Origin of the sequence: Qipengyuania sp. NPDC077563, assembly GCF_044901345.1 — a bacterium.
In the GTDB taxonomy this organism is placed as follows: Bacteria; Pseudomonadota; Alphaproteobacteria; order Sphingomonadales; family Sphingomonadaceae; genus Qipengyuania; species Qipengyuania aestuarii.
Genome location: NZ_JBJDPC010000001.1, coordinates 620,718 through 675,376, shown reverse-complemented (window position 1 = coordinate 675,376; position 54,659 = coordinate 620,718). Strand labels below are relative to the sequence as shown.

At 62.1% G+C, this 54,659-nt stretch carries 55 protein-coding genes, 1 tRNA gene, 1 other RNA gene and 1 pseudogene (2 of these 58 cut by a window edge); 30 read left to right on the top strand and 28 right to left on the bottom strand.

What is annotated here, in order from left to right:
• The 3 genes from ACI2I1_RS03310 to ACI2I1_RS03300 form a co-directional block, all read right to left on the bottom strand.
• Positions 1 to 46 carry the beginning of a DUF3297 family protein gene (locus ACI2I1_RS03310; protein ID WP_404677891.1) on the bottom strand. Its footprint begins 251 nt before the window's first position, so the window shows 46 of its 297 coding nt (coding positions 1–46); its start codon is at positions 44 to 46; its stop codon lies off the left edge, out of view.
• Between the two features lie 82 nt (positions 47 to 128).
• A complete protein-coding gene (locus ACI2I1_RS03305; RefSeq protein ID WP_224812143.1) occupies positions 129 to 287 on the bottom strand; it encodes a hypothetical protein in 159 nt (52 codons plus the stop codon).
• A gap of 11 nt (positions 288 to 298) precedes the next feature.
• Positions 299 to 547, bottom strand: coding sequence for a hypothetical protein (locus tag ACI2I1_RS03300; RefSeq protein ID WP_404677890.1), 249 nt, complete (start codon positions 545 to 547; stop codon positions 299 to 301).
• 162 nt (positions 548 to 709) lie between these two features.
• Between ACI2I1_RS03300 and ACI2I1_RS03295 the strand changes: the two genes are divergently transcribed.
• Positions 710 to 794: transfer RNA gene (locus tag ACI2I1_RS03295), tRNA-Leu, on the top strand.
• A 59-nt stretch (positions 795 to 853) separates the two neighbouring features.
• On the top strand, positions 854 to 2,425 hold the full coding sequence (tig, locus tag ACI2I1_RS03290) for a trigger factor (RefSeq protein WP_404677889.1): 1,572 nt from the start codon (positions 854 to 856) through the stop codon (positions 2,423 to 2,425).
• 126 nt (positions 2,426 to 2,551) lie between these two features.
• On the opposite strand, the gene ACI2I1_RS03285 is transcribed toward tig, so the two are convergent.
• From ACI2I1_RS03285 to ACI2I1_RS03275, 3 genes are read right to left on the bottom strand one after another with little or no spacing between them, the layout of a single operon-like run.
• Positions 2,552 to 3,916 carry a sodium:proton antiporter gene (locus ACI2I1_RS03285; protein ID WP_221542745.1) on the bottom strand — a complete coding sequence of 455 codons (1,365 nt, stop codon included), beginning with the start codon at positions 3,914 to 3,916 and terminating at the stop codon, positions 2,552 to 2,554.
• The gene (locus ACI2I1_RS03280) at positions 3,917 to 5,404 is read right to left on the bottom strand and encodes an amidase (RefSeq protein WP_404677888.1); all 1,488 of its coding nucleotides are present in this window, start codon (positions 5,402 to 5,404) and stop codon (positions 3,917 to 3,919) included.
• Between the two features lie 41 nt (positions 5,405 to 5,445).
• Positions 5,446 to 7,533: a TonB-dependent receptor plug domain-containing protein gene (locus ACI2I1_RS03275; RefSeq protein ID WP_404677887.1), complete on the bottom strand. Its 2,088-nt coding sequence runs from the start codon at positions 7,531 to 7,533 to the stop codon at positions 5,446 to 5,448.
• 432 nt (positions 7,534 to 7,965) lie between these two features.
• Between ACI2I1_RS03275 and ACI2I1_RS03270 the strand changes: the two genes are divergently transcribed.
• The 4 genes from ACI2I1_RS03270 (at position 7,966) to ACI2I1_RS03255 (ending at position 12,251) form a co-directional block, all read left to right on the top strand.
• A complete protein-coding gene (locus ACI2I1_RS03270; protein WP_404677886.1) occupies positions 7,966 to 9,609 on the top strand; it encodes a methyl-accepting chemotaxis protein in 1,644 nt (547 codons plus the stop codon).
• 160 nt (positions 9,610 to 9,769) lie between these two features.
• Positions 9,770 to 10,483, top strand: a complete 714-nt coding sequence (locus tag ACI2I1_RS03265; RefSeq protein ID WP_404677885.1) for an ATP-dependent Clp protease proteolytic subunit — start codon at positions 9,770 to 9,772, stop codon at positions 10,481 to 10,483.
• Between the two features lie 182 nt (positions 10,484 to 10,665).
• The gene (gene clpX, locus ACI2I1_RS03260; protein ID WP_221542750.1) at positions 10,666 to 11,922 is read left to right on the top strand and encodes an ATP-dependent Clp protease ATP-binding subunit ClpX; all 1,257 of its coding nucleotides are present in this window, start codon (positions 10,666 to 10,668) and stop codon (positions 11,920 to 11,922) included.
• An 83-nt stretch (positions 11,923 to 12,005) separates the two neighbouring features.
• On the top strand, positions 12,006 to 12,251 hold the full coding sequence (locus ACI2I1_RS03255; RefSeq protein WP_404677884.1) for a phosphotyrosine protein phosphatase: 246 nt from the start codon (positions 12,006 to 12,008) through the stop codon (positions 12,249 to 12,251).
• Positions 12,252 to 12,268: 17 nt separating this feature from the next.
• On the opposite strand, the gene ACI2I1_RS03250 is transcribed toward ACI2I1_RS03255, so the two are convergent.
• Both ACI2I1_RS03250 and mtgA read right to left on the bottom strand, forming a co-directional pair.
• The gene (locus ACI2I1_RS03250; RefSeq protein WP_404677883.1) at positions 12,269 to 13,189 is read right to left on the bottom strand and encodes a cation diffusion facilitator family transporter; all 921 of its coding nucleotides are present in this window, start codon (positions 13,187 to 13,189) and stop codon (positions 12,269 to 12,271) included.
• A gap of 185 nt (positions 13,190 to 13,374) precedes the next feature.
• Positions 13,375 to 14,043 carry a monofunctional biosynthetic peptidoglycan transglycosylase gene (gene mtgA / locus ACI2I1_RS03245; RefSeq protein WP_404677882.1) on the bottom strand — a complete coding sequence of 223 codons (669 nt, stop codon included), beginning with the start codon at positions 14,041 to 14,043 and terminating at the stop codon, positions 13,375 to 13,377.
• Positions 14,044 to 14,147: 104 nt separating this feature from the next.
• Here mtgA and ACI2I1_RS03240 point away from each other — a divergent pair, with 104 nt between their 5' ends.
• Positions 14,148 to 14,891, top strand: coding sequence for an SDR family oxidoreductase (locus tag ACI2I1_RS03240; RefSeq protein ID WP_404678329.1), 744 nt, complete (start codon positions 14,148 to 14,150; stop codon positions 14,889 to 14,891).
• On the opposite strand, the gene ACI2I1_RS03235 is transcribed toward ACI2I1_RS03240, so the two are convergent.
• The 4 genes and pseudogenes from ACI2I1_RS03235 to ACI2I1_RS03220 form a co-directional block, all read right to left on the bottom strand.
• The gene (locus ACI2I1_RS03235) at positions 14,888 to 15,271 is read right to left on the bottom strand and encodes a hypothetical protein (RefSeq protein ID WP_404677881.1); all 384 of its coding nucleotides are present in this window, start codon (positions 15,269 to 15,271) and stop codon (positions 14,888 to 14,890) included. The two genes, ACI2I1_RS03240 and ACI2I1_RS03235, sit on opposite strands and share 4 nt — an antisense overlap.
• The gene (rpoH, locus tag ACI2I1_RS03230; protein WP_221542755.1) at positions 15,264 to 16,169 is read right to left on the bottom strand and encodes an RNA polymerase sigma factor RpoH; all 906 of its coding nucleotides are present in this window, start codon (positions 16,167 to 16,169) and stop codon (positions 15,264 to 15,266) included. Before rpoH ends, ACI2I1_RS03235 begins: the two co-directional genes overlap by 8 nt.
• Positions 16,170 to 16,292: 123 nt before the next feature.
• Positions 16,293 to 17,219, bottom strand: coding sequence for an RluA family pseudouridine synthase (locus ACI2I1_RS03225; RefSeq protein WP_404678328.1), 927 nt, complete (start codon positions 17,217 to 17,219; stop codon positions 16,293 to 16,295).
• A 150-nt stretch (positions 17,220 to 17,369) separates the two neighbouring features.
• Positions 17,370 to 17,513 (bottom strand): annotated as a pseudogene (locus tag ACI2I1_RS03220) (GIY-YIG nuclease family protein); the annotation flags it as partial.
• 69 nt (positions 17,514 to 17,582) lie between these two features.
• Between ACI2I1_RS03220 and ACI2I1_RS03215 the strand changes: the two are divergent.
• The 3 genes from ACI2I1_RS03215 to ACI2I1_RS03205 are packed head-to-tail and all read left to right on the top strand — an operon-like array spanning position 17,583 to position 19,412.
• Positions 17,583 to 17,972, top strand: a complete 390-nt coding sequence (locus ACI2I1_RS03215) for a M67 family metallopeptidase (RefSeq protein WP_404677880.1) — start codon at positions 17,583 to 17,585, stop codon at positions 17,970 to 17,972.
• Positions 17,973 to 18,006: 34 nt separating this feature from the next.
• Positions 18,007 to 18,666, top strand: a complete 660-nt coding sequence (locus ACI2I1_RS03210; RefSeq protein WP_404677879.1) for a histidine phosphotransferase family protein — start codon at positions 18,007 to 18,009, stop codon at positions 18,664 to 18,666.
• Entirely contained in the window at positions 18,663 to 19,412 is a 750-nt protein-coding gene (locus ACI2I1_RS03205; RefSeq protein ID WP_404677878.1) for an N-acetylmuramoyl-L-alanine amidase, read from the top strand. The genes ACI2I1_RS03210 and ACI2I1_RS03205 overlap by 4 nt, the downstream gene beginning before the upstream one ends.
• A gap of 58 nt (positions 19,413 to 19,470) precedes the next feature.
• Here the strand turns inward: ACI2I1_RS03205 and ACI2I1_RS03200 are convergent, their stop codons facing one another.
• Positions 19,471 to 20,106, bottom strand: a complete 636-nt coding sequence (locus tag ACI2I1_RS03200; protein WP_404677877.1) for a hypothetical protein — start codon at positions 20,104 to 20,106, stop codon at positions 19,471 to 19,473.
• Positions 20,107 to 20,236: 130 nt separating this feature from the next.
• Complete coding sequence (locus ACI2I1_RS03195) at positions 20,237 to 21,124, bottom strand: LysR family transcriptional regulator (RefSeq protein ID WP_404677876.1); 888 nt, start codon at positions 21,122 to 21,124, stop codon at positions 20,237 to 20,239.
• A 95-nt stretch (positions 21,125 to 21,219) separates the two neighbouring features.
• On the opposite strand from ACI2I1_RS03195, the gene ACI2I1_RS03190 reads away from it, so the two are divergent.
• The 3 genes from ACI2I1_RS03190 (at position 21,220) to ACI2I1_RS03180 (ending at position 23,872) form a co-directional block, all read left to right on the top strand.
• Positions 21,220 to 22,320, top strand: coding sequence for an aldo/keto reductase (locus ACI2I1_RS03190; protein WP_404677875.1), 1,101 nt, complete (start codon positions 21,220 to 21,222; stop codon positions 22,318 to 22,320).
• A 282-nt stretch (positions 22,321 to 22,602) separates the two neighbouring features.
• Positions 22,603 to 23,031: RNase P RNA component class A (rnpB, locus tag ACI2I1_RS03185), an RNA gene on the top strand.
• A gap of 58 nt (positions 23,032 to 23,089) precedes the next feature.
• Positions 23,090 to 23,872: a hypothetical protein gene (locus ACI2I1_RS03180; RefSeq protein ID WP_404677874.1), complete on the top strand. Its 783-nt coding sequence runs from the start codon at positions 23,090 to 23,092 to the stop codon at positions 23,870 to 23,872.
• Here ACI2I1_RS03180 and ACI2I1_RS03175 read toward each other — a convergent pair.
• The 3 genes from ACI2I1_RS03175 to ACI2I1_RS03165 are packed head-to-tail and all read right to left on the bottom strand — an operon-like array spanning position 23,857 to position 26,520.
• Complete coding sequence (locus ACI2I1_RS03175; RefSeq protein WP_224812124.1) at positions 23,857 to 24,351, bottom strand: hypothetical protein; 495 nt, start codon at positions 24,349 to 24,351, stop codon at positions 23,857 to 23,859. The genes ACI2I1_RS03180 and ACI2I1_RS03175 overlap by 16 nt on opposite strands.
• 55 nt (positions 24,352 to 24,406) lie before the next feature.
• Positions 24,407 to 25,717 carry a UDP-glucose dehydrogenase family protein gene (locus ACI2I1_RS03170; RefSeq protein ID WP_404677873.1) on the bottom strand — a complete coding sequence of 437 codons (1,311 nt, stop codon included), beginning with the start codon at positions 25,715 to 25,717 and terminating at the stop codon, positions 24,407 to 24,409.
• A 2-nt stretch (positions 25,718 to 25,719) separates the two neighbouring features.
• Positions 25,720 to 26,520, bottom strand: coding sequence for a metallophosphoesterase (locus ACI2I1_RS03165; protein WP_404677872.1), 801 nt, complete (start codon positions 26,518 to 26,520; stop codon positions 25,720 to 25,722).
• A 271-nt stretch (positions 26,521 to 26,791) separates the two neighbouring features.
• On the opposite strand from ACI2I1_RS03165, the gene ACI2I1_RS03160 reads away from it, so the two are divergent.
• Positions 26,792 to 27,547, top strand: coding sequence for a TorF family putative porin (locus tag ACI2I1_RS03160; protein ID WP_404677871.1), 756 nt, complete (start codon positions 26,792 to 26,794; stop codon positions 27,545 to 27,547).
• Positions 27,548 to 27,629: 82 nt separating this feature from the next.
• A complete protein-coding gene (locus tag ACI2I1_RS03155; RefSeq protein WP_404677870.1) occupies positions 27,630 to 28,067 on the top strand; it encodes a VOC family protein in 438 nt (145 codons plus the stop codon).
• Between the two features lie 22 nt (positions 28,068 to 28,089).
• Here ACI2I1_RS03155 and nhaA read toward each other — a convergent pair whose 3' ends face one another.
• Positions 28,090 to 29,307 carry a Na+/H+ antiporter NhaA gene (gene nhaA, locus ACI2I1_RS03150; protein ID WP_221542767.1) on the bottom strand — a complete coding sequence of 406 codons (1,218 nt, stop codon included), beginning with the start codon at positions 29,305 to 29,307 and terminating at the stop codon, positions 28,090 to 28,092.
• A gap of 263 nt (positions 29,308 to 29,570) precedes the next feature.
• On the opposite strand from nhaA, the gene ACI2I1_RS03145 reads away from it, so the two are divergent.
• From ACI2I1_RS03145 to ACI2I1_RS03135, 3 genes are all read left to right on the top strand, one after another.
• Positions 29,571 to 30,476: a sulfite exporter TauE/SafE family protein gene (locus ACI2I1_RS03145; RefSeq protein ID WP_404677869.1), complete on the top strand. Its 906-nt coding sequence runs from the start codon at positions 29,571 to 29,573 to the stop codon at positions 30,474 to 30,476.
• 17 nt (positions 30,477 to 30,493) lie between these two features.
• Entirely contained in the window at positions 30,494 to 31,222 is a 729-nt protein-coding gene (locus ACI2I1_RS03140) for a TIGR02186 family protein (RefSeq protein WP_404677868.1), read from the top strand.
• 110 nt (positions 31,223 to 31,332) lie between these two features.
• A complete protein-coding gene (locus ACI2I1_RS03135) occupies positions 31,333 to 33,309 on the top strand; it encodes an ATP-binding protein (protein ID WP_404678327.1) in 1,977 nt (658 codons plus the stop codon).
• Between the two features lie 161 nt (positions 33,310 to 33,470).
• On the opposite strand, the gene ACI2I1_RS03130 is transcribed toward ACI2I1_RS03135, so the two are convergent.
• Positions 33,471 to 34,205: a 7-carboxy-7-deazaguanine synthase QueE gene (locus ACI2I1_RS03130; protein ID WP_404677867.1), complete on the bottom strand. Its 735-nt coding sequence runs from the start codon at positions 34,203 to 34,205 to the stop codon at positions 33,471 to 33,473.
• Positions 34,206 to 34,443: 238 nt separating this feature from the next.
• The gene (locus ACI2I1_RS03125) at positions 34,444 to 37,152 is read right to left on the bottom strand and encodes a valine--tRNA ligase (RefSeq protein ID WP_404677866.1); all 2,709 of its coding nucleotides are present in this window, start codon (positions 37,150 to 37,152) and stop codon (positions 34,444 to 34,446) included.
• A 104-nt stretch (positions 37,153 to 37,256) separates the two neighbouring features.
• Here ACI2I1_RS03125 and ACI2I1_RS03120 point away from each other — a divergent pair, with 104 nt between their 5' ends.
• Genes ACI2I1_RS03120 through ACI2I1_RS03105 form a run of 4 tightly spaced genes read left to right on the top strand, consistent with a single transcriptional unit; the run spans position 37,257 to position 40,842 of the window.
• Positions 37,257 to 38,366 carry an ABC transporter permease gene (locus ACI2I1_RS03120; protein ID WP_224812116.1) on the top strand — a complete coding sequence of 370 codons (1,110 nt, stop codon included), beginning with the start codon at positions 37,257 to 37,259 and terminating at the stop codon, positions 38,364 to 38,366.
• Entirely contained in the window at positions 38,366 to 39,283 is a 918-nt protein-coding gene (locus ACI2I1_RS03115; RefSeq protein WP_221542773.1) for an ABC transporter ATP-binding protein, read from the top strand. The genes ACI2I1_RS03120 and ACI2I1_RS03115 overlap by 1 nt, the downstream gene beginning before the upstream one ends.
• 9 nt (positions 39,284 to 39,292) lie before the next feature.
• A complete protein-coding gene (locus tag ACI2I1_RS03110; protein WP_224812115.1) occupies positions 39,293 to 40,240 on the top strand; it encodes an MlaD family protein in 948 nt (315 codons plus the stop codon).
• A 17-nt stretch (positions 40,241 to 40,257) separates the two neighbouring features.
• Complete coding sequence (locus ACI2I1_RS03105) at positions 40,258 to 40,842, top strand: ABC-type transport auxiliary lipoprotein family protein (protein WP_404677865.1); 585 nt, start codon at positions 40,258 to 40,260, stop codon at positions 40,840 to 40,842.
• Positions 40,843 to 40,900: 58 nt separating this feature from the next.
• On the opposite strand, the gene ACI2I1_RS03100 is transcribed toward ACI2I1_RS03105, so the two are convergent.
• Positions 40,901 to 41,455 carry a TetR/AcrR family transcriptional regulator gene (locus ACI2I1_RS03100; RefSeq protein ID WP_404677864.1) on the bottom strand — a complete coding sequence of 185 codons (555 nt, stop codon included), beginning with the start codon at positions 41,453 to 41,455 and terminating at the stop codon, positions 40,901 to 40,903.
• A 91-nt stretch (positions 41,456 to 41,546) separates the two neighbouring features.
• Here ACI2I1_RS03100 and ACI2I1_RS03095 point away from each other — a divergent pair, with 91 nt between their 5' ends.
• Positions 41,547 to 42,434 (top strand): SDR family oxidoreductase, encoded by an 888-nt coding sequence (locus tag ACI2I1_RS03095; protein WP_404677863.1) that lies wholly within the window; start codon positions 41,547 to 41,549, stop codon positions 42,432 to 42,434.
• A 213-nt stretch (positions 42,435 to 42,647) separates the two neighbouring features.
• On the opposite strand, the gene ACI2I1_RS03090 is transcribed toward ACI2I1_RS03095, so the two are convergent.
• A complete protein-coding gene (locus tag ACI2I1_RS03090; RefSeq protein ID WP_404677862.1) occupies positions 42,648 to 43,373 on the bottom strand; it encodes an SDR family oxidoreductase in 726 nt (241 codons plus the stop codon).
• 147 nt (positions 43,374 to 43,520) lie between these two features.
• Between ACI2I1_RS03090 and ACI2I1_RS03085 the strand changes: the two genes are divergently transcribed.
• On the top strand, positions 43,521 to 44,417 hold the full coding sequence (locus ACI2I1_RS03085; protein ID WP_404678326.1) for an AraC family transcriptional regulator N-terminal domain-containing protein: 897 nt from the start codon (positions 43,521 to 43,523) through the stop codon (positions 44,415 to 44,417).
• A gap of 119 nt (positions 44,418 to 44,536) precedes the next feature.
• Here the strand turns inward: ACI2I1_RS03085 and ACI2I1_RS03080 are convergent, their stop codons facing one another.
• Genes ACI2I1_RS03080 through crcB form a run of 5 tightly spaced genes read right to left on the bottom strand, consistent with a single transcriptional unit; the run spans position 44,537 to position 47,603 of the window.
• Entirely contained in the window at positions 44,537 to 45,226 is a 690-nt protein-coding gene (locus tag ACI2I1_RS03080; protein WP_404677861.1) for an ATP12 family chaperone protein, read from the bottom strand.
• Complete coding sequence (locus ACI2I1_RS03075; protein WP_404677860.1) at positions 45,223 to 45,432, bottom strand: hypothetical protein; 210 nt, start codon at positions 45,430 to 45,432, stop codon at positions 45,223 to 45,225. The genes ACI2I1_RS03080 and ACI2I1_RS03075 overlap by 4 nt, the downstream gene beginning before the upstream one ends.
• Positions 45,419 to 46,078: an HAD-IA family hydrolase gene (locus ACI2I1_RS03070; protein ID WP_404677859.1), complete on the bottom strand. Its 660-nt coding sequence runs from the start codon at positions 46,076 to 46,078 to the stop codon at positions 45,419 to 45,421. Before ACI2I1_RS03070 ends, ACI2I1_RS03075 begins: the two co-directional genes overlap by 14 nt.
• Positions 46,075 to 47,196 carry an RluA family pseudouridine synthase gene (locus ACI2I1_RS03065; protein WP_404677858.1) on the bottom strand — a complete coding sequence of 374 codons (1,122 nt, stop codon included), beginning with the start codon at positions 47,194 to 47,196 and terminating at the stop codon, positions 46,075 to 46,077. Before ACI2I1_RS03065 ends, ACI2I1_RS03070 begins: the two co-directional genes overlap by 4 nt.
• Positions 47,193 to 47,603 (bottom strand): fluoride efflux transporter CrcB, encoded by a 411-nt coding sequence (crcB, locus tag ACI2I1_RS03060; RefSeq protein WP_404677857.1) that lies wholly within the window; start codon positions 47,601 to 47,603, stop codon positions 47,193 to 47,195. The genes ACI2I1_RS03065 and crcB overlap by 4 nt, the downstream gene beginning before the upstream one ends.
• Before the next feature lie 206 nt (positions 47,604 to 47,809).
• On the opposite strand from crcB, the gene rpsU reads away from it, so the two are divergent.
• From rpsU to ACI2I1_RS03030, 6 genes are all read left to right on the top strand, one after another.
• Positions 47,810 to 48,016, top strand: a complete 207-nt coding sequence (gene rpsU / locus ACI2I1_RS03055) for a 30S ribosomal protein S21 (RefSeq protein WP_006834591.1) — start codon at positions 47,810 to 47,812, stop codon at positions 48,014 to 48,016.
• A gap of 137 nt (positions 48,017 to 48,153) precedes the next feature.
• Positions 48,154 to 48,717 carry an FKBP-type peptidyl-prolyl cis-trans isomerase gene (locus ACI2I1_RS03050; RefSeq protein WP_404677856.1) on the top strand — a complete coding sequence of 188 codons (564 nt, stop codon included), beginning with the start codon at positions 48,154 to 48,156 and terminating at the stop codon, positions 48,715 to 48,717.
• Between the two features lie 50 nt (positions 48,718 to 48,767).
• Positions 48,768 to 49,070 (top strand): Asp-tRNA(Asn)/Glu-tRNA(Gln) amidotransferase subunit GatC, encoded by a 303-nt coding sequence (gene gatC, locus ACI2I1_RS03045; RefSeq protein ID WP_224812105.1) that lies wholly within the window; start codon positions 48,768 to 48,770, stop codon positions 49,068 to 49,070.
• The gene (gene gatA / locus ACI2I1_RS03040; RefSeq protein WP_404677855.1) at positions 49,070 to 50,551 is read left to right on the top strand and encodes an Asp-tRNA(Asn)/Glu-tRNA(Gln) amidotransferase subunit GatA; all 1,482 of its coding nucleotides are present in this window, start codon (positions 49,070 to 49,072) and stop codon (positions 50,549 to 50,551) included. The genes gatC and gatA overlap by 1 nt, the downstream gene beginning before the upstream one ends.
• Positions 50,548 to 52,044: an Asp-tRNA(Asn)/Glu-tRNA(Gln) amidotransferase subunit GatB gene (gatB, locus tag ACI2I1_RS03035; RefSeq protein ID WP_404677854.1), complete on the top strand. Its 1,497-nt coding sequence runs from the start codon at positions 50,548 to 50,550 to the stop codon at positions 52,042 to 52,044. The genes gatA and gatB overlap by 4 nt, the downstream gene beginning before the upstream one ends.
• A gap of 209 nt (positions 52,045 to 52,253) precedes the next feature.
• Positions 52,254 to 54,416, top strand: a complete 2,163-nt coding sequence (locus ACI2I1_RS03030; protein ID WP_404677853.1) for a S46 family peptidase — start codon at positions 52,254 to 52,256, stop codon at positions 54,414 to 54,416.
• A gap of 73 nt (positions 54,417 to 54,489) precedes the next feature.
• Here ACI2I1_RS03030 and ACI2I1_RS03025 read toward each other — a convergent pair whose 3' ends face one another.
• Positions 54,490 to 54,659: the 3' portion of a hypothetical protein gene (locus ACI2I1_RS03025; RefSeq protein ID WP_404677852.1), read on the bottom strand. It continues 136 nt past the right edge of the window; the window shows 170 of its 306 coding nt (coding positions 137–306); its start codon lies beyond the right edge, outside the window; the stop codon is at positions 54,490 to 54,492.

Genomic DNA, 54,659 nt, shown 5'->3' with positions numbered 1-54,659 from the left:
TGGGTGGGGTCTTGGGCTTGTCTTCGGTCTGGTTGTCTTCGCTCATGGAGCGGGCCTGTACTTTGGGTGATCCGGCCCGGCAAGATTAAACGCCCGGGCCGGATGCTGAGCCATCTCGAGATTTCCGATCAGATTTCGTCGGGGCCGCGATCGGGTTCGTCATAATCGGGCTGGACGGGCTCGATGGAGGGCGGTTCTTCCATCGGGGTCTCGTCAGGCGGGGAACTTGGCGGCATTTCGGGCGGGGCGCCCGGATTGATGGTATCGGGGTCTGGCTGGGTCGCCATGATCATTCTCCTCAGTCGGGCGGAAGCATCGTGGCGGCATCGAGAGCCTGTTCGCCTTTGCCATCGTCGCCGCCATCCATGGCGGGGCGCATGGCCTCTTCGGTCTCGACATCGATTTCGTCTGGTTTGGTCTCGTCGGCGAGGACATCGCCCTCGCGCTCGCCTTCCGCTTCCATCTCGGCAGCGGTCTTGGGTTTCACGTCGGGGTCGATCGTCGGCGGTGTGGCCGGCGGAACTTTGGGGGTTTCGTAGTCGCTCATGGGTGCGATCCTTTCCCCCATCAAACGGCCACTCGGCCAGGTCTGTTCCACAATCCGCACGGACCCTGTCGCCGCGCTTGCCCTTTTCGCCGCATCCGACTAGAGGCACGCCCCTATATACGCGGCGGACCCCGTCTGCGCGCGGATTCGCTTTCACGGTTTGCGGGCGTGGCGGAATTGGTAGACGCGCTGGTTTTAGGTACCAGTATCGAAAGATGTGGGGGTTCGAGTCCCTTCGCCCGCACCAATTCCGCTCTGTCGTGAACCCTCGCTCAGACAGACAGTAACCTACGAGTTTCGACACCCATGCAGATCAAAGAAACCGCCAACGAAGGCCTCAAGCGCGCCTACGCGATCACCATTCCTGCCAAGGATATCGATGCCCGCATCGATTCGGAGATCAAGAAGATCGCCCCGCAGGTGAAAATGCCCGGCTTCCGCCCCGGCAAGGTGCCTGCCAATCTCGTGCGCAAGATGCATGGCGATCAGCTTCACGCCGATGCCGTCAACTCGATGATCCGCGAATCGGTCGACAAGACCATGCAGGACAACAAGCTGAAGCCGGCGATGCAGCCCAAGGTCGAAGTCGGCGAAGGCTATGAGCAGGGCAAGGACGCCACGCTCACCATCGAACTCGAAGTGCTGCCCGAAGTGGAAGCACCGGCAACCGACGATCTCAAGATCGAGCGCCTGACCGTTCCCGTCACCGACGAGGAAGTGATGGAAGCGATCGGCAAGCTGGCCGAGAACAACAAGAACTACAAGGACGCCGCGAAGACCAAGAAGGCCGCCGATGGCGACCAGCTGATCATCGACTTTGTCGGACGTGTGGACGGCGAGGAATTCGAAGGCGGCAAGGCTGAAGACGCAGCCCTGGTGCTGGGTTCGGGCATGTTCATCCCCGGCTTCGAAGACCAGCTCGTGGGCGTGAAGACCGGCGATGAGAAGACCATCGAAGTCACTTTCCCCGAAGATTACCAGGCGACCCATCTCGCCGGGAAGAAGGCCGAATTCGACGTCACCGTGAAGCAAGTGAAGGTCGAAGGCGAAACCTCGATCGACGACGATTTCGCCAAGAACTTCGGTCTCGACGGTCTCGACAAGCTCAAGGAACTGCTGCGCGGCCAGCTCGAGCAGGAAACTGCCGGCCTGACCCGCACGCAGATGAAGCGCTCGCTCCTCGACCAGCTGGCTGCGGGCCACGATTTCGCCGTGCCGCAGGGCATGGTTGATGCCGAATTCGACCAGATCTGGGCCCAGCTCCAGCAGGAAGCCGCCCGTTCGGAAGATCCCGAAGCGACGCTGAAGGAAATGGAAGACGAGAAGGAAGAATATCGCGACATCGCAGAACGTCGCGTCCGTCTCGGCCTGCTGCTTTCCGAAATTGGCCAGGCGAACAACGTGCAGGTCACCTCGCAGGAAATGAGCATGCTCATCCAGCAGGCTGCACAGCAGTATCGCCCGCAGGATCGTGAACGCTTCATGCAGTATATCCAGCAGGAACCGATGGCCGCCGCCCAGCTGCGCGCTCCGCTTTATGAAGACAAGGTCGTCGACTTCCTGTTCGACAAGGCCGAAATCACCGACCGCGAAGTGACGCGCGAGGAACTGGAAGCCGCGATCGAAGCGGAAGAAGGCGAAGCCGAAGCGAAGCCCGCCAAAAAGAAGGCGCCGGCCAAGAAGAAGGCTCCTGCCAAGAAGGAAGCTGCCGACAAGTCGGACGATGCGAAGGCTGAAAAGAAGCCTGCCGCGAAGAAGGCACCGGCCAAGAAAGCCGCTGCCAAGAAGTCCGACGACAAGGTTGAAGACAAGAAGCCTGCCGCGAAGAAGGCACCGGCCAAGAAGGCTCCTGCCAAGAAGGCAGCCGACAAGAAGTAAGCTTTCGGCACGACATCAGCGAAGGGCGGCGGGAGCGATCCTGCCGCCCTTTTTTTCGCCCCGCCTGCGCGGGCCCGGCTCACGCACCGGGCTGCGGCATGTCCGCCAAGGCCGTGAGTGCGACCGTCAGGCCTCGCTGTCGGACTTTCGCACGATCCTGGGGTTTTCGGGGCTGAGGCTGGGGAGGCCCTCGTCCTCGCCCAGATGGATGTGCCATTTGCGTTCTTCGATCATGCGGATGAAGGGGCCGGCCACGATGCCGTGCACGATGATCGACACCAGAATGGTGAAGCTGGCGATGGCCCAGAGCTGGTCGAACTGGAAGAACTTGCCGTGGTTCTGGCCGTAGGCGAGGTAATAGATAGAACCCATACCCCGCACGCCGAGAAACGCGACCGCGAGCTTGCCGGGCAGGGGCAGATTGCACACAGATTCCGATAGCAGCCCTGCCAGCGGGCGGATCACGAAGATCAGCGCGATGCCGATGGCCGCCCCCTGCCAGGTCAACGCGCCAAGCACGCCGCCCGCCAGCATGGCGCCGAAGCCGAAGAGCACGATGACAAGCACGATCTGTTCGATCTGGTCGATGAAATGGTGGCTGAGCTTGTGGTAGCGGCTGCGGTTTTCGCGCTGGCGGGCCGTCACGGCACCTACGAAAACGGCGAGAAAGCCGTATCCCTCGGCCAGTTCTGCCAGGCCGTAAGCAAGCAGCAGCGTGCCGAGTACGACCAGGCCTTCGCTGGTCGAATATTTCGGCTGGTCGGCGCTCTCGCTTTCCTCGTCGATCTCCTCGATCGGAGAATCCGCCTCGCGCTCGAACACGTACCATGCGCCCGCGCGGCCCACGGCCCAGCCCACGGCCACCCCGGCGGCGATGCGCCAGACCAGATCGAGCGCGGCCCATTGCACCGTCCACATGCCGAGCGAGGTCATCCCGATCGCGGCGATGGCAAGATAGGTGAAGGGGAAGGCCAGCCCGTCATTCAGACCGGCTTCGACGGTAAGCGAGAAGCGCACGTCATGGCGCTTGTTCTGCCCCGGCGGGCCAACCTGTACGCTGCGCGCCAGTACCGGATCGGTCGGGGCAAGTGCTGCGCCCAGCAGCAGAGCGCTGGCCGGGGCGAGGCCGACCATCCACCAGCCCATCAGCGCGACGGCGGCGATGGTCAGCGGCATGGCGATCACCAGCAGCGGCCAGATCTGCCGCCAGTTGCGCCAGCTCACCGGCCGGTCGATCGCGATCCCGGCCGCCATGAGCGAGGCGATGACGATGAATTCGGTGAGATATTCCAGCGCGACCGCGTCGAACCCGTCGACCGTGGGATTGATGTGGGGCAGGCCGAGTGGCAGCGAAAACAGCAGGAAGCCGATGCCGACATAGAGGATCGGCAGCGACAGCCAGAAACGCGCCAGCACGCGCTCCAGCGTCACCGCAAGGGTGAGCCCGAGCCCGAAGATGACGAACATGAAGATGCGTGGATCGAATTCCATCTACTTGCCCCGGCCGGCGGCGGGCTGCCAGCGCTCGAAGCCGGGCTCCGGCAGCTCGGCGCTGCGCACCGCCTCATAGGCGGCGCCGAGCTGGAGGACTTCGAAATCCTTCCACTTACCGCCGAAAATGCTGAGGCCCACGGGCAGATCCTCGACCGCGCCCATCGGTACGGTCAGATGCGGATAGCCGGCGACCGCGGCGGGCGTGCCGAAGCCGATGCTGCCATTGAAATTGTCGCCGTTCACCAAATCGCTGACCCATGCCGGACCCCGCGTGGGCGCGACGAGAAAGGCGACATCATTGTCCGCCATCAGCCTGTCGAGCGTCTCTTCGCCCGCAATCCGCAGGGCGGTCGCGCGGGCCGTGGTGTAAGCTTCGGTATCGGTGGTGCTCTCGGCGAGAGTGAACAGATCCTGCCCGAACCAGCGCATCTCTTCCTGCGGATGCGCCTGGTTGAAGGCGATGAGATCGGCCAGCGTGCGCGGCATGTCGTCGCCGGCCAGGCTGGCGAGATATTTCCCCATCTCTTCGCGCAGCTCATACATCAGCACGGTGAAGCTGGCGCCGTAGACTTCCTCGTCGATCTCGAATTGGATCTCGACCAGTTCGGCACCGGCTGATTCCAGATCGGCCAGAGCCGTATCGAAGACGTCGCGCACGTCCTGCCGGTCGCCCTGCTGCCCGCGCATCACCCCGATGCGCACGCCTTCGAGCGGGAAACCGGCCAAGCCAGTGTGATAATCGGCGCGGCGCGGCACGCCGACGGTGGCGCTGTCGGCGGCATCCTCCCCGGCGATGGCGGAAAGGAGAAGAGCGGCATCGGCGACGCTGTTCGCCATGGGCCCCGCGGTGTCCTGCGTGCTGGAGATGGGCACGACATGCGTGCGGCTGACGAGGCCGACGCTGGGCTTGAAGCCGACGACGCCGTTGATGCTGGCAGGGCAGGTGATCGACCCGTTGGTCTCGGTCCCGATCGCGGCCCAGGCAAATCCTGCGGCTACGGCGGCCCCGCTACCGGAGGACGAACCGCAGCTGTTACGGTCGATCGCATGCGCGTTGCGGGTCAGGCCGCCCACCGCGCTCCACCCGCTGGTGGAATTGTTGTCCCGGATGTTGGCCCATTCGGACAGATTGGTCTTGCCCAGCACCACACCGCCGGCGGCGCGCAGATTGGCAATCAGCGGGGCATCGCGCCTCGTGCGATTGCCGGCCAGCGCAAGACTGCCCGCAGTGGTGGGCAATTCGCGCGTCTCGATGTTGTCCTTGATCAGGACTGTCCGCCCATCGAGCAGGAGGTTTGCGGCATCTGCGGCCATCGCCTCGGCCGGGGCATCGGGATTGAGCGAAATGACGGCATTCAGTTGCGGCCCGGCATCGTCCAGCGCGGCAATCCGATCCAGATAGGCTTCGGCGTTGGGGCCGGCTTGTTGCGCCATGATCGGCGCGGAGGCGAGTAGGGCGGCGAGCGTTGCGATGCGCGATATCATGCAGGCACCGTGACAGCGCGGCCCGGTATTGCAAGCGTGGTTTACAAGCTTCCGCTAATCGACAGCTCGAAGGTCGGGCCGATGCGGCGATCCCGGCTCTCGCTGAAAGCCAGCAGGCCGCCGGGGCGGGGTGTGTCATAGACGGTCCGCTCGAACCGGTCCCGTGCGCCCAGCAGGTTATTCACCCGGCCCTGCACGGTCAGCCCCATGACATCCTTGTGTTCGGCAAACAGCGTCACGAAAGTCGGGCCCTCCCATTCGCGTCCGAATTCATAGCGGCGCGAATAGGGAACCTTCCCTTCGGAAAACAGGCTGGCGCCCCAGGCCCAGTTGCTCTGCTGGATATCGTGGCGAAAATCGACATCGATCAGATCGACCGTGTCGCCCGAGAAGGCACGGTTTTCTCCCGTGAAGGGGTCCGTCACATCCATGTCCCGTGAGCGCAGGCGCACATCGAAGCGCGCGCCGTTCCACCCGAGCGTATCCATCCGCACCGTCGCATCGAGGCCGAGGTGGAGGCGCTGGGCATCGCCGATATTTCCGCGCGCCTCACCACCATCGGGCAGCGGGAACCAGTCGATGAAATCCTCGAACCAGGCCTGCCGGACATCGAACTGGAGCGACAGCCATTCGCCGAAAGTCCTGTTCGCCTGCAGTTCGACATTCCAGCTCTGATAGGGAACCAGCTGGTTATTGCCGCCATTCTGATTGTCGTTGCCGAGCGAGACGCTGGCCAGAAAATCGCCGAACGACAGCTGGCTGACGCGGCGGGCTAGTGTCAGCGAAACGTCGAAATTGTCTTGCGGCTTCCAGGTCGCGGCCAGCGACCCCTTGGGCCGTTTGAACGAGCGGGCATTGGCAGCAGCGCCGGTCTGTTCGATCGTGGAGAATTCCATGCCGCCGATGAGCTGGACCGACAGAGCGGAGGATATCGGCTTCGACCATGACAAGCTGGTGTCATAGCGGTCTTCGGCCACGCCCCCGGTCCCGGCAGGAAAATCGAGTTCGAAGAACTCGCCTGTTTCGCCCAAACGGAACAGCGATGAGCGCCGGTCGAGCCGGTTGAACGCGGCTTCTCCTGCCACCTGCCAGTCGGATGCCAGCATGTTCCACTGGTATTCGAGCCTGCCGATCCGCTCTCCGGTTTCATTGGTCTGCCGGAAGCGCGAACCGATTGCAGGCCGGTCGTCCGAGAAGTTGTCGACGAGGGTGTTTTCGTAATTGTCGCGCTCGAACCGCTCCAGGCCGATCAGCTTCAGGCTTCCGGGGCCGAGCGGGAATTCCACATCGCCGCCGATTTCATATTCCGGTCCATCTTCGCGCACTATCGAACTGCGCTGGCGGATCGGGCCAGAAACAGGGAGGCCGGTTTCGAACTCGTCGCGATTGTAGAAATCCTCGCCGTAACTCAGATTGAAATTGGCGATAGATGCCGGACCGAGTGTGTAGGTGAAGTTGGTGGCGAGCTTCGGATTGTCGAAAGCGCCTGAAAAGCGGGAATATTGCTCTTCCGTCAGACTGCTGTCGGGCGCGTAGACCAGGGTATCGCCATCGGCACCGAAACGGTTGTTTTCGTTCGACAGCGATACGGTGAAGTCGAGTGCGCCGCTACTGCCCGTGAGCGAGGCTTCGCCGCCATACCACCGCGGATCCGCATTATGCGGGCGGAAGCCGAGATCCCACCGGAACTGGCCCGATGCCCCCCGGCGAACGTAGACGACATTGGCGACCAAGCCCGTCAGGCCCGGAATATCGAGCGTATTCCCGTCAACGAGTTCGATCCTGACCACGTCGGCGGCGGGAATACGCCGCAACTGATCGCTCAGCGAATCCGACTTGCTCGAAAAGCGCTTTCCGTTGACGAGCAAATTCTGGTCGGCCTGGCCCAGACCGCGCTGGCCGGCATTGCCGCCCGAAATCGAAAAGCCGGGAATGCGGCTGACCATGTCCAGCGCATTGCGCGGCGCATATTCGGCGAAAAAGGCAGGTTCGTAGGTTCGCGTCATCTGCGAACTTCCTGCCGGTGTCTGGTCGATGACCGAGGGATCTGCGGCATCCTGCGCGGCAAGCGGCGTCATCGAGCAAATGCCCGAGACAAGCGCTATCAAGCTCGCAGACCTGTTCGACACGAAAAGCACCCCCCTTATTTCAGCTTCCCGCTAGGGGAGGACGTAAGGAACCCAACCGAGTGTCGATGAACGGCCATATTCCCACGACGAGCGAAAGTATCGAGAGCAACGGGCCCGGTGGGCCCCAATGGAGTGCTCCGTCCCCACGCAGCGACCTGGCGGTATTAGAAATGTCTCACGTCTTTAACGCTTCGCTTACCGCTATGCCCTAGGGGCACATTCCTGGCCGGGCGCGATATCTGCGCAGTCTGCAAGCGTGGCGCAAATTAGCTTCGGTCAGAATACACGACAACAGGTAACGGCTTCACGCGTCGGCAGGCGCCAAACGATGTCCATACAGCGAGTTTTTGCGAAGTGTCCTACAGCACCCATGACGCAGCCAGTCCCTCCCGCTCCTTCTTCGGTTCGAGAGGCCGCTCAATCTCCAGTCAGATGAACGGATTGTTCGCGGCCTGTGCTGCGGGCGTGCTGATCATCTGCTTGGTCGCGACCCTGGGGTTCCAGCTAATTCAGGCCCATGCCACCGATCTCGACGAGATTGGCGAAGGCGTACTGCTCGCAACCAGCCTCAGTGCCGATGTGCACGCGTCGCAGCGCAGCCTCGGCAATTTTCTCGACGAGGGCAACGATCCCGAAGATCTTTCCGCCGCGATCGCACTGGTTGAAAAGGCAATGCAGGCCCATGCGAGGCTTGAGGGCGCTTATGCAAGCGACGACGAAGAAGCTTTGTCGCGGGTCAACGAAATAGGCCAGCATTTGGCCGCGATGAAGGCGGGTCTCAACGCGCTCTATACCACCCCGCAAGAAGAAATTTACGAAGGCGTGGTTCCGATCTTCAAGGACGGTTACGCCATTGGGGACCTGTCCAGTTTTCTTCGCGATCGAGGTGAAAGCGGCCTGATGGATCTGACCATCTCCAATGAGGCGGAAATCCAGCTTTACGCTTTGGTGATGATGATTCTCGGTGTCCTCTCGCTGCTGACGCTGTTCCTTGGCCGCAGGATGATGACGCGGCGGGTTGTCGCGCCGATCCGCAACATCGGCGAAACCAGCTCGCTGCTTGCCGCCGGCGCCAGCGATCTCGAAATCCCCGAGCTCGACCGCCAGGACGAAATCGGGGAAATGGCGCGTGCGCTGGAGAGCTTGCGCTTGATGCAGGAAGAAGCGCGCCTGGCCGCCAATGACGAGCTGGAAACTCAGGTCGCTTCTGCGGCAGAACGCGACAAGCGGGTCGCTATGCTGCAGGACCTGGCGGACGCTTTCGAGCACATGGTCGGCGAGGTGGCGCAGGACGTCGCAGCAGCCAGCGGCCAGCTGAAGGACGCCGCTCTCGTCATGTCCGAAAACGCGGAACAGTCGTCGCAGCGCGTAGTGAATGCGACCAATCTGCTGGCCAAGACCAGCCAGGGCGTGACCGGCGCTGCGGCGGCCAGCGATGAATTCGTGATGTCGATCGGCGAGATCAGCCGCCAGGCAGCGTCGAGCGCGGAGCGTGCAGGGCAGGCCAATGAGGCGGCGCAGGATGCCGATCGCACGATCGGCGATCTCGACGAGATGGCCACCCATGTCGGACAGGTGGTGGAGATGATCGGCCAGATTGCCCAGCGCACCAATCTGCTCGCCCTCAACGCCAGTATCGAGGCCGCGCGTGGTGGCGAGGCAGGCCGCGGGTTCGCCGTCGTTGCCAGCGAAGTGAAGGAACTGGCTGCCCAGACGGCCCGCGCCACGCAAGAAGTGGAAGCGCAGATCAAGCTGATCCAGTCTTCGTCTTCCGCCAGCGCCGGAGCCTTGCGCAAGATCACCGAGGAAGTGGGCCAGCTGGGCGTCACCTCCACCTCGATTGCCGCCGCCGTGGACCAGCAGGCGGTTGCCGGGCAGGATCTGGCGCGGAGCATCGACGCAGCCGCGCGCAGTGCCGAAATGGTCAGCGGCGACATGGACGAGGTCAGCCGCATGACCCTGGCCACCGGTGCCGCCGCGAGCCAGGTTCTCACCGGATGCACCTCGCTGGAAAGCCGGGCAGAAGTCCTCCGCACTCAGGTTGCCGAGTTCCTAGAACACGTGCGCGCGGCGTGATCGGCACACTCGCGGCGTGAGACTGGGCAACTGAATGTGTACGCAAATGGTCCGCAGGTGAGGCGGGCGGGGGAAAGTCATCCTGATGCGCGACTGACCCCTTGAACATCGCGCCCGGCATGGCGACATAGGCGTCCGAAATTCAGACGGAAGGATACTCATGATCGACCTCTTCGGCAGCGATGCGCACAGCAGTCAGGGCCAGTTTGACCGCGATCCCATCACGGGTGCGCTGGTGCCGACCGTGGTCGAGCAGTCGAGCCGCGGCGAACGGGCGTTCGACATCTTCAGCCGCCTGCTGCGCGAACGCATCGTTTTCGTGACCGGCCAGGTGGAGGACAACATGGCTTCGCTCATCGTGGCGCAGCTGCTGTTCCTCGAAAGCGAAAATCCGTCCAAGCCGATCAGCATGTACATCAATTCGCCCGGCGGCGTGGTGACGGCCGGCATGGCGATCCACGACACCATGCAGTACATCAAGCCGCGCGTATCGACTGTCTGCATCGGCCAGGCCGCCTCGATGGGCAGCTTCCTGCTTGCCGCAGGCGAACCCGGCATGCGTATCGCGCTGCCGAATGCCCGGATCATGGTCCACCAGCCTTCGGGCGGGGCCCGCGGCATGGCATCCGACATTGAAATCCAGGCGCGCGAGATCCTGCGGATCCGCAAGCGCATGAACGATCTCTACGTCCAGTATACCGGCCGCAGCCTCGACGAGATCGAGAAGGCGATGGACCGTGATACCTTCCTCGAAGCGGAAGAAGCGATGAAATTCGGCCTCGTCGACAAGGTGTTCGAAGCGCGCCCCGAGAACGAGGGCGAGCCTGAACCCGTGAAAGACGAAGACAAGGGCTCCGGCGGCGCGCCCGAATAAGCGCCGCATGCCGCCGGCATAGACCAGTGGCCGGATGCATCAGCGTCCTTCGGGTTAACGCGGCCCCTAGCCTTCAGCTTATGGCAAGGGGTTTGCGTTACCTATGATATTGACCCAAGCCCGCACCGGCCTAGAGTCGGCGAATCCCCTGATTTTCACAGGTGGCGCGGGCAGAGCAGGAAATGACGAAGTTGACCGGAACCGATAGCAAATCCACGCTGTACTGCAGTTTCTGCGGTAAGTCGCAACACGAAGTCCGCAAATTGATTGCCGGGCCCACCGTGTTCATCTGCGATGAATGCGTGGAACTGTGCAACGACATCATCCGCGAAGAAACCAAGGCCGGGATCTCGGGCAAGAAGGACGGCGACGTTCCGACGCCCAAGGAAATCTTTGAGACGCTGAACGATTACGTGATCGGCCAGGACCGCGCCAAGCGCGTGCTCTCGGTCGCGGTGCACAATCACTACAAGCGTCTCAAGCACGGCGGCAAGTCGGGCGATGTGGAACTGGCCAAGTCGAACATCCTGCTCGTCGGCCCTACCGGTTGCGGCAAGACGCTGCTGGCACAGACGCTGGCGCGCACCTTCGACGTACCCTTCACCATGGCCGACGCGACTACGCTGACCGAAGCCGGTTATGTGGGCGAGGATGTGGAGAACATCATCCTGAAGCTGCTGCAGGCCAGCGACTACAATGTCGAGAAGGCCCAGCACGGCATCGTCTACATCGACGAGATCGACAAGATCACCCGCAAGGCGGAAAACCCCTCGATCACGCGCGACGTGTCGGGCGAAGGCGTGCAGCAGGCGCTGCTCAAGCTGATGGAAGGAACCACGGCTTCCGTCCCGCCGCAGGGCGGCCGCAAGCATCCGCAGCAGGAATTCCTGCAGGTCGACACCACGAACATCCTGTTCATCTGTGGCGGCGCCTTTGCGGGCCTTGAAAAGATCATCGCCGACCGTCTCCAGAAGCGGTCAATCGGCTTCGGCGCGCATGTCGCCGATCCGGACAAGCGCCGCGTGGGTGAACTGCTCGAAAAGGGCGAGCCGGAAGATCTCCTGAAATTCGGCCTGATCCCCGAGTTCGTCGGCCGTCTGCCGGTGATCGCAACGCTGCGCGATCTCGATACCGATGCGCTGATCACGATCCTGACCGAACCCAAGAACGCCCTGTGCAAGCAGTATGCGCGCCTGTTCGAGCTGGAGAATGTGGAGCTGACCTTCAAGCAAGACGCGCTGCAGAAGATCGCCGAGAAGGCTATAGCCCGCAAGACCGGTGCCCGCGGCCTGCGCTCGATCGTGGAAGGCATCCTGCTCGACACGATGTTCGACCTGCCCGACATGGACGGCGTCACCGAAATCGTGATCGATGCGGATGTCGTCGAAGGCAAGAAGGACCCGATACAGGTCCACGGCGCGAAGGAAGAAGCGGCCTGAACATAGTCCGCGTCCTTTTCGTCTGCGGCAAGAACCGCTGGCGAAGCCCGACAGCAGAACAGATCTACTCCGGCCGGGAGGACTTGCATGTCCTTTCGGCCGGAACTGCATCGGATGCCGAAGTCCCGCTTGATGCGGAGCTTGTCGGATGGGCTGACCGCATCTTCTGCATGGAGCAGCGCCAGCGCAAGATCATCCGGACCGGATTCCCTGCCGAGGCCGGCGGGAAGTCGATCGTCAATCTGGGTATTCCGGACCGTTATCGCTTCATGGACCCCGCGCTGGTCGAGCTATTGCAGCACAAGCTTGATCCCTATCTGCGCCGCTGACGGCCGCCAGGCCTCAATTAGCAATCTATCCCGCAGGGCTTGCGCGTCATTTCGATCTGCAAAGTCGTATGGCCGATACGGTGATGATGCTCCAATTCCTCGGCAATTTCGCGCAGGAAGGCATCACCCGGATGGCCGCCCGGCATGACGAGATGGGCGGTCAGCGCGGTCTCGGTCGTGGACATGGGCCAGATGTGCAGATCGTGGATTTCGGTCACGCCCTCCAGCCCTGCCAGATAACCGCGCACGCCGCTTTCCGACACGCCCTTGGGCACGGCCAGCAGGCTCATCTCGACACTGTCCTTGAGCAGGCCCCAAGTGCCCCAGGCAATGACCACCACGATCACCAGGCTCACCACCGGATCGATCCAGAGCGCGCCCGTCATAAGGATCGCGAAGCCGGCAATGACCACGCCCAGGCTGACCAGCGCATCGGCTGCCATGTGGAGGAAGGCGCCGCGTACGTTTATATCGTGCTGGCGCCCGCGCATGAACATCACCGCCGTGCCGGCATTTATCGCGATCCCGATCCCAGCGACGATGACCATCGTCATGCCCTGGACGGGTGCGGGTTCGGCCATACGATTGAAGGTTTCGAAGGCGATCGCCCCGATGGCCACGAGCAGCAGCCCGGCATTGGCAAGCGCGGCGAGGATGGTCGAGCTCTTGTAGCCATAGGTGAAGCGCGACGTCGCCGGTTTCTTCGCCGCTACGCTGGCGCCCCAGGCCAGCAGCAGGGCCAACACGTCCGACAGATTGTGTCCCGCATCGGCGATCAGCGCCATGGAGCCCGACAGCCAGCCATAAGTGGCTTCGAGAATGACGAAACCGGTATTGAGGATGATGCCGATCAGGAACGCACGGCCGAAATCTGCCGGCGCATGGGCATGTCCGCCCCCGGGGGCATGTGCGTGATCGTGGCTGTGCCCGATACCCATTATGCGTTTTCCCCTAGGTTGCGACGCGTTCTCTCAACTACGGCAAAGACGGAGCGCCATTCAAGGAAATTCCGCGTTAAATCAGCTTGATACGATATCACGGCACCGCGCCAAGCCAGTCCTGACGGCTGCGATCAGTCCTAAGGCGATGTAAATGCTGCACGCGCTTGGTAAATGCTTTGCCGCTATTCGTAGACGCAGGCATCGAGACCGTCACGCCGGACCTGGCCGATCCGTGCCGAGATGGTGTTGCCGTGTCGGCGCAGCCAACCACCCGGATTCTTCACCGATCGTTCCTTGGGCAGCGGCAGCGCGGCTGCCATGCGGGCGGATTCCAGCGGGGTCAGCGATGCGGCGCTCTTCCCGAAATAGCGCTGCGCCCCGGCTTCGGCGCCATAGGTGCCGATCCCCGTCTCGGCGACGTTGAGATAGACTTCCATGATGCGCCGCTTGCCCCAGATCTTTTCGATCAGGAGCGTGAAATAGGCCTCCAACCCTTTGCGGAAGTATCCTCCGCCCTGCCACAGAAACACGTTCTTCGCCGTTTGCTGGCTGATGGTCGAGCCGCCACGGATGCGCCCGCCCTTGGCATTGCTTTCCATCGCCTTCTCGATCGCTTCGCGGTCGAAGCCGTCGTGAGTGCAGAATTTGCCATCTTCCGCCGCAATCACCGCGCGCACCAGATTGCGATCGATGTCGGCCAGCGGCTCCCAGTCCTTGGTGATGCCGTTTTCGTCCATCGCCATCGTCGCCGTGACGGGCACGGGCACGAATTTGAACAGGACGACCAGCAGCAGGCTGAGCACCAGCAGGCCGAATGCCAGTTTCACAAACCAGAAAAGTAACCGTTTCATGGTCACGCGGTTAATCAGCCGCGCGGGCCCGCGCAACTCCTACAAGTCGCCGGACACGATCAGGCGCTTCTTCGTTGTCATTCGAAACCCGAAGGAAATGCATGATGAAGAATAGCGGCAATACCATTCTCGTTACCGGCGGTGGCAGCGGGATCGGACGCGAATATGCGCAGCGCTGGCACGATGCCGGCAATATCGTGATCGTTGCCGGGCGTACCGTGTCCGATCTGGAAGAAACGGCGAAGGGCCGGGAGAACATCCATGTGCGCCAGCTCGATGTGTCCGATGCGGGGCAGGTGGCGAGCTTCGCCGCCAAGCTGATCGAGGATTTTCCCGCGCTGAACGTCCTCATGAATAATGCCGGCATCATGCCTTACGAGGATATTACGCAGGCTCGCGACCTGTCCGATGCAAAAAAGGTCATCTCCATCAATCTCACGGGGCCGATCTGTCTGACCGATGCGCTGATCGATCATCTGCGGCACGCTGACGATGCGGCGCTCATCAATGTGTCGTCCGGCCTTGCCTTCGTGCCCATGCCAAAGGCGGCGACCTATTCGGCCACCAAGGCGGCGATACATTCCTACACCGTCTCGCTGCGCAAATTGCTTGAAGGGCACGTCGAAGTGATCGAACTCGCCCCGCCCGGCGTCCAGACCGAGCTGACCCCCGGACAATCGCACCGGGAAGGCTACATGCCGCTTGGCGATTTCATTTCCGAAAGCATGGCGCAATTTGCGCAGGATCCGACGCCCGAGGAGGTGCTTGTCGACAATGTGAAACCGCTCCGCCACGCGGAGAAGGACGGCAGCTTCGACGAGAAACTCGACATGATCGCTTCGCGTTAGGGGCGCCGCGGGACCTGCGTGCAGGCGCCGCCGCAACCGATCGTGTAGCGGGCATAGGGAATGCCCCACGGTCCGATTGCGGCGGCGTCTACCCACACATCCATCAGGTGTGGCAGCGAAGTGCTGTCTTCTCCGCTGCCCGGCACTTCACGCCAATTGGAAAACCGCCAATGCTGCAGGAACAACCGGTCGAAGACTTGCTGGAATGGATTATCGCGTACCCAGCCAAGTGTGCGCAGCGCCTCGGCGCGGTAGCGGCCGGCCGACGGGTCAGCGGGTAAATTGTCCAGATCGACGAAGCGCGGCCTGAAGGCAGATATGAAAACGGCGGCGATGATTGCCCATCGCCGCCGCCGATTTGTCTCTTTGGTCTCAGGCAACGCCGGGGAGAAGCTTTTCTCCGGCGATTGCCTTCATCGCCTTCTGCAGCTTCTCGAAAGCGCGCACTTCGATCTGGCGGATGCGCTCGCGGCTGACGTTGTAGACCTGGCTGAGTTCTTCCAGCGTCTGCGGATTTTCCGTCAGGCGGCGTTCGGTCAGAATGTGCTGCTCACGCTCGTTGAGGGCGTCCATCGCCTCCAGCAGCATGTCGTGACGCACTTCCTTTTCTTCGGCATCGGCGACGGTTTCGTCCTGCAGCGGACGATCGTCCGTCAGCCAGTCCATCCATTCGCCCGAACCTTCTTCACCATTGCGCATCGGCACGTTGAGCGAACCATCGCCGCCCATCATCATGCGGCGGTTCATGTTGACCACTTCCTGCTCGGGCACGCCGAGATCGGTGGCGATCTTGTTCACATCGTCCGGATGCAGGTCGGTGTCTTCATAGGCGTCGAGGTTCTTCTTCATCCGGCGAAGGTTGAAGAACAGCTTCTTCTGGGCGGCGGTGGTACCCATCTTCACGAGCGACCAGCTGCGCAGGATATATTCTTGGATGCTCGCCTTGATCCACCACATGGCATAGGTGGCGAGGCGGAAGCCGCGGTCGGCTTCGAATTTCTTTACGCCCTGCATCAGGCCGACATTGCCTTCGGAAATGAGATCCGAAACGGGCAGGCCGTAGCCGCGATAGCCCATGGCGATCTTCGCCACGAGCCGCAGGTGCGAGGTAACGAGCTGCGCCGCAGCTTCGCTGTCCTCGTGTTCTTCATAGCGCTTCGCGAGCATGTATTCCTGCTCTTGCGTCAGCACGGGGAACTTCTTGATTTCGGAAAGATAGCGGTTGAGGCTCTGCTCACCACCAAGCGCCGGAACGCTCAAACTTCTGGAACTACTCACTTTAACCCTGACCTTTCTATCGTCGACCTCGCTTGCCGGACCCCTGATGGGCATCCGGTCATTCGGGCCACTGATTCACTTGTAGCAGGACGTAGCCGGAATTGCACTCGCGTTTCATCGATTTCAACGTGCGATTTCGTCGATGAGTTCCCGCATATCTGAAGGCAATTCGGCGCAGAAATCCAAGCTTTCAGCGCTGATAGGATGGCTGAATCCGAGGCGTGCTGCGTGAAGCGCCTGGCGGGCGAATTGCAGCTGCTGAAGCACCGGGCGGAGCGGATTGGGAGTACGTCCATAGACAGGGTCCCCTAATAGCGGATGACCGATTGACGCGCAGTGAACGCGGACCTGGTGCGTGCGCCCGGTCTCGAGCTGGCATTCGATCAGCGCCGCGTGGTCCAGCCGCCGGAGCGTTTCGAAATGCGTGACGGCATGCTTGCCGCGCGTGCTGTCGTCCGGCAGCACGGCCATCTTCTTGCGATCCCGGTCCGACCGGCCGAGCCGTCCGCTGACTGTTCCGGCTGGCGGATTGGGATGGCCCGCGCACACGGCGAGATAGCGGCGGGTGATCGAATGGTCGGCAAACTGTTTCGCCAGCCCCTCATGCGCCGCATCGCTTTTGGCGACCACCAGCAGGCCGGAGGTATCCTTGTCGATCCGGTGGACGATACCGGGCCGCGCCACGCCGTTGATCCCCGACAGCTGGCCTCTGCAATGGTGCAGCAGCGCATTGACCAGCGTGCCGTCCGGATTGCCTGCGGCGGGATGCACCACCATGCCCGCGGGCTTGTTCACCACCAGCAGATGCTCGTCCTCGAACACCACGTCGAGCGGGATGTCCTGCGCCGCTGTCGCCAGCGGTTCGGGCGGGGGCAGGGCGATGCGATATTCCTCCCCGCCGGACAGCCGGGCGGAGCCGGATCGGGCAGGCTTGCCGCCGATCGTGACCATCCCCTCGGCGATCAGCCCCTTGACCCGCTCGCGTGACAGGCCTGTCGCCTCAGCCAGCGCCTTGTCCAGGCGGCCGGATGCGGCAACCACGCCAGTCAAATTTTCCGTTCGTGCTGAGCTTGTCGAAGCACCGTCCTTTTTCTTTGCCAGTTCCGAAATCCTCGACCAGTCGCTGCGGACAAGCGCCATCTTCTTGGCCCGCGACCAGCCCTTGATCCTGCTTTCCGCGGCAAGGGCTGCGTCCCGCGTATCGAATTCTTCCGACCAGACCAGTTCGACCGGCAGTCTGTCGGCCGTAAATCCGCCGGTTTCTCCCGCCTGATGCTGCGCAAGGCGCAGTTCGAGATTATCGGTGTGGCCGGTGTAGTAGGCACCGCCGCGACAATGTAGCATGTAGGCCCAGAACGGCATGGGTTGCGCCTAAGTGAAGGACGGCCCTTCGACAAGCTCAGGGCGAACGGTTTGAAGGTTTCTGCAAAAGTTCTCGACTCTCTTCTCACTGAAGCCGCGCGGGCGCATCCTCGCGAATGCTGCGGCATCCTGCTGGGCGAGGGCGCGGCCATCACTGCCATCGTGCCCGCAGCCAACGTCCATGCCGCCCCGCTCACCCATTTCGAAATCAACCCGCAGGCCCTCGTCGATGCCCATCGCGAAGCGCGCAGCGGCGGGCCGCAAGTGCTGGGCTATTACCACTCCCACCCCAATGGCCTCGCGCGCCCCTCCGCCACCGACGAGGCCATGGCGACGGGGCAGGGGCTCATCTGGGCGATAATCGCGGCAGGCCGCGTCACCTTCTGGCGCGAAGGGGATGCGCGATTCGCAGCGCTTCCCTATGAAGCCTGCCCTCGCTAGAAGACGGTACAAATCGCGTTTCGACTGGAATTCCATGAACGACCAAGAATCGATCGATCTTGCGGCAATGCTTTGCTCGCGCCTTTGCCACGACATGCTCAGCCCGGTGGGCGCTCTGAACAACGGGCTCGAATTGCTGGCCATGGAAGACGATCCGGAGATGCGCAAAAGCGTGATCGCTTTGCTCGAACAGAGCGCCAGGACATCCACCAACAAGCTCAAGTTCTTCCGCCTCGCTTTCGGGGCCGCCGGAGGGTTCGGCGACCGGGTCGATGTGGCCGAGCCCAAGGCGCTGGTCGAAGCGCTGGTGTCCGACCGTGACAAGGTGGAAGTCCACTGGGCGATCGAGGCCGCGAACCTTGCCAAGCCTGCGGTCAAAGTCCTGCTCAACTTCGCCCAGATCGCGAACGATGCGCTGGTGCGGGGCGGCTCGCTCGATATCGGCGCAGAGGTTCGCGACGGGAATTGCGAGCTTGTGGTCCGCGCCACCGGCACCAAGATCGCCTTCGACGACACCATCGGCAAGGCGCTCGACGGCTCGCTCGACCGGACGGACCTGTCCAGCCGTACGGCTGCCGCTCACATGATCCATTTGCTCGCCGCGCAATCGGGCGGCGGCATCCAGTACGCCCGCACCGATGAAACGCTGGTGCTGGGCGCGATCCTTCCCGAAGCGGAAGGACTGATCGGATGAATTCGGATTTCGGCAAACTGGGCGAAGGCCTGCCCATCAGCAAGGATGAACTGGTCGACCGCGAAGTGCTCTCGCCCAACCATGACGAGCGCGGTGCGCCCGTCTCGATGGTGGTGATCCACTATACCGAAATGCAGGACAAGGGCTTCGCCATCGAACGCCTCTGCGATCCGGAAGCCAAGGTGTCCGCCCATTACCTGATCGGCGAACATGGCGAAGTAGTGCGGCTGGTGCCGGAAGAAAAGCGCGCCTGGCATGCGGGCGTATCCTATTGGCGCGGGCACAAGGATGTGAACGCGGTGAGCGTGGGCATCGAACTCGACCATCCGGGCCATAAATACGGCTATCGCGAATTCAACGATGCGCAGTTCGAAGCGCTGGTGCCGCTCGTCGCGCGGATCGTGAAGCGATACGATATCCCGCGCGCCAACGTGGTCGGCCATTCGGACGTCGCGCCCGCGCGCAAGATCGATCCGGGCGAACTGTTTCCGTGGGACCGGCTGGCCGAATACGGCCTATGCCTTCCGCGCCCGGCGAAGCTGGAACGCGGCGATCCCTTCGACAATGACGCGTCCTTCTACCTCGCGCTCGAACGCTATGGCTACGATATCACCGACGGCCACAAGGCGGTGGAAGCCTTCCAGCGCCGCTGGCGCCCGGAAAAGATCAACGGCGAAATCGACGGCGAAGTCCGCGCGATCCTGTTCCAGCTGCTGCTCGACCGCGACCGGGGGCGGACGCGGTAGGGCGCAGTGTCAGCTATTGGGTGGGTAGCTGACTTAAGGTATTCGACAGTCAGCGAACTTAGATGCCGGCCTCGTGACGTTCGGTTTCGTCAAGCGTTCCTTTAAAGCGTATCGGACGCATGCCAACATGCTTTTCAGAACGCGAAATTCGCTCCCACGCTCGACGTATCAGACTAAGCACGACGCCGTGGCGCAGGCGGTCCCGCTCTTCTATAAAGTGGGCGCGCGCCTCTTCCGTATAGCGTAGCGATGAGAAAACTGTGGTGTATTCGCCAAGGCTTTGAGAATCTAAAGCTTTTTCGATGTCATCAAGAGCCAGGGGGAGCGTCATTGTCCATTCCACTACCCCGGCGAACGAAGCTTCCGACAGCGGCAGTGCCGCGATCCCTTCCTTTGCCCTCCTCACAATTGCGAGGTCTCGCTCAATCAAATCGCGAGGTAAGGAATTCAAATCGTCATCCTCGGTATCGTCATAAATCGAAACAACCTCAATTGGCTCTATAAGTCCGATTAGAAATGTAAGGAGACCAACTGCTCTTGCACGCTCAGCTCTCCCGGTGCGTGTGGACTGGACGACTACAAACCACAAGGCGCCAACTGTTCCGATGGCGGACAGGGCCTCCCAATTGAACCATTCAGTGATGTTAGATGCCGTATTCCAAAAGGGGCGTAGGAATTCAGGGGGCAGAACCATATGCCTATCTTTAATCTGCGCAGTACAGATTGAACAGCGAGTTAGCCAAAGTGCTTTTCATAGCGCGCATCTTTCACTCGTCGGCCTAGCATCCGCACCGGGGTCGTTAGCTTCAATGAGCCAACTCCTCCTACCTCTTCAGAAAATCGATCAGCGTCCGCAAGGCCGGGGGCATCTGGCGGCGGCTGGGGTGGTAGAGGTGCGCGCCGGGATAGGGCTGGCACCAGTCCTCCAGAACGGGTTCCAGCCGCCCTGCCGCGATGTCCTGCGCTACATCCTCTTCCATGTGCCATCCCACCGCCAGCCCGGCGCGGGTGGTTTCGAGGGCGAGGTCCCACGCATTGGACACCAGCGGGCCGGATATGGTGACTTCCAGCGCCTCGCCGCTCTTCTCGAATTCCCACGGCATCAGTCTTCCGCTGCTCGGTAGGCGGTATCCGGCGCAGCGATGGCGCTGCAGATCGCGCGGATGGGCCGGGCGGCCATGCCGATCCCAGTAATCGGGCGTGGCGACCACCAGCGTGCGAAGCGGCGGACCGATGCGGATAGCGATCATGTCCTTCTCCACGCTCTCGCTCAGGCGGATGCCCGCATCGAAGCCTGCCGCGACGATATCGGTCAAGCCGTCGTCGGTGGCCACTTCGACCGTGATGTCGGGATAGGCGGCCAGGAATGCTGGCAGCCGCCGCGACAGCAGGCTGGATGCGATCCAGGAAAATGTGGTCAGGCGCACCGTTCCGGCCGGGCTGTCGCGCCAGTCTGACAGGGTGTCCACGCCCTCTTCTATCTGCTTCAGCGCCGGGCGCACCCGGGCCAGCAATGCCTCTCCGGCATCGGTCGGCGCGACCGAGCGTGTGGTGCGTGCCAGCAACCTCACGCCGAGCCGCTCCTCAAGATTGCGCATCTTGTGGCTGAGCGCGGAAGGGGACACGCCCAGTTCCGCTGCTGCCGCGGTAAAGCTCCGCAGGCGGGCAACCGCTTCGAAGGCGGCGAGATCATTGAAGGGCTGGCGTGACATTACTGAATATAAATCACAAAGTCATGCGCGAGAGAACGGCTAATATCCTCAGGCCCCGCATCTTAGATACTGTCGAGACAAAGGAGCCACAGATTATGAAGATGACTGATTATCGCAGCTTCGGGCGCTCTGGCCTGATTGTAAGCCCCCTGACGCTTGGCACGATGACCTTCGGTGCCGGACGCTGGGGCAGCGACGAGGAAGAGGCCCGCGGCATCTTCGACGCCTATGTCGATGCGGGCGGCAACATCGTCGACACGGCTGATGTCTATAGCGGCGGCGAGAGCGAGCGTATGCTTGGCCGGTTTCTTAAAGACAAGGATCTGCGCGACCGGATGATCGTCTCGACTAAATCCGGCTTTGCGCGCGGGCAGGGAACGCCGCTCCACGGTGGCAATGGTGCGGTGAATATCCGTCTTGGGATTGAAGGTTCGCTGCGCCGCCTCGGGACGGACCGGATCGACCTTTACTGGGTGCATGTATGGGACCGCACGACCCCGCCGGAAGAGGTTCTGCGCACGCTGGCAGACGCCGTGGCGCGCGGCGATATTCTTTACTACGGTTTCTCCAACGCGCCTGCCTGGTACGTCGCGCAAATTGCGACGCTTGCCAGTGCACACGGGCTGCCGGGTCCGATCGGCCTGCAGTACAATTGGTCGCTGATCGACCGCGGCGTCGAACTGGATGTCCTGCCGATGGCAGAGGCATTCGGCCTCGGGATGATGCCATGGAGCCCGCTGGCCGGCGGCCTTCTGACGGGCAAATACGATCGGGGGATGCTGAAGGATGCCGACCGCGGCGTGACCGTCCCCGACGGCGTGGAAGATGGCGGTGATCAGCCCAGCGAACGCCTGGCGGGCGACAATCCCTTTGGCGGCATGCTGTTCACCGAACGCAATTTCGATATCGTCGACACGCTGCGCAGTGTGGCCGATGAAGTCGGAGCGCCCATGGCGCAAATTGCGCTCGCATGGCTGATTGGCAAGCGCGGGGCGACGACGCTTCTGCTTGGGGCGAGCCGTCCCGGGCAAATCACGGACAATGTCGCTGCGCTGGAACTCGATCTCGCGCCCCAGCACGTCGAGCGTCTCGATAAGGCAAGCGGACCTGAAATGCCCAGTCCCTATTATATCTTCCAGCTGCCGCGCTCGGTGATCTTCGGCAGCCAGTCGGTGACGCCGTGGCGGCCAAGATGATGGTCTCGCCGGTCCGGTGAAGGTAGCGCTTTCCTACACGCGCCGGTTTTGCTTACCTTGCCTCGCTGAGGATGCCTGATGGTTCGCACTCCGATTTACGGCAAAAAAGGGTGACATGTGGCTGTTCGCGGAAATTGACACTGGCGGGGCGGAAATCCTGAGCAAGAGACTGAAATCGTGTCAAAATGAGAATGCGGCGAGTTTTTGAGAATACCCCTGTCGGTGTAACGCGGAGCGGGTTTTGCTTGGCGAGCGGGGCCAAGGCCTCTATCGCTCGGCGCGCCAGGGGGCCGGGCAGCCGCGTGACTTCGTGTCGCGAGGAAAGTCCGGGCTCCACGAAACAAGGGTGGCGGGTAACGCCCGCCGTGGGCAACCATAGGGAAAGTGCCACAGAGAGCATACCGCCGATGGCCCGTTTACGGGATCAGGCAAGGGTGAAAGGGTGTGGTAAGAGCGCACCGGGGCTTCGGTAACGCGGCCCGCATGGTAAACCCCACCCGGAGCAAGGCCGAATAGGGGTGGCGCGCTCTCGCAAGAGGGCAGGGGTGTTTCGCCCCTCGTGCAAACGGCGACCGCCCGGGTTGGCTGCTGGAGTCTTGAAGCGATTCAGGACCTAGACGAATGGCTGCCGCCGTGCGGCTGGTGTCCCTCTGCCTCGCATTGGGCATACCGCGTGCGGAACAGAACCCGGCTTACAGGCCCCCTGGCATTTCGCTGCACATCGCCTGCGCGGCGGAACCGCTTCGCCATTCTGGAGGTTGAGCGCGACATGAACCAGCATCTGCACCGCAGCGCCGTCCAGCGCACCGCCATCGTCCTCGCCGTGGTCGTCCAGATCGGCGCGACCTTCCTGCCGCAACTGGGACTGGGCGAACCCATCGGAGACCGGTCGGACAGCGTGCGGACGCTGATTACCCCGGCGGGCTGGGCCTTCGCCATCTGGGGGCCGCTGTTCTTCGGCAGCGCGGTCTATGGGATCTGGCAGGCGCTCCCAGCGCAGCGCGACAATGTCCTGCTGGAGAAGATCGGCTGGGCCTCGGTCGTTGCGCTATCCGCGCAAGGGGTGTGGGCTATCTACACTCAGTTCGCCAATCTGACCTTCGTCAGCGCGATCATCATCCTCGTCTCGCTGGTCGCCTTGCTGATGATCCTGCGGACCCTGACCGCATTCGAGCGGCCGTTTTCGCGCGCCGAACGGAGCATCGTGGCGATCACCTTCAGCGCCCTGGCAGCATGGCTGACCGCCGCGAGCATCGTGAACATCACGGCGTCGCTGGTCTATCACGGAGTTGGGGGCGGCAGCGCTCACCCGCTGATCGCGGCGCCGGTAGTGGTTGTCGGCGGCGTCATCGCCAGCCTTGCCGTGCTGCGCAGCCGGGGCAATCCCTGGTATGCGCTGGTGTTTGCCTGGGCGCTGCTGGCGATCTTCCTGCGCGGCGGGCAATCGCATCAGGCGATCGCCATCGCGGCCGCGCTATCGGGACTGCTGGTTCTGGTGGCTGCTGCTGCGGGTCTCGCGAAGAAGGAGAACCGCTATCACTGGCTGGGCTGAGCGATCTCTTCCCGGATGACCTTGGGCAGGCTGGGTGGAGGCGCGGTTTCGGGGACCGGAGGCGAGCCTTCGATCTCCAGCCCCTCGAAGGGGCGGCATGCCTCGTTCATCTCGTCAGAGTGGAGATGGACCTTGAGCATGGGGTTGGATTTGCTCCAGTCCGTCCGCGGATCGTCCCTGACCACGCACAGGGCGCGCCAGGCGAGGGGAAGTTCCTGCAGCTGTTCGGTGCTGGGGAGCCCTTCTATGAGCACCTCGTGGCCCGAATAGGTGCCTTTTGCATAGCCGACGAACTTGGTCTCGCTGCCCCTGATATGGATCTGACCGCTGCTGTCACGAACCTCGGTGACCGTGTCGAGCTTTACCGAGAACGCTAGCCAGCTGGCGATCGCGAGCATGAGGACAAGGGCAGTCATCGTGGCGATAACCGTCCATTTCGCGATCGGGTTATCCAGTCCTTCGGATTCGTCGAGGCTCATCGCAGTGTCTTTCACATGATGCGGTTGCTCGTGCCTGAATGCACGAGCCGTTAAATCAGGCACGCCCGATGCTCACATAATCGAAGCCGAGCCCGCGCATGTCTTCGGGGCGATAGATGTTGCGAAGGTCTATCAGCACAGGGGCATTTGCAGTCTGTTTGACGCGGTCGAAATCGAGCGCGCGAAACGCGTCCCATTCGGTGACGATGGCAATCGCGTCAGACCCTTCGATGGCGGCATAGGGATCGTTCACCATCTCTACTTCCGGCATCAAAGGCTTGGCCAGTTGCATGCCTTCAGGATCGAAAGCGGCGACGTGGACACCGGCATCGGTCAGCGTCTGGGCAACAGCGATTGCAGGGGATTCGCGCATGTCATCGGTATTGGGTTTGAACGTCAGCCCGAGCAGCGCGACTTTCTTGCCGCGTGCCTGTTCGGCGCCGCCGATGGCTTCCAGAACCTTGCGGCCCATCGCACGTTTGCGCGAGTCGTTGACCTTGACCACCGCTTCCACGATGCGCGTAGGACTGTCGTAATCCTCCGCCGTCTTGAGAAGGGCCAGCGTGTCCTTGGGGAAGCACGACCCACCGTAACCGGGTCCTGCATGGAGAAACTTCGGGCCGATACGGTTGTCCATCCCGATCCCGCGGGACACGTCCTGCACATTGGCACCGACCTTCTCGCAAAGGTCTGCCATCTCGTTGATGAAAGTGATCTTAGTCGCGAGAAAAGCGTTGGCCGCGTATTTGATCAGTTCGCTCGTCCGGCGTCCGGTGAACAGGATCGGAGACTCGTTGAGGAAAAGCGGACGGTAGACCTCGCTCATAACCTCGCGCCCGAACTCGTCCTCGGCGCCGATAACAATGCGGTCGGGGCGCTTGAAATCCGCGATCGCGGCGCCCTCGCGCAGAAACTCGGGGTTTGATACCACGGCGAAGCGGTGGCTCGTACCGCTGTCCTTGAGGATGCGTTCTACCTCGTCGCCCGTACCAACGGGGACAGTCGACTTCGTAACCACTACTGCATCATTGGCCAGGTTTTCGCCAATTTCCTGCGCTACTGCGTAAACGAATGAAAGATCGGCATGCCCGTCGCCCCGACGGCTCGGGGTGCCCACGGCGATGAAGATCGCGTCTGCATCCCTGATGCCTTCGGCCAAGCTGGTCGTGAAGCTCAGTCGTCCAGCCTTCACATTCGCTCCGACCAGTTCAGCAAGACCAGGCTCGTAGATCGGCATGACACCGTCATGCAGGCGGTCGATCTTCGATTGATCTTTGTCGATACATACGACGTCATGGCCAAAGTCGGCAAAGCACGCCCCCGAGACCAAGCCAACATAGCCCGACCCAACCATTGCGATCTTCATAATCAATCCACCTTTTCGATAGCGATCGTGCCGTCTTCGGCTGTTACAGCCTGGATGATTTCACGCCTGTCTTCTTCCAGCATCAGCGCCGTGAGCCGACCTGTCCGGAATGCGCCGGTGTCGATACCAACCCGGTGCTGCGTATCTTCCACTTCCTCAAAAATCGTATGGCCGTGAACGACTACGTGACTGAAAGGTGCGGAATGTTTCAGAAAACGGTCGCGGATCCAGCGCAGGTCCGACTGCTTCTGTTCTTCGAGTGGGTGTTTCGGATTGATCCCGGCGTGGACAAGCACATACTCGCCAGCAATGATAAGATCTTCAAAACTTTCGAGGAATTCGCGGTCGGCGGCGGGCACGAGCTTGGTCATGGCATCGCGCATTTGCGACAGGTCCATCCGCCGGTAATCGTCCAGACTGATGCCATAGCTCAAAACGGTTTCACGGCCCCCGTGTTTGAGGAAGTGCCGGAGCACTTCTCTGTCGGAGAAGCTCTCCAGAAACATCTCTTCATGATTGCCCGATACATAGCGGACGTTGCGCTCTTCGCCCCACTTGCGCGCAAGTGCGATGACGCCGGCACTGTCCGGTCCGCGGTCCATGAGGTCTCCGAGCAGAACCACGGTGGTCTTGGCGAGCGCGCGCGAGGCATCGTCTGTCTCTATGGCGGTCTTCAGAGCGTCGAAAAGGTCGAGGCGGCCGTGAATATCGCCGATAACATACCATCGTTCGCCATCCGGCACGCGCGCTATTCGGCGAGCAGGCTGGCCATTGGAGAAGAGACGACGGATGGAATCGAACATAACCGGAATATTACAGACAAAGGGGGATGCGAGCGCTTAGAGTAGCACGGCGAGGGCGGCAAGAGAGCAGCGACGCCGGCAATTCAAATGCAGTTGCTCAATAGCCATGCTTTTTGTTGCAATAGGGTTTCAATGAAGCGCCCTTATTGCTTGCTTGGTCGCAATGGTGCACGATTGTTCCAATTTCGACCGAGGATCCTGTTCTAAAATTCGGACCCGGCGAAAGCGCAGGTGGGACGAAGCACCTAGACGAACCAACAGGAGTTCGAAAATGCTCACGTCCTTTCACGGCAAATTTGCCGTTTCTTCTGCCGCATTGGTTACCAGCCTTGCGGTCCCGTCGCTGGCACAGGCACAGGATGCGGCCGATGATAACGGGCTGACTGTATCGGCCAATGTGGCTCTCACAACCGATTACCGATTCCGGGGAGTATCTCTCTCTGCCGGTGATCCTGCCATCCAAGGCGGCGTGGATGTCGCTCATGAGAGCGGCTTTTATGTCGGAACCTGGGCCTCCTCTATCGATGGCGGGGACACCTATGGCGAGATGGAATTCGATATCTACGGGGGATGGTCCGGAGATGTGGCCGAGGGCGTAGCCCTCGACGTCGGTATTCTCTATTACCTGTACCCGACTGAGGAGTTGGGTCTCGATACCGATTATTGGGAGCCTTATGCTTCGGTCGGCTTCAATGTCGGCGGAGCCGAGGCGACGGTGGGCGCAGCCTATGCCTTCGAGCAGGATTCGCTTGGTGGGGACGATAATCTCTACATCTATACGGACCTTGGTTATTCCCTGCCTTCCACGCCGGTGTCGCTCTCCGCGCATCTCGGCTACACCGATGGCGTGCTTGCACCGCCGTTCCTGGCCGGAGATACCGATGAAACCGGGCTCGACTGGTCTATCGGAGCGAGCGTATCCCAAGGCATCCTCGAGGTTGGCGTTGCGTATGTCGGAGTCGAAGGTCCTTCGATCGACGGCCTGACCGACGATGCGATCGTGGGCACGATTTCTGCGAGCTTTTGAAGTTCGGACTTTTTGGGGGTGGGGCGCATTGCTTGGCTATGCGCCCCTTTCTCTTTCTTTGCCGCGCACCTAGTTGTGCACAATGACCAAATATCTACACACCATGATCCGCGTGACCGATCCTGATGCGACGATCGCTTTCTTCAATCTCATCGGCCTGGAAGAAGTTCGGCGCCAAGAAAGCGAAGCGGGGCGTTTTACCCTCATCTTCCTTGCCGCACCCGGTCAGGAAGGCGTTGCCGAAGTCGAGCTGACTTATAACTGGCCGGCGGAAGATGGCAGCAAACCCGAAGAGTACCATGGAGGTCGAAATTTCGGCCATCTCGCCTATCGGGTGGAAGACGTCTATGCCACTTGCGAGCGCCTGATGGACGAGGGACACACGATCAACCGTCCTCCACGTGATGGCCATATGGCGTTCGTCCGGACGCCGGATGGCATTTCGGTCGAACTGCTGCAGGACGGCTATCTTGAGCCAATGGAACCCTGGGCCAGCATGGAAAATACCGGCAGCTGGTAATTTAAGCGTGCCTCGCCCTGCCTCAATCGAGGTAGGGCGAGCGGACATCGTCCGGATGCGCGGTCGTCAGGCGCAGGATCGTGAAGCCGACGACAGCCGAAATCACTGATCCCATCAGGATGCCGATCTTCGCTTCTTCGATAAGCAAGGTATTTCCGGCGAAAGCCAGGCCGCTGATGAAGAGGGACATCGTAAAGCCGATTCCGCACAGGATCGACACACCCCAGATTTCCGGCCAGCTGGCTCCTTCGGGACGCGGTGCGAAGCCGACCTTGTCCGCTGCCCAGATCGCCGAGAAAATGCCCAGCTGCTTTCCGACGAATAAACCTGCGGCAATCGCCAGGGGAAGTGGTGCAAATACCCCTGCCATGCCGAGATCGCCGAGTTCGACGCCGGCATTCGCGAAGCCGAACACCGGTACGATCAGATAAGCGCTCCAAGGTGCGAGGGAGTGTTCCATCGTCTCGACCATGGTTTCGTCGTCCTTGCCGACCATCGGAATGGTGAGCGCAGCGACGACGCCCGCGATGGTGGCGTGAACGCCGGAATTCAGCACAAAGAACCACAGGACCAATGCCGCGATGATGAAGGGCAAATAGGCTTTCACCTTCATCTTGTTCATCACGTACATAATGGCCGTCACGACAGCGGCGCCGATCAGCCAGGAAAGCTTGATCTTCGCAGTATAAAAAAGGGCAATCACGAGGACGGCGCCGATGTCGTCCACGATGGCTACTGTCAGCAGGAAAAGCCGCAATGAGGCGGGTACACGATTTCCGAGCAGACCCAGCACGCCCATGGCGAAGGCGATATCGGTAGCTGCAGGGATCGCCCAGCCGCGGGTGAGGCCTTCAGCGCCTTCTGCATTGACGAAAAAGAGATAGACCAGAGCGGGGAAAATCATCCCGGCGCCTGCTGCCAGGACCGGCATCTTGCGCTGATCGGGCGAGGAAAGCTGTCCTTCAATCCACTCGCGCTTCACTTCGAGACCGACGACAAAGAAGAATATCGCCATCAATCCATCGTTGATCCACAGGTGTAGCGTGTTCAGCTTGAACACCGAGGGATCGAACATAAGGCCATGGAACAGATGATGATAATCTTCGGCCAATGGTGAGTTTGCGGCCAGCATTGCCGCGATCGCGACGAAGATTAGAAGGATGCCGGCTGAGGCGTCGCTTACGAAAAGCGCGCGGACAGGGGCAAACACGAGGCGGACTACGGAAGGGCGTTCGGTCATGACGCTGGGTTCTTTTTAGGAAACGCCCGCCGGTTGCAAGTGCCGATTTGCCATCGCATCGTGCTGGGGACCAAAAGCAGACCTTTGGTGAGCGGTTGATCCCGACGGCGTGCCCTCCCATTCCAGCTTGCGACGCGTAACAGACCGGCATTGTTACCTTCCGACAACACTCCGTCTTTGACTTTAGGACGATCTGTGAAATCGCCAGTTTTTCCTTCCAAGTTCGTCTTTTATACAGGAAGCCCGTGAGATAGGGGCTGCTAATGGACGTCTATCTCCCAATCGCTAATTTGTCGGTCAACGGTCTCTGGATCGTTGCGCTCGGCGCGATTACCGGCGTCCTGTCTGGTCTGTTCGGCGTGGGTGGTGGCTTTCTTACCACACCTCTCCTCATCTTTTACGGTATTCCACCTACGGTCGCCGCAGCCTCGGCTTCCACCCAGGTCACCGGAGCGAGCGTTTCGGGAGTAGTCGCGCATAGCAAGCGGAAGGGGGTGGATTACCGAATGGGTACCGTCATGGTTGGCGGCGGGATCATCGGTGCCGGGATCGGAGCACTTCTTTTTCGCTTTTTTCGCTCGATCGGGCAGATCGATGTCGTCATCAGTTCTCTCTACGTGATCCTGCTCGGATCGATCGGCATTCTCATGGCGAAAGAATCGATCCAAGTGCTGAGAGGCAAGAGCGGACAGCAGGCTGCTCGCCGGAGGCACCATCCATTGGTCGCCAACCTTCCCTGGCGTTGGCGTTTTTACGGATCGGGTCTTTACATAAGCCCTCTTGCACCGGCGGTTGTCGGCGTGGGCGTCGGCATACTTACCATGCTGATGGGAGTGGGCGGCGGTTTCATCCTCGTGCCCGCCATGCTGTATATCCTCGGGATGAGCGCGAATGTCGTGGTGGGAACAAGTCTCTACAACATTCTCTTCGTCACCATTGCCACCACACTCATGCATTCGCTGACCACCCGAGCGGTCGATATCGTTCTGGTGGCTTTGCTGCTGGTCGGTTCGGTCACTGGCGCACAATTCGGATCTCGTCTTGCAGTCCGTGCGAAGCCCGAAATCCTGAGGTTGGTCTTGGCGACGATCGTCTTGCTTATCGCTTTTCGCATGCTGCTCGGGCTGTTCTATCAGCCGGACGAAATCTACACGGTCTATCCGCTGTGAGGGCACTCTTTTTACTCATGGCAGCCTTGATGCTATCGGGACAACGGGACCCTCTTCTGGTTCCCGAAGTCTCCCAGCACGAAGTGCAGGTGCGCCAAGGGTTCACCGGGACCGAACTCCTGCTTTTCGGCGCGGTGCTCGATCCGGCGGGCCGGACCGGCCAAGGCTATGACATTGTGGTGGTCCTCAAGGGACCGAGCGAACCTGTACGCCTGCGTGAGAAAGAACGTTTTGCAGGTGTCTGGGTGAATGCGCAGAGCACGGATTTCAGGTCCGTGCCAAGCTTCTTTGCCGTGGCTGCCTCGCGGCCGGTCAGCGAAATCGTCGACGAAAAGACCGCTGCCATTTACGAGTTCGGAACGGGCTACATTCAGCTTTCGCCAAGCGGGAGCATCAACCCGGCAGAGCAATTGCGCTTCAGCGAGGGGCTGGTTGATCTCAAGCAGCGGCAGAGGCTTTACAAGCAGAACATGAATGGCGTGCAGATCAGCCAGAACGTCCTTTATCAAGCGCGCATCTCGCTCCCTTCCAACGTCACCACCGGGACCTACACTGCCGAGACCTTCGCTGTGACCGATGGCCGGGTCATCGCTTCGGCCGAAGCGACCGTTGAAGTCCGCAAGGTAGGGTTCGAGCGCTTCGTGGAAGTCAGTGCGAACAGATGGGGTCTGGCCTATGGCCTTATCGCGGTGTTTCTTTCGGTAGGCATGGGGTGGGGGGCCGGACGTCTCTTCGCACGGCTGTGAGGTGCATGCAGCGATGACATCGTTGACCCGATCTTAACCCTTATCGGCGCACTGTCCGGCTGACTTTACAGGGTCGATACCCGAAGGATCAGGGCCGGATAGTGAGTAATATGGACAAGGGCAATTTTCGCGGTTTCGGGGGCGGCAGTCACATGGAGGGCGAACAACCCGGCGCACGATCGCTGCGCGATCGCATCCGCCGGTCGAGCGAGAGCGAACAGAGCATGGCAGGCGGTGCCGTATCGCGCTCTGGTTATGTTCACCAGCAGCCCGTTCCCCCAGAAGAACCCGCAGTGACTAAGCCAGAACCCGGCCCAGTCTCGAGCGAACAAGCGTCTCAGCAGACGACTGTTCATCCTGATCAGCAACAGAGCCGTCCAGTCCATACGCCTCGTCTGGGCGAAGCTCCGCCACGCCCGTCGGATCTGGCACCCAAACCGCAGGCGGCTCCACCTCCCAAGCCGGTAAAAGAAGACGAGCCTGTGAGCGATAATGCGCTGCAGCCCATCGGAGTCGTGCTCGAGATTGCCGGTTCCGGATCGATGATCGCCATTGACCTGCAGCGCCTCACGGAATGTTCTCAGGATAGCGATCCGGCCGTGGCCATGGCCGGCCAGGTCGGTTCGCAAATAAAGATCCGCGTCGGCAGTAGCTGGCTGCTCGCCAGCGTGCGGAACCAGAAACAGGATCGCAAAGCTGGTACGATTCTGGCGAACATCGACTTCCTTGGTGAAGGCATCGAGGAAAAGCTGACCGGCCGCTTGCACGGCTTCCGGCGCGGTGTGACGCGTTACCCCGTTCCGGGCGCCATGGTCTTTCCCGCATCTACTCCCGATCTCAGGCAGGTCTACGCCAGCGACGGACGCAGCGCCGTGACGATCGGCAAGGTTTACCCGACCAAGGACATTCGCGCCGGTATTTATGTCGATGCGATGCTGGGCAAGCACTTCGCCCTGCTGGGATCGACGGGTACGGGTAAATCAACCAGCGCTGCCCTGATCCTCCACCGTATCTGCGAGGCGGCGCCGGAGGGCCATATCGTCATGATCGACCCGCATGGCGAATATTCCGCGGCTTTCAGGACGACAGGCGTCATTCTCGACGTGTCGAACCTGCAGATGCCCTACTGGATCATGAACTTCGAGGAGCATTGCGAAGTCCTGCTGACCAGCAATGGCAACGAGCGGCAGGTTGATGCGGACATTCTCGCCAAGTGCCTGCTGAAGGCGCGTCAGAAAAGCCGCCTGGCCGAGACCATGGGCAAGATCACCGTCGATTCGCCGATCCCTTACCTGCTCTCCGACCTCTCCAACGAGATACAGGACCAGATGGGCAAGCTGGACAAGGCCACCAATTCGGCGCCCTACATGCGGATCAAGAACAAGCTCGACGAGCTCAAGGCCGATCCGCGCTACCAGTTCATGTTCTCCGGCATGCTGGTGGCCGACACGATGGCGGACTTCATCTCCAAGATCTTCCGCATGCCATCGAACGGCAAGCCGATTTCGATCATCGACGTGTCTGGCGTGCCGTCCGACATCACCGCAACCGTGGTCGCCGTGCTCAGCCGCCTGGTGTTCGACTTCGCGATCTGGGGCCGTGACGAGAAGACCACGCCGATCCTGCTGGTGTGCGAGGAAGCCCACCGTTACGTCCCAAGCGAGAAGAACGCTGACGGCAATTCGGTCGGCATCATTCTGGGGCGGATCGCCAAGGAGGGCCGTAAGTACGGCATCTCGCTCGGCCTGATCACCCAGCGCCCGTCCGACCTTGCCGAGGGCGTGCTGTCGCAATGCGGCACGATCATCTCGATGCGCCTCAACAACGACCGCGACCAGGAATTCGTCCGCGCCGCCATGCCCGAAGGTGCGCGGGGATTCCTCGATGCGATCCCGGCGCTGCGCAACCGCGAATGCATCATCTGCGGCGAGGGTGTGGCCATCCCGATCCGCGTCAGTTTCGACAATCTCGAGGAAATCAAGCGCCCGGCGTCGGAAGACCCGAGCTTCATCGAGATGTGGAACAACCCCGGCGGCGAAGAGGACATCGTCCTGCGCACCGTCCAGCGCTGGCGCTCGCAGGGGTAGTTTGTGTTTTGCGAACCCGCCTCCGCGGGTTCGTCCTCGCTAGATGTGCAGCAAGCTGCACCCGCTGCGGGCGGGCCTGCTGGTGGCCTTTGGCCAGCTGCGTCTTCGACTTCGCTTCCGCCCTTGCCGGGCCTCCGTCGACCCGGATACTTTCTCCTTCTTCACGTTCCCCGTGTATCGCCGAAGAGATGGATGTGCAGGCGGTCGCTCATCCGGAAGCCGTTTTTGACGCACAGCTCCGCGAGCCATTTCTCGCGCGTGCGCAGCGTCTCGCTGTCGGTGCCTTCGGGCATGAGGAAGACGTGGCCCGGCCGGAAGCGATAGCGGTCGCGCAGGGCCAGCACCTCGTCCACATCGGCGGGCTGGGCGATCACGAATTTGAACCACGCGCGCGGGTCGGTGGCATAGGCGTCGAGCCGTTCGGGCAGCAGCGCCAGCTCGGCCGGATTGCCGCTATGCGCCAGCTTGGGGCTGACGTTGAACTGGTCGATCCGGATGTCGAGCGGCGGCGGCGCCTTGGTGGTGCCGTTGGTCTCGATCTCCACCGAAAGGTCGGGCAGCAGCTCCAGCAGACGGGCGAGGGCCGGGGCCTGCAGCAAAGGTTCGCCGCCGGTAATGACAAGCCGGTTTTGCCCCAGCGACTGGATGATCGCGGCCACTTCCGTTTCGGGCAGCGTCACCTGATTTGCCTTGCGCGCATAGGTCACGCCGCCGCGATGCGGGCGCTCGTCACCGTCGAAATGCCAGGTGTAGGCAGTATCGCACCAGACGCAGGCAAGATTGCAGCGCGACAGCCGCATGAAAGCGACGGGCATTCCCGCGCTCGGCCCTTCGCCCTGCACCGAGGCGAAGATCTCCGGCCCGCCGGTATCGTCGGTGGCGAGGACTAGAGGCATTTTCTGCCGGGCGGTGTTACACCGACCCCCCCATTTTCAAAAATTCGCGCGCTCCCTAAGCTGCCACGTAAAACACTGAAATCTCGTGACCATTTCACCGTGCGGCCGGGCAGGGCTGTCAACTTCCGTCCGGCCGCGCCGAAGGGGCGATCCAGCCGGCGCGGCGCGGGGACGGAAGAGGTCGGCAAGGACATGATTCCGGCATAGGCAGGAAAGGAGCGTGTAGGAAAGCCGATCGTCACCCCAACCGTGCCAGCGCCGCGCGCAGGCGGTCGATCTCGGCGGCGTGGAAGGCCGCATCGGCGCGCGCCTTCTCCACCGCCTCTGGCTTGGCCCGTTCGAGGAAATTGGCGTTGGAGAGCCGCCCGTTGAGGCTGCCGAATTCCTTCTGGCTGGTTTCCATCGCCTTGGCGAGCCGGGCCTTTTCCGCTTCCACATCGATCACGCCTTCCAGCGGGATGATGAAGGCATCGTCGCCCGCACCGATCTGCATCGCCGCGCCTGAGGGGGCTTCGGCGAAATGTACCGGCGTCAGCCGCGCGAGGCGTTCGATCGCGGCGGCGTTTTCGTCCACTACCTTGCGGCCCAGCGCCGAGGGGGCGGGGAAAAAGGCTTCGAGCTTGGCCCCCGGCGCAATGCCGAGTTCGTTCTTCGCCGCGCGCACTGCGCTGGTCAGCGCGATCAGCCAGTCGATTTCCGCCTTGGCGGCAGGATCGACTTCGGCTTCGGGTTCGGGCCACTTCGCCGTGATGAGCGGGTAATCGGCGCGGTCGCCCTGCTTCGACCACAGTTCTTCGGTGATGAAGGGCATGAAGGGGTGGAGCATGACCAAGATCTGGTCGAGCGCCCAGCCGGCGACCGCTTTGGTTTCCTCGTCGAAATTGCCCTTGATGAGCTCGATATACCAATCGCAGAAGCGGTCCCACACGAAGTGATAGATCGTGTTGGCAGCCGCATCGAAGCGCAGGTCGGCCATGGCGGCGTCGAGCGCCTGTTTGGTCCCCACGACTTCGCCGATGATCCACTTGTTCACCGCCTGCGTGGCAGCGGGTGCGGCAATGCTCGTGCTCGCGCCGATGCCATTGGCCTGGCAGAAACGGGTCGCGTTCCACAGCTTGGTAGCGAAGTTGCGATAGCCTTCGACGCGGCGTTCATCCATCTTGATGTCGCGGCCCTGGCTTTCCATGGCCGACATGAAGAAGCGCAGCGCATCGGCGCCATACTGGTCGATCAGGCCCAGCGGATCGACGACATTCCCCTTGGATTTGGACATCTTCGCCCCGTCGGCAGCGCGTACGAGGCCGTGCAGGTAGAGGCGCGGCCAGGGCGCCTTGCCGGTCAGATGCATCCCCTGCATCATCATGCGCGCATCCCAGAAGAACAGGATGTCGAAGCCCGAAATCAGCAGATTGTTGGGATAATGCTTTTCAAGAAGATCGGTCTTTTCGGGCCAGCCGAGCGCGGCGAAGGGCCACAGCGCGGAGGAGAACCACGTGTCGAGCACGTCGTCGTCGCGCTTAAGGGAAACGCCCTCTCCGGCCTGGGCCTGCGCCTCTTCCTCGGTCAGGGCGACATAGGCATTGCCGTCTGCATCATACCACGCCGGAATGCGGTGACCCCACCACAGCTGGCGGCTGACGCACCAGGGCTGGATATTGTCCATCCAGTTGAAGAAGGTCTTTTCCCAAGCTTTCGGGACGATTTCGATGGTCCCGTCCTTTACCGCCGCGATCGGGGCCGCGGCCAGCTTTTCGGCATCGACATACCATTGGTCGGTCAGCCAGGGTTCGATCACCACGCCGCCGCGGTCGCCGAAGGGCGTTGCGATGGTGCGCGGCTCGGCATCGTGCTCGGTCTCGTTGCCTTCCTTGTCCTTCGTGATGTGCGGGATGAGGAAACCCAGTTCCTTCATGCGCGCCACGATCTGTTCGCGCGCGCCGTCCACGCCGTCGCGCTTGAAGCGGTGCAGGCCGATGAATTCCTCCGGCACCAGTCCGTCGGCGGTCTGGCAGACATTCGCTTCGCCATCGAGCATGTTGAGCATTTCGCCCGCCGCGAATCCGGCGCGCTTGCCGACATCGAAATCGTTGAAATCGTGGCCCGGCGTGATCTTCACCGCGCCCGAGCCGAGTTCCGGATCGGCGTGTTCATCGGCCACGATGGGCACGCGGCGGCCGGTGATGGGCAGCGCGACATGCTTGCCGACAACCGATCTGTAGCGCTCGTCATCGGGGTGAACCGCCACTGCCATATCGGCGAGCATGGTTTCCGGGCGTGTGGTGGCGACTTCGATGTAATCGCGGCCATCATCGAGCGTGACGCCGTCTTCCAGCGGATATTTGAAGTGCCAGAATCCGCCCTTCACATCGGTGGTCTCGACTTCAAGGTCCGAAATCGCGGTCTTCAGCTTGGGGTCCCAGTTCACCAGCCGCTTGTCGCGGTAGATCAGGCCGTCCTTGTGAAGATCGACGAAGGTCTTGAGCACGGCGTTCGAGAAATGCTCGTCCATCGTGAACTGTTCGCGTGACCAGTCCATCGAACAGCCGAGGCGGCGCAGCTGGCGCGTGATCGTGCCGCCGCTTTCCTCTTTCCATTCCCACACCTTGCCCACGAACTGCTCGCGCGAATAATTCGTGCGCTTGTCCTGCTGCGCCTCAAGCTGGCGTTCGACCACCATCTGCGTGGCGATGCCGGCATGGTCGACGCCGACCACCCACAGCGCATCCTTGCCGCGCAGCCGTTCGTAGCGGATCACCACGTCCTGCAGCGTGTTGTCGAGCGCGTGGCCGATATGCAGGCTGCCGGTGACGTTCGGCGGCGGGTTCACGATGGTGAAGGGCTCCGCATCGGGGCGGTCCGGGCGGAAAAGGCCCTTTTCCTCCCAATGCGCGTACCAGCGCTGTTCGATTTCGGCCGGGTCGAAGGTCTTGGATAGCTCGGTGCTCATGGTCGAAGCCCATGCCAGCGCCTTTTGTGCGATGCAACGCCGTATGGGATTGTGAAGGATACCGGCTTGTTTACCGTGTCGTTTCGCCGCATACGCTGAACCGAATGGCGCGGTTGGCTGAATATGACATCGAAGACGGTGAAGGGGGTGCGGTACTGACGCTCTCCGGTCCGTATCTTGTATCGACGATCGGTGCGCTCGACGGCGAGCTGCGCAAGATCGAGGGGCCGATCGCCCGGGTGGACCTGTCCGATGTGACCGAAATCGACACGGTCGGCGCGTGGATCGCCTGCAATATCGCCAGCGAACACGAAGCCGAGATCACCGGGGCAAGCGAGCGGGCGCAGCGTCTGCTCGGCGCGCTCGAAGGTACGGGCAGCGAACAGGACATGCGGCCGGAACGCCTGCCGGTTTGGACCCGCGTGCCCGATGCGATGGGCGAAAAGGTCTATAACGCGCGCAGCGGGATCGTCGGTGTCGTCAGTTTCCTGGGCGCGCTGCTTATCTCAGCGGGCAATCTGATCCGCCATCCGCGCCGCTTCCGCACCGTGGCGCTGGTCAAGCAGCTGGAACTGGTCGGCGTGGCGGCCCTGCCAATCATCGGCTTGATGAGCTTCCTCATCGGCGTGGTTATCGCGCAGCAGGGCGCGGTCCAGCTGGCGGCGTTCGGCGCGGAAACGCTGACAGTGAACCTTGTCGGGCGCATCACGCTGCGCGAACTGGGCGTGCTGATGACCGCGATCATGGTGGCCGGCCGTTCGGGCAGTGCCTTTGCCGCGGAAATCGGCACGATGAAGCTGACCGAGGAAATCGACGCCATGCGCACCATCGGCATCGCCCCGATGGAAGCGCTGGTGATTCCGCGCATCATGGCCGCCGTGCTGATGATGCCGCTGCTGGGCTTTTACGCCTCCTGCATGGCGATCATCGGCGGCGCAGTGGTTGGTGAGCTCATGCTGGGCATCCCCTTCTGGACCTTCCTGTCGCGCATTCAGGACGTGGTGCCGACCTATGACGTGTGGGTCGGCCTGCTGAAAGCACCCGTCTTCGGGCTGATCGTGGCGCTGGCGGGCTGTTACAACGGCATGCAGGTGAAGGGCAATTCGGAGGAAGTCGGGCGGCGGACGACCCTGTCGGTGGTGGCGGCGATCTTCGCCGTGATCGTGCTCGATGCCTTTTTCGCCGTCTTCTTCACCAAGGTGGGCTGGGCCTGATGGCTGACGAACAGGACAAGGGCGACAACGCCAAGGGCCCCGCGCGCCGGCACGAGCGTTTCCGCGGCGAATATCCGATCGTGGTCGAAGGGCTGGTAAACCGCTTCGGCGAACAGGTAATTCATGACGATCTCGACCTCAAGGTAAAGCGCGGCGAAATCCTCGGCGTGGTCGGCGGATCGGGGACCGGCAAGTCGGTGCTCATGCGCTCGATCATCGGCCTGCAGCCGCCGGCCGAAGGCGATATAAGGGTGTTCGACAAGTCGATCGTCGATGCCGAACCAGATGCGGAAATCGGCGTTCGCGATCGCTGGGGCGTGCTGTTCCAGGGCGGGGCGCTGTTCTCCACGCTGACGGTGGGCGAAAATGTCGAAGTGCCGCTCAAGCAGTTCTACCCCGAGATATCCGACACGCTGCGCCATGAGATCGCGCGCTACAAGATCATGCTCTCGGGCCTGCCCGAAGAAGCGGTCAACAAATATCCGAGCGAGCTTTCGGGCGGCATGAAGAAGCGCGCCGGGCTGGCGCGCGCGCTGGCGCTCGATCCCGAACTGCTGTTCCTCGACGAGCCCACGGCGGGCCTCGACCCGATCGGCGCGGCGGCATTCGACAATCTCACCCGGGAACTGAAGGAAACGCTTGGTCTCACGGTGTTCCTAATCACGCACGATCTCGATACGCTGCATGAAATCTGCGACCGCGTGGCGGTGCTGGCGGACAAGCAGGTGATCGCGGTCGATACCGTGCCCAAGCTGATGGAACTCGATCATCCCTGGATCCAGGAATATTTCAACGGGCCGCGCGGACGGGCGGCGCTGACTGCCCAGGCGCTCGACGAATTGCGGCGTCACATGGACATGCCGGTCGCGGCCCACGCGGTCAAAGCGTTGGACAACGCCCCGGAAAAGAAGGCATAGGCGAAGAACATGGAAACGCGGGCAAATTACGTTTGGGTAGGGGCGGTGACGCTTGCGGTGCTGGCTGCGCTGGCGCTGTTCATCGTGTGGATCGCCCGCTGGGGCGAAGGCGACCAGAAGGAATACGACATCTTCTTCAAAGAAAGCGTGTCGGGCCTCGCCAACGGCAGCCAAGTGAGCTTCGCCGGCGTGCCGGTCGGCCAGGTGAGCCAGATCGTGTTGTGGGAAAAGGACCCTGAATTCGTCCGCGTGCGCATCAGCGTGAAGGAAGAAGTGCCGATCCTCGTGGGCACCACCGCCACGATCCAGGGCAGCTTCACTGGCGTGTCCACCATCCTGCTCGACGGCGCGCGTAGCGGCGCTCCGCCGATTTCCTGTGAAACCACCGCCTGCACCGAAGGCGTGCCGATCATTCCGCCCAAGGACGGCGGCCTCAACGCGCTGCTGTCGAACGCGCCGCTGCTGCTCGAGAGGCTGGCGACGCTGACCGAGCGGCTGACCCAATTGCTCGACGATCAGAACCAGGGCGAGATCGCGGGCATCCTGGCCAATACCAACCAGATGACGGCTGAACTGGCCGATGCTGCGCCGCAGTTCGAGCGGACGATGGCGGAATTGCAGGTCACTCTGCGCGAAGCCTCCGAAGCGCTCGATGAATTCGAGAATGTCACGGCTTCGACCGACCGCCTGCTGAACCAGGAAGGGGCGGCGCTGGCCGACCAGCTGCGCACCACGCTGAAGCAGGCTGGCAATGCCTCCGAGGAACTGCAGGGTGTGCTCGCCGAAGCGCGTCCGGCAACGCGGCAGCTGACCGAAAGCACGCTGCCTGCCGCCGAAGCCACGCTGCGCGATCTGCGGGCGACGAGCAAATCGCTGCGTGAAGTGACCGAGAAGATCGATGAACAGGGTGCGGGCGCACTGCTCAACAGCAAGCCGCTGCCCGATTACAAGCCGTGAGAAGGGGCCGACCCGCGATGACCAAGTTTTTCAAGTTCGCCACGCTGGCACCGGCTCTCCTGCTCGGCGGGTGCATCTCCTTCGGCGGTGATGCACCCGATAGCCTGCTGACGCTGACGCCCACGGCCACTGCGCCCGCGGGCTCCGGCGCGTCGAGCAACTCGGGGACGGCAATCACCCTGATCGAATTCGAAGCGCCCAGCGCTCTCGACGTGACGCGCGTACCGGTGCAGGTCAGCGATACCGAGCTTGCCTACCTGGAAGACGCGGTCTGGGTCGAAAAGCCCGCGCGCCTGTTCCGCCGACTGATCGCCGAAACCATCCGCACCCGCTCAAACCGCGTCGTGATTGACGGGGACGATCCCGGCGTGCTGGCCGACAACCGCCTCACCGGCACCATGCGCCAGTTCGGCTATGATGCCCGGACCAGCAGCGTGGTCGTGGTCTTCGACGCCGTGCGTCCGGGCGAGGGCAGCGATGTCGTCACCCGCCGTTTCGAGGCCACCGTGCCGGGCGTCCTGCCCGAAACCGCGAGCGTGGGCCCGGCGCTCAACCAGGCGGCCAACGATGTGGCCGCGCAAATCGCCGAGTGGGTCGGCTAGGGCCCGCTAGCGCTTCGATTCTTACGATCGCTTTGGAAGCGATCCTAGAGCGCCCCTGCTAGAAAAGGCTCCTCAGGGCTTCTTCGTTCGAATCAAGACGCGCTCGCAAGCCTTGGGCCTCGTCTTCTAGCCACGCGAGCGTGGCGTTGGCGAAGGCTGCCATGCCGGCGCGCGCGGCAAGGGCCGCCTGCAGATCCGGAACGCCGCGTGCTTTCAAGGCCGTGGCAAGCGCGTCGGAAAGCGCGGCCAGCTTCATCAGCTCGCGTTCGTGAAGCGCCGGGGTCGCCGATATGACCTCCTGCCGGGGTTTTGAGAATGATCGGTTGTCCTCGAGCAACTGGGTGACCGATCGAAATGCGCGGAACAGCGTATCGATGGGGCCCATGTATTCCGGCGCATCGGCGATCGACAATGTCAACGCTTCGACCAGAATTGCCTGCCCATCGAACAGCACCTCGCGCTTATCGGTGAAGTGGCGGAAGAAGGTCCGTTCGGTCACGCCCGCGCGCGCGGCGATCTCTGCAGCCGTCACGCCATCGAAACCGCGGTCTCTGAAGAGCTGCACCGCCGCCTGCTGCAACCGCACACGCGCATTTAATCGCTGTTCTGCCATGTCTCTCCTTGTCAGTCACTGACATAAGCCTATGTCAGTGACTGACGGCACTTCCGCTGTCGGTTTGCCTTATAGCAGCAAGGAGGTTGCGATGAATATATTCCTGACGGGTGCCAATGGCTGGATCGGTTCGATGATTGCCAGCGAGCTGATGGCCGCCGGTCATTCGGTCACCGGCCTGGTGCGATCGGCGGACAAGGGCGCGGCGCTCGAAGCGCAAGGCGGGAAAGTAGTGCTTGGCTCGCTCGGCGATCGGGACGTTCTTCGCCGCGGTGCGGAAGCTGCGGATGGTATCGTGCATACGGCATTCGGCGCCGACTTCTCTCGCATAGGCGAGCTGGCCGCCGAAGAGACTGCGGCGATAGAGACCTTCGGTGAGCTATTTGCCGGATCGCCGCGACCAATAGTCGTCACCAGTGGCTTTTTGCACATGGACGGCGGGAAAGCGAAAGAGACCGATCGGCCCTCAGTGTGGCCCGTTTTTCCGCGCGCCTCCGAGCAGACTGCGTTCAGGCTGGCCGAGCGCGGCATCCACGCCACCGTCGTTCGCAATCCGCGCTCGGTCCACGGCAAGGGCGAAACACATGGTTTCGTCCCCATGCTGGCTGCGGCGGCCCGCGAAAAAGGCGTGTCCGCTTATATCGGCGACGGCGCGAACCTGTGGCCCGCGGTCCATCGTCTGGATTGTGCGCGCGTCTATCGTCTTGCCGTCGAACGCGGCGCCATTGGCGAAGCCTATCACGCGGTTGCCGAAGAAGGCGTCCCCTACCGCGCGATCGCCGAAGCGATCGGCCGCCAGCTCGGGCTGCCGACCAAATCGCTGACAGAGGAAGAGGCGGAAGCGCATTTCGGTCCGCTGGCGATGTGGGTCGGCAATGATGGTCCCGCTTCGAGCGAATGGACCAGGAAGACACTCGGCTGGTCACCCGAGCAGGTCGGTATCGTGGCCGACATAGAGCAGCCGGATTATTCGGAATAGGGCCTTGCGGTCTTCATGGCGGGTGAGCGGCAGCGCCCGTCATGGGCAAAAGTCTTTTGCGAAGATGGCAGCTTTGCCATCCTTGGTCTGTGGTGGGGCTGGCACGCGCTCGGCCCGGAATCGGACGCTCTGCAATGCCTGCCAACCACCATCTTGAAGGTCGAGGAGCGCCAACAGCAGTTTCGACCTGCAATCGGCGCTCCTCTGGAATGGCTACATCCCAGCTGCCGTCGGGCGAACGATCACCTCGTTGATGTCGACGCCCTCCGGCTGTTCCAAAGCGTAACGAATGGCCCGCGCGATGGCGTCCGGCGTCAGCGACTTTTGCCGCCACGTCGTCAGCGCGGACGCGATCTCCGGATCGGTTATGTCGTTGCCCAGCTCTGTCTCCACCACACCGGGCGAGATGATCGTGGTGCGGATATCGTCGTGTTCCTGTCGAAGCCCCTCCGTGATCGCCCATACTGCGTATTTGGTCGCACAATAGACCGCCGCACTTGGCATCACCATGTGGGCCGCAATCGAGGCGACATTGACCACATGCCCGGAGCCTTGGTCGATGAAGCGAGGCAGCACCGAAGCAATTCCGTTCAGCACGCCGCGAATATTGACGTCGATCATGCGGGACCACTCGTCCTGTTTCAGCGCGGCGAGGGGGGAGAGGGGCATGACGCCGGCGTTGTTGATGAGCACGTCCACGCTTCCGAACCGGTCTTGCGCCGCCGCAGCGAAGGCCTGGAAGTCTTGGGCATCCGTCACGTCCAGTGCTTGCCATGCTACGGCATCCCCCAGTTCGCTTGTGAGCGCTTCCAACCGGTCGGTGCGGCGCGCGCCGATGAACAGCTTCGCGCCCGTCGCGGCCAGTTCGCGCGTGGTTGCCTCGCCGATCCCGCTCGAAGCGCCGGTGATCAGCACGGTCTTTTCGATTGTTTTTGTCATGCCAGTTCCTCTTTCTGTCTGGTTGAAAGGCAGATAGGACGCTGGTTGCGAAGGCGTGAGCTTGATCCGCTGCAATCCTTGCCTGATCCTCCAGAATTCACGCCCCATGGATTGCGAACTGGTGCTGTGCAGTGGCAAGGCAGAGGGATGAGTAAGCATTCCGAACTGGCGGCGCATATCGCGCGGCATGTCGGCCGTACCGGGATGGTCGATACGGCGATCCCGCAGCTGTCCCTGTTTCGGGCCGACGAGCCGACACAGCCGCTACCCGCGGTCTACGAAGCCTCACTTTGCCTGATCGCCCAAGGGTCAAAGCGTGTATCGCTTTCAGATCAGAGCCTGACCTACGATGCACAGCATTACCTGCTCGTGTCGCTGGACCTGCCGCTGATCGGGCACGTGACGCAGGCCAGCCCCGATGCGCCCTATCTATGCGCAAAAATCGATATCAACCAATCAGTCTTGGCCGACCTCATCATGGAGGAAGGCGAGCGCGTCCCGAAAGCAGACCTTCCAGCACTGGCAGTCTACCGCAGCGACGACGATCTTGTGGATGCTGCCTGCCGTTTGGTGCGGCTGCTCGATCGCCCGCAAGAAATCCCCGCTCTTTCCCCGCTGATCGAGAGGGAAATTCTCTACCGCCTCTTGACGGGACCGCATGGGCCGACGCTGCGCTATATGGCGGTGGCTGACAGCCACCTCAATCAGGTGAGCCGCGCCATCAGCACAATCCGTTCAGCCTTCGATCAACGCTTGCGTATCGAGGAGATCGCGGCAGCGGCGGGTATGAGCGCTTCTTCGCTGCACGAGCATTTCAAAGCGGTCACGCGGATGACGCCCCTGGAATATCAAAAGCAGCTGCGGCTTCAGGAAGCACGGCGGCTAATGCTTTCGGAAGGCGTCAACGCTGGATCGGCAGGATTCGCGGTGGGCTACGAAAGTCCGTCGCAGTTCAGCCGCGAATACTCTCGCCTGTTCGGCGCTCCGCCGCGACAGGACCTCATGCGCTTGCAAAACAGTGGGAATATTCTGACGCCGGTATGATGCGTGGTGGAGAGGCTCATTGTGTCGCGTTCGAAGCGAGGGAGGCTATACCTTTCGACCGCCTAGCTTAACCGCCTCAGCGCCAGGGGAACACCTGCCTGTGTGCGGGTCAGCGCCCCTTAGAGCGCTCTGACAAACTCCATCGCCGCAAGGAAATCGCCCTTTCGCTTGGCGCGCCGGGCTTCGGCTTCCTCGTCGCGGCCCCAGAGATCGGCCTGCCACTCCTCCTCGAGATTGGCCGCCGCCCACAAGGCGTCGCCATCCGCGCCAGCCTGCAGGGCCTCCAGCCCGATGCAAAGCGAGGCAGCAAGCGAGGCGGTCTGTTCCAGCGCGGCGAGGGTGAAGGGATCGAGCTGCTCGAGCCGCGCCGCGAGCCGCTGGCGCGTTTCTTCGGTCTGCGGGCGGTGGAGGATGCCGCTGATGCGGTGGAGGGTCACCCCTTCGCGCGCTTCCAGACCGGCAACGATCGGCTCCCACAGCTCCTGCTGGCGGCGATAGAGCGGCTCTTCCGGATCGGCGCGGAAGCACAGCGTATCGGTTTCTGCGTAGCCGAGCAGCTTGTCGACAAGCGAGGCGCGGTCGCTCGCGACGACGTCCAGCGCATAATCGGCCATGTCGCGGTAGCGGAAGGCGGCCGGATCGATGGTTTCGCCCTGGCTGCGCCATTCCTCGGCCAGCTTTTCCGCCAGATCCTCGCTCGGTACGATCTGGGCCTTGCCGCCTTGCGTCTTCAGCGGCCTCGCGTCGAGCATGACCTGCCAGCCTTCGCCCGTGCGGGCGGTCGACACATCCTTGTAGAAACGTTTCATGTCCGCCCTTTCCAGCGGCGCGCCACGAACATCGGCACGATGAAGAATAATCCCACGCCCAGCAAGACCGCCGCGGCTGCCAGCCAGTCCGGCATCGGCAATCTGTCGCCAAGGCCTGCGATCCCGGCCAGCACGGAGAGCAGGCCGGCGATGCGGATCACGTTGAGCAGGATGAATTTCACGATTGCCGGGTCACGCCCCTGCATTGATCATGTCCTCCAGCTCCTGCATCGTGCCAGCCACGCCTTGCGCGCCCGCTTCGAGCAATTCGCTCGGTTCGTGATAGCCCCAGGCGACGCCGATGGCGCGAACACCGGCCGCTCGGGCCATCTCGATATCGAATGTCGTGTCGCCGATCATCACGGCGCAATCACTTGCTACATCTGCTTCGGCGAGCGCTTGCTCGATCATCGAAGGGTGCGGTTTTGACGGGTGGCGGTCGGCAGTCTGGAGCGAGACGAAGTGATGCTTGATCCCGTGCATGTCGAGGCATGAATGCAGGCCGCGATCGCTCTTTCCAGTGGCGACGGCAAGCAGCCAGCCGGCATCGACCAGACGGTCGATCAGTTCGGCCATGCCGTCATACAGCGGTTCTTCCAGTGTGCCCTTGAACCGCCGGTCGCGATAACCGGACTTATAGGCGTCCAGGGCGATATCGCGCTGGTCGTCGGTCGCCCCGGGAGCAAGTTGGCGCAGCGCCTGCGGAAGGCTGAGGCCGACCATGCGGCGCACTTCATTGCGATCGGGGCTGGACAGGCGGGCGGCCGCGAACGCTTCGTCCATCGTGTCGCAGATTGCCGCCTGGCCATCGACCAGCGTTCCGTCGCAATCGAAAATGACGAGCCGCTTCACTTGGCTTTGCCCCGGCCCTTCGGCTTGCCTCCCGCACCGCCGCGGGCACGGCGTGGGCCGCGCTGGTTCTTCTTGTAGGTCTTGGCGTGCTGGCGGGCCTGCTGCTTCTTTTCCTCGCGCGATTTGGGCGGCGGATCGTCACGCATGGGGGTGGCATCGCTGGCCTTCTCGTCGAAGCCGATCTGCTCCATGCTGGCGGCGAAATGCTCCGGCAGGTCGGCCGTCACATCGAGCTTGCCATCGGGGCTGTCGATGATCAGCCGGCGCGCGTGGAGGTGCATCTTGCGGCTGATCGAGCCAGTGAGAAACGCGTCCTTCCCGCCGTATTTGCCATCGCCCACGATCGGGTGTCCCATGGCCGCGCAATGCACGCGCAGCTGGTGAGTGCGGCCGGTCAGCGGCTGAAGTTCGAGCCAGGCGACCTTCTTGCCCGCGCTTTCGACCACGCGATACTTGGTCTTGGCCGGCGCTCCGCCTTCGTGATCGACATGCATTTTCTCGCCGCCCGAACCCGGCTGCTTGGCCAGCGGCGCCTCGATCACGCCTTCGCGAATATCGGGCACGCCCACCACCAGCGCCCAGTAGATCTTCTTGGCGCTGCGGCCGGAAAACCGCTTGGAGAAAAACGCCGCGCTGCCTGGTGTGCGGGCCACCAGCAAAACGCCGGAGGTATCCTTGTCGAGCCGGTGTACGAGGCGCGGGCGCTGTTCCTCGCCTTCTTCCATATACGCATCGAGCAGGCCGTCGACATGGTTGAAGGTGTTGGTGCCGCCCTGTGTGGCAAGGCCGGGCGGCTTATTAATGACTAGCGCGCTCTTGGTCTGCGTCATCAACATGTCGGCGGCCTGATCGCGTTCGGCCTTGGTCAGCTCGCGCTTGGGCTTGGCCTCCCGGTTCGGCGCGTCGCCGCCGGGTGGCACGCGGATTTGCTGCCCCTTCGCCAGCCGATCGTCGGGCTTGGCCCGGCTGCCGTCCACGCGGATCTGCCCGGTGCGGGCCCATTTGCTGACAGTGCCGAAGCCGACCTGCGGCAGGTGGCGCTTGAACCAGCGGTCGAGCCTGATGCCGTCGTCATCGGCTTCAACCGTGAAATTGCGAACTTCGTCGGAGGTCTTCATGCCGCCACCCGCATGACCGCAAGGCCCATCATCAGGCCGGTGAGCCCCAGCGCCAGGGACAGAACGGCGTAAAGCGTGGCGAACAGAAACTGCCCGCGCTGGATCAGCAGGATCATCTCGAGGCTGAAGGCACTGAAAGTGGTGAAGCCGCCCAGCAGGCCTACGCCCAGCAGGAGGCGCAGCTGTTCGCTGCTTTCCCCGCCATTGCGCGCCAGCCATCCCGCGAGCAGCCCCATCAGCAGGCTGCCCAGCGCATTGACCGCAAGGGTCGCGAAGGGAAAGGCAGAAATGATCGGAGCACCGAGCCATTGCGTCATGGCACGGCCTGCCTGATACCGCAGCGCTGCGCCGGCACCGCCGCCGATGGCGACGTGCAGGGTGGCTACGAGGGGGGATAGGGTGGACATGAGCCTGCCTCTAGCCGCTGGGGCGCGAATGCGAAAGGCGCTGTTACACGCTTGCCTTTTTTGCCGCGAATCCTTATGTGCGCCCCGTTCGAGCCGGTCCGGAACGGATTCGGCGCGTTTTTCGTTATAGTAGCGAAACCCTATTCAAGGAGGCATACCCCGCTTTTGCGCGGGCTCTGGCCCGCAAAGTCGAGGTATTGAAGTTTATGCAGATCATGGTTCGCGATAACAATGTTGACCAAGCCCTCCGCGCGCTCAAGAAGAAGCTGCAGCGTGAAGGCGTGTATCGCGAAATGAAGCTGCGTCGTCACTACGAAAAGCCCAGCGAAAAGCGCGCACGCGAAAAGGCTGCTGCCGTTCGCCGCGCTCGCAAGCTGGAGCGCAAGCGTATGGAGCGTGACGGCATCAAGTAAGACGCCGTCCGCGAAAGTGCCAAGCGATTTTGCGCCCGGATGGGCCGAAATTTCAAAACCGCGTTGCACCAGCTAACCAGACAAGCCATGAGGGCGCGGAGAAATCCGCGCCCTTTGCGTATCAGGACACAGTTCACATGACCGAGATTACCCGCGTTCCGTTGCAACCGATCAAGAAAGGCTCCCTGGCCAAGCTCTGGCTGGGCGTCCTTGTCGCCATTCTGCTGGGCGGCGGGCTGGCTTGGGCCGCTGCGCCCAAGACCGCCGGGATGGAAACGCTGACCGAAGGCACCGGGCCTTCGCCCGAGATGGGTCAGGTCATGTTCGTCAAATATGTCGGATCGCTCGACGACGGGACGGAATTCGACCGTTCGCAGCCGCTGCCGATTCCGCCGGGCTTCCTGCCCGAGGGAACGCCGATGCTGCTTGAAGAAGGCGCGCTAATTCCCGGCTTTCTCGATGCGCTGCTGAAGATGAAGCAAGGCGGCAAATATCTGGTCACCGTCCCTGCAGATCAGGGCTATGGTGCGGAACCGCCCCCCGGATCCCCGATCCCGGCCAATGCCGATCTGACCTTCGAAGTGGAAGTCACCGACATCCTTTCGCGTCCGGAATTCGATGCCAAGCTGCAGCAGCTGCAGGCGATGATGGGCGCCATGGGCGCACAGCAGGGCGGCGAAGGGGCTCCCCCCGCACAATAAGCCTCATCTAGCCGCTTGAAGGTGGGGGCGCGCACGGCTAACGCGCCCTCATGTCAGTCACACGCGAAGAAGTGGCCAAGATCGCCTCGCTCGCCCGCATCAAGATGGGCGAAGAAGAGCTTGATCGCATGGTCCCCGAACTCAACAATATCCTCGACTGGGTCGAACAGCTGGGAGAGGTCGATACCGCCGGTGTCGAACCGATGACTGCGGTCATCCCCAATACGCTGCGCCTGCGCGACGATGTGGTCGATGCCATCCCCGAAACCTCGGGTGGCCGACGCGAGGATGTGCTCGCCAATGCCCCGGCGGCCGAACATGGCTTCTTCGGCGTGCCCAAGGTGATCGAATAATGACCGAATTTACCAATCTCGGCGTGAAGGAAATCCGCGACGGCGTTGCCGGCGGCGACTTCACGGCCCGCGAAGTGGCCGAAAGCTTCAACGCAGCCGTTGCCGCGGCCGCCGAACTCAACGCCTTCATCGTCACCACCCCTGACCATGCGCTGGCCGCCGCGGACAGCGTCGATGCCAAGCGCGCCAAGGGCGAGGATCTGGGCATCATGGGCGGCGTGCCGATCGGGATGAAGGATTTGTTCGCCACCAAGGGCGTGCAGACCACCGCAGCCAGCCACATTCTCGAAGGCTTTACGCCGCAGTATGAAAGTACTGTCAGCCAGAAGCTATGGGACGCCGGCGCGGGCATGCTGGGCAAGCTCAATCTCGACCAGTTCGCGATGGGGTCGTCCAACGAAACCAGCTATTTCGGCAACGTTAATTCGCCTTGGCGCAAGGAAGGCACCAATGCCGGGATGAGCCCGGGTGGTTCTTCTGGCGGGTCATCTTCCGCCGTCGCGGCGCGCATCGCGCCTGCTGCCACCGGGACCGACACTGGCGGTTCGATCCGCCAGCCCGCTGCCTTCACAGGTATCTGCGGCATCAAGCCGACCTATGGGCGCTGCAGCCGCTGGGGCGTGGTGGCGTTTGCCAGCAGCCTCGACCAGGCTGGCCCGATGGCGCGCAGCGTCGAAGACTGCGCCATCATGCTTGAAGCGATGGCCGGGTTCGATCCGAAGGACGCGACCAGCCTGCAGTTGGACGTTCCCAATTGGGAAGCCGCGCTGTCGGCAGACCTGAAGGGCAAGAAGATCGGTATCCCGAAGGAATACCGGATGGACGGCACCGACGAGGAAATCCTCAAGAGCTGGGAGCAGGGCAAGGAATGGCTCCGCGATGCGGGCGCCGAGATCGTCGACGTTTCGCTGCCGCACACCAAATATGCGCTGCCCGCTTATTACATCGTGGCACCCGCCGAAGCATCGAGCAATCTCGCGCGCTATGACGGCGTGCGCTACGGCCTGCGCGACCTGCCCGATGGGGCGGGGCTGCAGGACATGTATGCCGCGACCCGCGCCGAGGGTTTCGGCGACGAAGTCAAGCGCCGCATCCTGATCGGCACCTATGTGCTGAGCGCCGGTTTCTACGACGCCTACTACACCCAGGCGCAGAAGATCCGCACGCTGGTGGCGCAGGACTTCGCCAAGGCTTTCGAACAGTGCGACGCGATCCTGGCGCCGACCACGCCGACCGCCAGCTTCCCGCTCGGTTCGCTCAACGAAGACCCGCTGACGATGTATCTCAACGACGTCTTCGCCGTTCCCGCCAGCCTTGCTGGCCTGCCCGCGATGAGCGTGCCGGCGATGCTCAACAGCGCCGGCCTCCCGCTCGGCCTACAGATCGTGGGCAAGCCCTTCGACGAGCAGGGTGTGCTCAACACGGGGCTGGCCATCCAGCGGCGCGCAAACTTTGACGGCAAACCGGAGAGATGGTGGTGAGCACTTACCGCATTCAGGGCGAAACGGGCGAATGGGAGGTCGTGATCGGCCTCGAGGTCCATGCGCAGGTGACCTCCAACGCCAAGCTGTTCAGCGGCGCTGCGACCGCTTTCGGAGCGGAGCCGAACACTCAGGTTAGCCTGGTCGATGCGGCCATGCCCGGCATGCTGCCCGTGCCCAATCGCGAGTGCATCCGGCAGGCCGTGCGCACCGGCATGGCGATCGAGGCGCAGATCAACAAATACAGCCGGTTCGACCGCAAGAATTACTTCTATGCCGATCTGCCGCAGGGCTATCAGATCAGCCAGCTCTATCATCCGATCGTGGGTGAAGGGTCGCTGACGATCGATGCCGACGAGAAGGCCGGGATCACCGAAGACAAGGTCATCGGGATCGAGCGCATCCATGTCGAACAGGATGCGGGCAAGCTGATGCACGACCAGCACCCGACGATGTCCTATGTCGACCTCAACCGCAGCGGCGTGGCGCTGATGGAAATCGTGTCGAAACCCGACATGCGTTCGCCTGCCGAAGCTGGTGCCTATGTCCGCAAGCTGCGCAGCATCCTGCGTTATGTCGGTTCGTGCGACGGGAACATGGAAGAAGGCTCTATGCGCGCCGACGTGAACGTCTCCGTGCGCAAACCGGGCGAGGAATTCGGCACGCGGACCGAGACCAAGAACGTCAACTCGGTGCGGTTCGTGATGCAGGTCATCGAATATGAAGCCAACCGCCAGGTCGAAGTGCTCGAAAGCGGCGGTACGGTCGATCAGGAAACGCGCCTGTTCGATCCGGGCACGGGCACCACGCGGACCATGCGCAGCAAGGAAGATGCGCATGACTATCGCTATTTCCCCGATCCCGATCTGCTGCCGCTGGAACTGGAAGACAGCTTTCTGGACGAATGCCGCGCCAGCCTGCCCGAACTGCCCGACGCCAAGCGCGCGCGGTACGAAGGCGAGCTGGGGCTGACGCCCTATAACGCGCGGGAATTGACGGCAGAGGTCGAAACCTTCGCCCGCTTCGAAACGCTGCTGAGCGCGGCCGCAGCGAAAATCGGCAAGTCGGAGGCCAAGGTCGCGACGCAGGTCGCCAACTGGGCGCTTTCGGTCGCTCCGGGCGTGATGAAGTCGCTCGGCGAAGAGGCCGATCCGGCCAACGCCACTGCCGAAGCTCAGGCCAGCATCCTGGCTATGCAGGACAAGGGCGAGATTTCGGGGGGACAGGCAAAGGAAATCTACGAGATTGTCCTCAAGACCGGACGTGATCCCGAAGAGATCGCCGATGCCGAAGGCCTCAAGCAGGTCAGCGACACAGGCGCGATCGAAGCTGCGATCGACGAGATTATCGCCAACAATTCCGACAAGGTCGAAGAATACCGCGGCGGCAAGGATAAGCTCTTCGGATTCTTCGTCGGTCAGACGATGAAGGCGATGCAGGGCAAGGCCAATCCGGCCGTGGTCAACCAGATCCTCAAGGACAAGCTGGGCTGATCCGATAGCGTCATCCCCGTCGGGCGCACTGGCCCGACGGGGAGGATGCTGGTCCGCGCAAATCGCGGCATGCTGCTGCATGGCGCCGACGGATTCTCTCGTCGACCATATATGTAACTCGGCGACACGGGCCTTGCTCAGGCAGGTGCCTGCGCATAATCCCGAGCCATCATGCGCTTTTCGCGCATTTGGTAGGGGACCCTTTTACGATGAGAAAGATTACAACCGTCGCTGCCCTTCTGGCGTGCGTCGCATCTGCGCCGCTTGCCGCCAAGGAAGGCATGTTCACGCCGCAGCAGCTGCCAGAGATCGCCGACGATCTTCGCGCTACTGGCCTCGAACTCGATCCCGAAGCGCTGAGCGATCTGACTGGCTTCCCGATGGGCGCCATCGTCTCGCTTGGCGGCTGCTCGGCCAGCTTCGTTTCGCCTGAGGGCCTGGTGGTCACCAATCACCACTGCGCCCGCGGCTCGGTGCAGTACAACTCGACGGCGGAAAACAACTATCTGGAAAACGGCTTCCTCGCGAAGACAAAAAGTGCGGAAGTGCCCGCCGCTCCGGGCTCGCGCATCTATGTCACCACCGCTTTGACCGATGTGACCGACCGTGTCCGCGCAGGCACCGATGCCCTGTCGCCGACCGACCGTTATGACACGGTCGAGCAGCGGCTGAAGGACATCACCGCCGAATGCGAGGAGAAGGCCGGTTATCGTTGCCAGGTCGCCAGCTTCTACGGCGGCGCGGAATATACGCTGATCGAGCGCCTCGAAGTGCGCGATGTGCGGCTGGTCTACGCCCCGGCGGACTCGGTCGGCAAATATGGCGGTGACATCGATAACTGGATGTGGCCGCGCCACACGGGGGATTTCTCTTTCTACCGCGCCTATGTCGCGCCCGACGGTTCGGCTGCCGATTATGCCGAAGAGAACGTGCCTTACCAGCCGGAGCATCATCTGAAGGTCAGCGCGTCCGGTCTCGACAAGGGCGACTTCGTGATGGTTGCGGGTTACCCCGGATCGACCAGCCGTTATGCTCTGTTGGCTGAAGTTGAGAACACCTTCGGTTGGAACTACCCCACCTTCCAGACGCTGCTGACCGAATGGATCGGTACGATCGAGGATGCTGCACCGGCCGGCTCGGATGCCCGCGTGAAGTATGAAAGCCGCCTTGCGGGCCTCAACAATTACGAAAAGAACCTGCGCGGCCAGATCGATGGCGCTCGCCGTGTCGGCCTCGTCGACCGTCGCCGTGCGCGCGAAGCGGAACTGGCCCGGTGGATTGCCGCCGATCCTTCCCGCGCCAATTACGGCACGGCGATCGCGCAGCTGAATGCCCTTGAGGAGGAAAGCGCACAGGCTGCGCGGACCAGCTTCTGGTACGGCAATGCCACCCGTCCGCAATTGCTGGGCGCAGCGCAGCGGCTCTACCGTCTCTCGAAAGAACGGGAGAAGCCGAATGCGCAGCGCGAATCCGGCTATCAGGATCGCGATCTGACTTTCTTCCGCCAAGGCTTGCAGGCGCTTGACCGGCGCTACGATCCGGTGGTGGACAAGGCTGAGTGGCTGCTGTTCCTGAACGGCTACATCCAGCAGCCTACGGCCGAACGTGTCCCTGCCTTCGACAAGGCGCTGGGTCTGACCCCGCAGACCACCGCAGCGGACCTGCCCGGCCTGCTCGACAGCTATTATACCGACACCACGCTGGGCGATACCGAAACGCGCCTTGCACTGATGGAAGCTGATCCGGCCACCTTCGAAGCCAGCGACGATCCGTTTATCGAACTCGCCGTGGCGCTTTACGATTATGATCGCGGCCTGGAAGATGCGGCGGAAGAACGTGCCGGTCGTTCGCTCGCGCTGCGGCCCGCCTATATGGATGCGATCACGCAGTGGCAGCGCTCGGAAGGTCAGCTGACCTATCCCGATGCCAATTCCACTCTGCGCATCACCTATGGCAATGTCATGGGCGGATCGCCCTTCGACGGGATGCAATATCTGCCGTTCACGACGCTGGAGGGCATCACCCAGAAGGATACCGGCGAAGAACCGTTCAATGCGCCGCAGCGCGAGCTCGATCTGATCGAAGCCAAGGATTACGGCAAATACGAGCTGGATTCGATCGATTCCGTCCCGGTCAACTTCATGTCCGATCTGGACGTGACGGGCGGCAACAGCGGTTCGGCCACTCTCAACGCCAAGGGCCAGCTGGTCGGCCTGTTGTTCGATGGCACCTTCGAAAGCGTCAACTCGGACTGGGATTTCGATCCGCGCACCACACGCAGCATCCATGTCGATTCGCGCTACATGCTGTGGGTGATGGACAAGGTCGACGGGGCGCAGGCCCTGATCGAGGAAATGGATATCGTCGAGTAAGACACTCGGCGACCACGCAAACAAAAAGGGCCGCCGGAGCGATCCGGCGGCCCTTTCTTTTGTCTTTAAGACCTTAGCCCTGGCGTTCGCCGGTCAGGGCCATGTCGCCAAAAGCGCCGGCGTTGACGGTGCCGGTCATCTGGTCGCCATCGACGGTTGCTTTGCAGTTCAGCGTCATCGGCATGGGGACGGTCATGTCCATCGCCCAGGTCAGTTCGTTGCCGTTGATCTTGCCGTCCTTGA

What these genes read in the sequence shown, in the direction of transcription:
- ACI2I1_RS03305 (WP_224812143.1), bottom strand. Translation starts at nt 287, where the DNA reads ATGGCGACCCAGCCAGACCCCGATACCATCAATCCGGGCGCCCCGCCC.
- ACI2I1_RS03300 (WP_404677890.1), bottom strand. Translation starts at nt 547, where the DNA reads ATGAGCGACTACGAAACCCCCAAAGTTCCGCCGGCCACACCGCCGACG.
- tig (WP_404677889.1), top strand. Translation starts at nt 854, where the DNA reads ATGCAGATCAAAGAAACCGCCAACGAAGGCCTCAAGCGCGCCTACGCG.
- ACI2I1_RS03285 (WP_221542745.1), bottom strand. Translation starts at nt 3,916, where the DNA reads ATGGAATTCGATCCACGCATCTTCATGTTCGTCATCTTCGGGCTCGGG.
- ACI2I1_RS03280 (WP_404677888.1), bottom strand. Translation starts at nt 5,404, where the DNA reads ATGATATCGCGCATCGCAACGCTCGCCGCCCTACTCGCCTCCGCGCCG.
- ACI2I1_RS03270 (WP_404677886.1), top strand. Translation starts at nt 7,966, where the DNA reads ATGAACGGATTGTTCGCGGCCTGTGCTGCGGGCGTGCTGATCATCTGC.
- ACI2I1_RS03265 (WP_404677885.1), top strand. Translation starts at nt 9,770, where the DNA reads ATGATCGACCTCTTCGGCAGCGATGCGCACAGCAGTCAGGGCCAGTTT.
- clpX (WP_221542750.1), top strand. Translation starts at nt 10,666, where the DNA reads ATGACGAAGTTGACCGGAACCGATAGCAAATCCACGCTGTACTGCAGT.
- ACI2I1_RS03250 (WP_404677883.1), bottom strand. Translation starts at nt 13,189, where the DNA reads ATGGGTATCGGGCACAGCCACGATCACGCACATGCCCCCGGGGGCGGA.
- mtgA (WP_404677882.1), bottom strand. Translation starts at nt 14,043, where the DNA reads ATGAAACGGTTACTTTTCTGGTTTGTGAAACTGGCATTCGGCCTGCTG.
- ACI2I1_RS03240 (WP_404678329.1), top strand. Translation starts at nt 14,148, where the DNA reads ATGAAGAATAGCGGCAATACCATTCTCGTTACCGGCGGTGGCAGCGGG.
- ACI2I1_RS03210 (WP_404677879.1), top strand. Translation starts at nt 18,007, where the DNA reads ATGAACGACCAAGAATCGATCGATCTTGCGGCAATGCTTTGCTCGCGC.
- ACI2I1_RS03205 (WP_404677878.1), top strand. Translation starts at nt 18,663, where the DNA reads ATGAATTCGGATTTCGGCAAACTGGGCGAAGGCCTGCCCATCAGCAAG.
- ACI2I1_RS03200 (WP_404677877.1), bottom strand. Translation starts at nt 20,106, where the DNA reads ATGGTTCTGCCCCCTGAATTCCTACGCCCCTTTTGGAATACGGCATCT.
- ACI2I1_RS03195 (WP_404677876.1), bottom strand. Translation starts at nt 21,124, where the DNA reads ATGTCACGCCAGCCCTTCAATGATCTCGCCGCCTTCGAAGCGGTTGCC.
- ACI2I1_RS03190 (WP_404677875.1), top strand. Translation starts at nt 21,220, where the DNA reads ATGAAGATGACTGATTATCGCAGCTTCGGGCGCTCTGGCCTGATTGTA.
- ACI2I1_RS03180 (WP_404677874.1), top strand. Translation starts at nt 23,090, where the DNA reads ATGAACCAGCATCTGCACCGCAGCGCCGTCCAGCGCACCGCCATCGTC.
- ACI2I1_RS03175 (WP_224812124.1), bottom strand. Translation starts at nt 24,351, where the DNA reads ATGAGCCTCGACGAATCCGAAGGACTGGATAACCCGATCGCGAAATGG.
- ACI2I1_RS03170 (WP_404677873.1), bottom strand. Translation starts at nt 25,717, where the DNA reads ATGAAGATCGCAATGGTTGGGTCGGGCTATGTTGGCTTGGTCTCGGGG.
- ACI2I1_RS03165 (WP_404677872.1), bottom strand. Translation starts at nt 26,520, where the DNA reads ATGTTCGATTCCATCCGTCGTCTCTTCTCCAATGGCCAGCCTGCTCGC.
- ACI2I1_RS03160 (WP_404677871.1), top strand. Translation starts at nt 26,792, where the DNA reads ATGCTCACGTCCTTTCACGGCAAATTTGCCGTTTCTTCTGCCGCATTG.
- ACI2I1_RS03155 (WP_404677870.1), top strand. Translation starts at nt 27,630, where the DNA reads ATGACCAAATATCTACACACCATGATCCGCGTGACCGATCCTGATGCG.
- nhaA (WP_221542767.1), bottom strand. Translation starts at nt 29,307, where the DNA reads ATGACCGAACGCCCTTCCGTAGTCCGCCTCGTGTTTGCCCCTGTCCGC.
- ACI2I1_RS03145 (WP_404677869.1), top strand. Translation starts at nt 29,571, where the DNA reads ATGGACGTCTATCTCCCAATCGCTAATTTGTCGGTCAACGGTCTCTGG.
- ACI2I1_RS03140 (WP_404677868.1), top strand. Translation starts at nt 30,494, where the DNA reads ATGGCAGCCTTGATGCTATCGGGACAACGGGACCCTCTTCTGGTTCCC.
- ACI2I1_RS03135 (WP_404678327.1), top strand. Translation starts at nt 31,333, where the DNA reads ATGGACAAGGGCAATTTTCGCGGTTTCGGGGGCGGCAGTCACATGGAG.
- ACI2I1_RS03130 (WP_404677867.1), bottom strand. Translation starts at nt 34,205, where the DNA reads ATGCCTCTAGTCCTCGCCACCGACGATACCGGCGGGCCGGAGATCTTC.
- ACI2I1_RS03125 (WP_404677866.1), bottom strand. Translation starts at nt 37,152, where the DNA reads ATGAGCACCGAGCTATCCAAGACCTTCGACCCGGCCGAAATCGAACAG.
- ACI2I1_RS03120 (WP_224812116.1), top strand. Translation starts at nt 37,257, where the DNA reads ATGGCGCGGTTGGCTGAATATGACATCGAAGACGGTGAAGGGGGTGCG.
- ACI2I1_RS03115 (WP_221542773.1), top strand. Translation starts at nt 38,366, where the DNA reads ATGGCTGACGAACAGGACAAGGGCGACAACGCCAAGGGCCCCGCGCGC.
- ACI2I1_RS03110 (WP_224812115.1), top strand. Translation starts at nt 39,293, where the DNA reads ATGGAAACGCGGGCAAATTACGTTTGGGTAGGGGCGGTGACGCTTGCG.
- ACI2I1_RS03105 (WP_404677865.1), top strand. Translation starts at nt 40,258, where the DNA reads ATGACCAAGTTTTTCAAGTTCGCCACGCTGGCACCGGCTCTCCTGCTC.
- ACI2I1_RS03100 (WP_404677864.1), bottom strand. Translation starts at nt 41,455, where the DNA reads ATGGCAGAACAGCGATTAAATGCGCGTGTGCGGTTGCAGCAGGCGGCG.
- ACI2I1_RS03095 (WP_404677863.1), top strand. Translation starts at nt 41,547, where the DNA reads ATGAATATATTCCTGACGGGTGCCAATGGCTGGATCGGTTCGATGATT.
- ACI2I1_RS03090 (WP_404677862.1), bottom strand. Translation starts at nt 43,373, where the DNA reads ATGACAAAAACAATCGAAAAGACCGTGCTGATCACCGGCGCTTCGAGC.
- ACI2I1_RS03085 (WP_404678326.1), top strand. Translation starts at nt 43,521, where the DNA reads ATGAGTAAGCATTCCGAACTGGCGGCGCATATCGCGCGGCATGTCGGC.
- ACI2I1_RS03080 (WP_404677861.1), bottom strand. Translation starts at nt 45,226, where the DNA reads ATGAAACGTTTCTACAAGGATGTGTCGACCGCCCGCACGGGCGAAGGC.
- ACI2I1_RS03075 (WP_404677860.1), bottom strand. Translation starts at nt 45,432, where the DNA reads ATGCAGGGGCGTGACCCGGCAATCGTGAAATTCATCCTGCTCAACGTG.
- ACI2I1_RS03065 (WP_404677858.1), bottom strand. Translation starts at nt 47,196, where the DNA reads ATGAAGACCTCCGACGAAGTTCGCAATTTCACGGTTGAAGCCGATGAC.
- crcB (WP_404677857.1), bottom strand. Translation starts at nt 47,603, where the DNA reads ATGTCCACCCTATCCCCCCTCGTAGCCACCCTGCACGTCGCCATCGGC.
- rpsU (WP_006834591.1), top strand. Translation starts at nt 47,810, where the DNA reads ATGCAGATCATGGTTCGCGATAACAATGTTGACCAAGCCCTCCGCGCG.
- ACI2I1_RS03050 (WP_404677856.1), top strand. Translation starts at nt 48,154, where the DNA reads ATGACCGAGATTACCCGCGTTCCGTTGCAACCGATCAAGAAAGGCTCC.
- gatC (WP_224812105.1), top strand. Translation starts at nt 48,768, where the DNA reads ATGTCAGTCACACGCGAAGAAGTGGCCAAGATCGCCTCGCTCGCCCGC.
- gatA (WP_404677855.1), top strand. Translation starts at nt 49,070, where the DNA reads ATGACCGAATTTACCAATCTCGGCGTGAAGGAAATCCGCGACGGCGTT.
- ACI2I1_RS03030 (WP_404677853.1), top strand. Translation starts at nt 52,254, where the DNA reads ATGAGAAAGATTACAACCGTCGCTGCCCTTCTGGCGTGCGTCGCATCT.